Source organism: Pseudomonas fluorescens, from assembly GCF_001648775.1.
Lineage (GTDB): Bacteria > Pseudomonadota > Gammaproteobacteria > Pseudomonadales > Pseudomonadaceae > Aquipseudomonas > Aquipseudomonas fluorescens_M.
This window is the reverse complement of sequence record NZ_LVEJ01000002.1, coordinates 1-51,766: the sequence shown is the minus strand read 5'-3', so window position 1 is coordinate 51,766 and position 51,766 is coordinate 1. Positions and strand designations below refer to the sequence as shown.

At 57.0% G+C, this 51,766-nt stretch carries 71 protein-coding genes and 3 pseudogenes (1 of these 74 cut by a window edge); 53 read left to right on the top strand and 21 right to left on the bottom strand.

Annotation, left to right across the window (positions count from 1 at the left end; translation table 11 throughout):
* Together A8O26_RS03095 and A8O26_RS03090 are read right to left on the bottom strand one after the other, a co-directional pair.
* Positions 1-350 carry the 5' portion of a lambda exonuclease family protein gene (locus tag A8O26_RS03095; protein ID WP_064116720.1) on the bottom strand. The gene continues 313 nt to the left of window position 1, outside the view, so 350 of the gene's 663 nt are visible here — the first part of the coding sequence; its start codon is at positions 348-350; its stop codon lies off the left edge, out of view.
* Positions 350-844, bottom strand: a pseudogene (locus tag A8O26_RS03090) (recombinase RecT); the annotation flags it as partial. The pseudogene A8O26_RS03090 and the gene A8O26_RS03095, both read right to left, overlap by 1 nt.
* Between A8O26_RS03090 and A8O26_RS03085 the strand changes: the two are divergent.
* From A8O26_RS03085 to A8O26_RS03050, 8 genes and pseudogenes are all read left to right on the top strand, one after another.
* Positions 831-1,262, top strand: a pseudogene (locus A8O26_RS03085) (helix-turn-helix domain-containing protein); the annotation flags it as partial. The pseudogenes A8O26_RS03090 and A8O26_RS03085 sit on opposite strands and share 14 nt — an antisense overlap.
* A complete protein-coding gene (locus tag A8O26_RS03080; protein WP_064116719.1) occupies positions 1,249-2,046 on the top strand; it encodes a hypothetical protein in 798 nt (265 codons plus the stop codon). The pseudogene A8O26_RS03085 and the gene A8O26_RS03080, both read left to right, overlap by 14 nt.
* The gene (locus A8O26_RS03075) at positions 2,043-2,270 is read left to right on the top strand and encodes a hypothetical protein (RefSeq protein ID WP_064116718.1); all 228 of its coding nucleotides are present in this window, start codon (positions 2,043-2,045) and stop codon (positions 2,268-2,270) included. The genes A8O26_RS03080 and A8O26_RS03075 overlap by 4 nt, the downstream gene beginning before the upstream one ends.
* Complete coding sequence (locus A8O26_RS03070) at positions 2,263-2,733, top strand: hypothetical protein (protein ID WP_064116717.1); 471 nt, start codon at positions 2,263-2,265, stop codon at positions 2,731-2,733. Before A8O26_RS03075 ends, A8O26_RS03070 begins: the two co-directional genes overlap by 8 nt.
* Entirely contained in the window at positions 2,730-3,335 is a 606-nt protein-coding gene (locus A8O26_RS03065) for a recombination protein NinG (RefSeq protein WP_064116716.1), read from the top strand. The genes A8O26_RS03070 and A8O26_RS03065 overlap by 4 nt, the downstream gene beginning before the upstream one ends.
* Positions 3,332-4,009: a hypothetical protein gene (locus A8O26_RS03060; protein WP_064116715.1), complete on the top strand. Its 678-nt coding sequence runs from the start codon at positions 3,332-3,334 to the stop codon at positions 4,007-4,009. The genes A8O26_RS03065 and A8O26_RS03060 overlap by 4 nt, the downstream gene beginning before the upstream one ends.
* 165 nt (positions 4,010-4,174) lie before the next feature.
* Complete coding sequence (locus A8O26_RS03055; protein WP_064116714.1) at positions 4,175-4,555, top strand: hypothetical protein; 381 nt, start codon at positions 4,175-4,177, stop codon at positions 4,553-4,555.
* Positions 4,556-4,932: 377 nt separating this feature from the next.
* Positions 4,933-5,154, top strand: a complete 222-nt coding sequence (locus tag A8O26_RS03050) for a hypothetical protein (RefSeq protein WP_064116713.1) — start codon at positions 4,933-4,935, stop codon at positions 5,152-5,154.
* Here A8O26_RS03050 and A8O26_RS03045 read toward each other — a convergent pair.
* Positions 5,137-5,556, bottom strand: coding sequence for a hypothetical protein (locus A8O26_RS03045; protein WP_172828112.1), 420 nt, complete (start codon positions 5,554-5,556; stop codon positions 5,137-5,139). The genes A8O26_RS03050 and A8O26_RS03045 overlap by 18 nt on opposite strands.
* Here A8O26_RS03045 and A8O26_RS03040 point away from each other — a divergent pair.
* Positions 5,546-5,878, top strand: coding sequence for a phage holin, lambda family (locus A8O26_RS03040; protein ID WP_064116711.1), 333 nt, complete (start codon positions 5,546-5,548; stop codon positions 5,876-5,878). The genes A8O26_RS03045 and A8O26_RS03040 overlap by 11 nt on opposite strands.
* A 51-nt stretch (positions 5,879-5,929) precedes the next feature.
* Here A8O26_RS03040 and A8O26_RS03035 read toward each other — a convergent pair whose 3' ends face one another.
* The gene (locus tag A8O26_RS03035; protein ID WP_007965012.1) at positions 5,930-6,418 is read right to left on the bottom strand and encodes a DUF6530 family protein; all 489 of its coding nucleotides are present in this window, start codon (positions 6,416-6,418) and stop codon (positions 5,930-5,932) included.
* A gap of 68 nt (positions 6,419-6,486) precedes the next feature.
* Positions 6,487-6,900: a hypothetical protein gene (locus A8O26_RS03030; protein ID WP_064116710.1), complete on the bottom strand. Its 414-nt coding sequence runs from the start codon at positions 6,898-6,900 to the stop codon at positions 6,487-6,489.
* A 358-nt stretch (positions 6,901-7,258) separates the two neighbouring features.
* On the opposite strand from A8O26_RS03030, the gene A8O26_RS03025 reads away from it, so the two are divergent.
* Genes A8O26_RS03025 through A8O26_RS03005 form a run of 5 tightly spaced genes read left to right on the top strand, consistent with a single transcriptional unit; the run spans position 7,259 to position 12,137 of the window.
* On the top strand, positions 7,259-7,882 hold the full coding sequence (locus A8O26_RS03025; RefSeq protein ID WP_064116709.1) for a putative metallopeptidase: 624 nt from the start codon (positions 7,259-7,261) through the stop codon (positions 7,880-7,882).
* A 30-nt stretch (positions 7,883-7,912) separates the two neighbouring features.
* Positions 7,913-8,374, top strand: coding sequence for a DUF2280 domain-containing protein (locus A8O26_RS03020; protein WP_064116708.1), 462 nt, complete (start codon positions 7,913-7,915; stop codon positions 8,372-8,374).
* The gene (locus A8O26_RS03015; protein ID WP_064116707.1) at positions 8,361-9,662 is read left to right on the top strand and encodes a terminase large subunit domain-containing protein; all 1,302 of its coding nucleotides are present in this window, start codon (positions 8,361-8,363) and stop codon (positions 9,660-9,662) included. Before A8O26_RS03020 ends, A8O26_RS03015 begins: the two co-directional genes overlap by 14 nt.
* Positions 9,659-11,077 (top strand): DUF4055 domain-containing protein, encoded by a 1,419-nt coding sequence (locus A8O26_RS03010; RefSeq protein ID WP_064116706.1) that lies wholly within the window; start codon positions 9,659-9,661, stop codon positions 11,075-11,077. Before A8O26_RS03015 ends, A8O26_RS03010 begins: the two co-directional genes overlap by 4 nt.
* On the top strand, positions 11,052-12,137 hold the full coding sequence (locus tag A8O26_RS03005) for a minor capsid protein (RefSeq protein WP_064116705.1): 1,086 nt from the start codon (positions 11,052-11,054) through the stop codon (positions 12,135-12,137). Before A8O26_RS03010 ends, A8O26_RS03005 begins: the two co-directional genes overlap by 26 nt.
* A gap of 4 nt (positions 12,138-12,141) precedes the next feature.
* Here A8O26_RS03005 and A8O26_RS03000 read toward each other — a convergent pair whose 3' ends face one another.
* Positions 12,142-12,657, bottom strand: a complete 516-nt coding sequence (locus A8O26_RS03000) for a hypothetical protein (protein WP_064116704.1) — start codon at positions 12,655-12,657, stop codon at positions 12,142-12,144.
* Positions 12,658-12,781: 124 nt separating this feature from the next.
* Here A8O26_RS03000 and A8O26_RS02995 point away from each other — a divergent pair, with 124 nt between their 5' ends.
* The 15 genes from A8O26_RS02995 to A8O26_RS02920 all read left to right on the top strand — a co-directional run bounded on the left by A8O26_RS02995 (position 12,782) and on the right by A8O26_RS02920 (position 23,979).
* Positions 12,782-13,510, top strand: coding sequence for a hypothetical protein (locus tag A8O26_RS02995; RefSeq protein WP_064116703.1), 729 nt, complete (start codon positions 12,782-12,784; stop codon positions 13,508-13,510).
* A gap of 12 nt (positions 13,511-13,522) precedes the next feature.
* Positions 13,523-14,485: a major capsid protein gene (locus A8O26_RS02990; protein WP_064116702.1), complete on the top strand. Its 963-nt coding sequence runs from the start codon at positions 13,523-13,525 to the stop codon at positions 14,483-14,485.
* Positions 14,486-14,530: 45 nt separating this feature from the next.
* The gene (locus A8O26_RS02985) at positions 14,531-15,121 is read left to right on the top strand and encodes a hypothetical protein (RefSeq protein ID WP_064116701.1); all 591 of its coding nucleotides are present in this window, start codon (positions 14,531-14,533) and stop codon (positions 15,119-15,121) included.
* A 57-nt stretch (positions 15,122-15,178) separates the two neighbouring features.
* Positions 15,179-15,682, top strand: coding sequence for a DnaT-like ssDNA-binding protein (locus A8O26_RS02980; protein ID WP_064116700.1), 504 nt, complete (start codon positions 15,179-15,181; stop codon positions 15,680-15,682).
* A gap of 328 nt (positions 15,683-16,010) precedes the next feature.
* Entirely contained in the window at positions 16,011-16,379 is a 369-nt protein-coding gene (locus A8O26_RS02970; protein WP_064116698.1) for a hypothetical protein, read from the top strand.
* On the top strand, positions 16,376-16,972 hold the full coding sequence (locus A8O26_RS02965) for a hypothetical protein (RefSeq protein WP_064116697.1): 597 nt from the start codon (positions 16,376-16,378) through the stop codon (positions 16,970-16,972). Before A8O26_RS02970 ends, A8O26_RS02965 begins: the two co-directional genes overlap by 4 nt.
* A complete protein-coding gene (locus A8O26_RS02960; RefSeq protein ID WP_064116696.1) occupies positions 16,969-17,397 on the top strand; it encodes a phage tail terminator-like protein in 429 nt (142 codons plus the stop codon). The genes A8O26_RS02965 and A8O26_RS02960 overlap by 4 nt, the downstream gene beginning before the upstream one ends.
* Before the next feature lie 39 nt (positions 17,398-17,436).
* Positions 17,437-18,096 (top strand): phage tail protein, encoded by a 660-nt coding sequence (locus A8O26_RS02955; protein WP_064116695.1) that lies wholly within the window; start codon positions 17,437-17,439, stop codon positions 18,094-18,096.
* A 9-nt stretch (positions 18,097-18,105) separates the two neighbouring features.
* Positions 18,106-18,486 carry a phage tail assembly chaperone gene (locus tag A8O26_RS02950; RefSeq protein ID WP_064116694.1) on the top strand — a complete coding sequence of 127 codons (381 nt, stop codon included), beginning with the start codon at positions 18,106-18,108 and terminating at the stop codon, positions 18,484-18,486.
* Between the two features lie 53 nt (positions 18,487-18,539).
* Complete coding sequence (locus tag A8O26_RS02945) at positions 18,540-18,809, top strand: DUF1799 domain-containing protein (protein ID WP_155740640.1); 270 nt, start codon at positions 18,540-18,542, stop codon at positions 18,807-18,809.
* A gap of 27 nt (positions 18,810-18,836) precedes the next feature.
* Positions 18,837-21,887, top strand: coding sequence for a phage tail tape measure protein (locus A8O26_RS02940; RefSeq protein ID WP_064116693.1), 3,051 nt, complete (start codon positions 18,837-18,839; stop codon positions 21,885-21,887).
* Entirely contained in the window at positions 21,887-22,225 is a 339-nt protein-coding gene (locus tag A8O26_RS02935) for a phage tail protein (RefSeq protein WP_064116692.1), read from the top strand. Before A8O26_RS02940 ends, A8O26_RS02935 begins: the two co-directional genes overlap by 1 nt.
* Before the next feature lie 9 nt (positions 22,226-22,234).
* Complete coding sequence (locus A8O26_RS02930; protein WP_064116691.1) at positions 22,235-22,984, top strand: phage minor tail protein L; 750 nt, start codon at positions 22,235-22,237, stop codon at positions 22,982-22,984.
* A gap of 1 nt (position 22,985) precedes the next feature.
* Entirely contained in the window at positions 22,986-23,750 is a 765-nt protein-coding gene (locus tag A8O26_RS02925; protein ID WP_064116690.1) for a C40 family peptidase, read from the top strand.
* 25 nt (positions 23,751-23,775) lie between these two features.
* A complete protein-coding gene (locus tag A8O26_RS02920) occupies positions 23,776-23,979 on the top strand; it encodes a hypothetical protein (RefSeq protein ID WP_064116689.1) in 204 nt (67 codons plus the stop codon).
* Here A8O26_RS02920 and A8O26_RS02915 read toward each other — a convergent pair.
* Entirely contained in the window at positions 23,963-24,187 is a 225-nt protein-coding gene (locus tag A8O26_RS02915) for a hypothetical protein (RefSeq protein ID WP_064116688.1), read from the bottom strand. The genes A8O26_RS02920 and A8O26_RS02915 overlap by 17 nt on opposite strands.
* Positions 24,188-24,408: 221 nt before the next feature.
* Between A8O26_RS02915 and A8O26_RS02910 the strand changes: the two genes are divergently transcribed.
* The 12 genes from A8O26_RS02910 (at position 24,409) to A8O26_RS29725 (ending at position 34,288) form a co-directional block, all read left to right on the top strand.
* Entirely contained in the window at positions 24,409-24,900 is a 492-nt protein-coding gene (locus A8O26_RS02910; RefSeq protein ID WP_064116687.1) for a hypothetical protein, read from the top strand.
* An 85-nt stretch (positions 24,901-24,985) separates the two neighbouring features.
* Positions 24,986-25,330: a hypothetical protein gene (locus A8O26_RS02905; protein WP_064116686.1), complete on the top strand. Its 345-nt coding sequence runs from the start codon at positions 24,986-24,988 to the stop codon at positions 25,328-25,330.
* A 60-nt stretch (positions 25,331-25,390) separates the two neighbouring features.
* Positions 25,391-25,984 carry a tail assembly protein gene (locus A8O26_RS02900; protein ID WP_064116685.1) on the top strand — a complete coding sequence of 198 codons (594 nt, stop codon included), beginning with the start codon at positions 25,391-25,393 and terminating at the stop codon, positions 25,982-25,984.
* Between the two features lie 421 nt (positions 25,985-26,405).
* Positions 26,406-29,681 (top strand): host specificity protein J, encoded by a 3,276-nt coding sequence (locus A8O26_RS02895; protein ID WP_064116684.1) that lies wholly within the window; start codon positions 26,406-26,408, stop codon positions 29,679-29,681.
* Entirely contained in the window at positions 29,681-29,977 is a 297-nt protein-coding gene (locus tag A8O26_RS02890; protein WP_064116683.1) for a hypothetical protein, read from the top strand. The genes A8O26_RS02895 and A8O26_RS02890 overlap by 1 nt, the downstream gene beginning before the upstream one ends.
* An 8-nt stretch (positions 29,978-29,985) precedes the next feature.
* Positions 29,986-30,711, top strand: coding sequence for a hypothetical protein (locus A8O26_RS02885; RefSeq protein ID WP_064116682.1), 726 nt, complete (start codon positions 29,986-29,988; stop codon positions 30,709-30,711).
* Positions 30,712-30,773: 62 nt separating this feature from the next.
* Positions 30,774-31,253, top strand: coding sequence for a hypothetical protein (locus A8O26_RS29730; RefSeq protein WP_155740633.1), 480 nt, complete (start codon positions 30,774-30,776; stop codon positions 31,251-31,253).
* A 127-nt stretch (positions 31,254-31,380) separates the two neighbouring features.
* Complete coding sequence (locus tag A8O26_RS02880; protein WP_064116681.1) at positions 31,381-31,725, top strand: hypothetical protein; 345 nt, start codon at positions 31,381-31,383, stop codon at positions 31,723-31,725.
* A complete protein-coding gene (locus A8O26_RS02875; RefSeq protein WP_064116680.1) occupies positions 31,722-32,087 on the top strand; it encodes a hypothetical protein in 366 nt (121 codons plus the stop codon). The genes A8O26_RS02880 and A8O26_RS02875 overlap by 4 nt, the downstream gene beginning before the upstream one ends.
* Positions 32,088-32,149: 62 nt before the next feature.
* Entirely contained in the window at positions 32,150-32,572 is a 423-nt protein-coding gene (locus tag A8O26_RS02870; RefSeq protein WP_064116679.1) for a cell wall hydrolase, read from the top strand.
* Positions 32,572-33,078: a lysis system i-spanin subunit Rz gene (locus tag A8O26_RS02865; protein ID WP_064116678.1), complete on the top strand. Its 507-nt coding sequence runs from the start codon at positions 32,572-32,574 to the stop codon at positions 33,076-33,078. Before A8O26_RS02870 ends, A8O26_RS02865 begins: the two co-directional genes overlap by 1 nt.
* A gap of 580 nt (positions 33,079-33,658) precedes the next feature.
* Positions 33,659-34,288, top strand: coding sequence for a hypothetical protein (locus A8O26_RS29725; RefSeq protein ID WP_155740632.1), 630 nt, complete (start codon positions 33,659-33,661; stop codon positions 34,286-34,288).
* Between the two features lie 592 nt (positions 34,289-34,880).
* Here the strand turns inward: A8O26_RS29725 and A8O26_RS02860 are convergent.
* Both A8O26_RS02860 and A8O26_RS02855 read right to left on the bottom strand, forming a co-directional pair.
* Positions 34,881-35,993, bottom strand: coding sequence for a tyrosine-type recombinase/integrase (locus A8O26_RS02860; RefSeq protein ID WP_064116677.1), 1,113 nt, complete (start codon positions 35,991-35,993; stop codon positions 34,881-34,883).
* Positions 35,993-36,205, bottom strand: a complete 213-nt coding sequence (locus A8O26_RS02855; RefSeq protein WP_064116676.1) for a hypothetical protein — start codon at positions 36,203-36,205, stop codon at positions 35,993-35,995. The genes A8O26_RS02860 and A8O26_RS02855 overlap by 1 nt, the downstream gene beginning before the upstream one ends.
* 434 nt (positions 36,206-36,639) lie before the next feature.
* Between A8O26_RS02855 and A8O26_RS02850 the strand changes: the two genes are divergently transcribed.
* Positions 36,640-37,155, top strand: coding sequence for a hypothetical protein (locus A8O26_RS02850; RefSeq protein ID WP_064116675.1), 516 nt, complete (start codon positions 36,640-36,642; stop codon positions 37,153-37,155).
* Positions 37,156-37,217: 62 nt separating this feature from the next.
* On the opposite strand, the gene A8O26_RS29280 is transcribed toward A8O26_RS02850, so the two are convergent.
* A complete protein-coding gene (locus A8O26_RS29280; protein WP_081265149.1) occupies positions 37,218-37,727 on the bottom strand; it encodes a DUF4406 domain-containing protein in 510 nt (169 codons plus the stop codon).
* Between the two features lie 145 nt (positions 37,728-37,872).
* On the opposite strand from A8O26_RS29280, the gene A8O26_RS02840 reads away from it, so the two are divergent.
* Positions 37,873-38,448 (top strand): hypothetical protein, encoded by a 576-nt coding sequence (locus A8O26_RS02840; protein ID WP_064116674.1) that lies wholly within the window; start codon positions 37,873-37,875, stop codon positions 38,446-38,448.
* Positions 38,449-38,512: 64 nt separating this feature from the next.
* On the opposite strand, the gene A8O26_RS30130 is transcribed toward A8O26_RS02840, so the two are convergent.
* Positions 38,513-38,830, bottom strand: coding sequence for a hypothetical protein (locus A8O26_RS30130; RefSeq protein WP_253756652.1), 318 nt, complete (start codon positions 38,828-38,830; stop codon positions 38,513-38,515).
* 6 nt (positions 38,831-38,836) lie between these two features.
* Positions 38,837-39,217, bottom strand: a complete 381-nt coding sequence (locus A8O26_RS30125) for a hypothetical protein (RefSeq protein ID WP_253756649.1) — start codon at positions 39,215-39,217, stop codon at positions 38,837-38,839.
* Between the two features lie 207 nt (positions 39,218-39,424).
* Between A8O26_RS30125 and A8O26_RS02830 the strand changes: the two genes are divergently transcribed.
* Positions 39,425-39,766: a hypothetical protein gene (locus tag A8O26_RS02830; protein WP_064116673.1), complete on the top strand. Its 342-nt coding sequence runs from the start codon at positions 39,425-39,427 to the stop codon at positions 39,764-39,766.
* A gap of 363 nt (positions 39,767-40,129) precedes the next feature.
* Positions 40,130-40,318: a hypothetical protein gene (locus tag A8O26_RS02825; RefSeq protein ID WP_064116672.1), complete on the top strand. Its 189-nt coding sequence runs from the start codon at positions 40,130-40,132 to the stop codon at positions 40,316-40,318.
* A 24-nt stretch (positions 40,319-40,342) separates the two neighbouring features.
* Here A8O26_RS02825 and A8O26_RS29720 read toward each other — a convergent pair whose 3' ends face one another.
* The gene (locus tag A8O26_RS29720; RefSeq protein WP_155740631.1) at positions 40,343-40,786 is read right to left on the bottom strand and encodes a hypothetical protein; all 444 of its coding nucleotides are present in this window, start codon (positions 40,784-40,786) and stop codon (positions 40,343-40,345) included.
* 105 nt (positions 40,787-40,891) lie between these two features.
* Between A8O26_RS29720 and A8O26_RS02815 the strand changes: the two genes are divergently transcribed.
* Complete coding sequence (locus A8O26_RS02815) at positions 40,892-41,566, top strand: hypothetical protein (protein ID WP_064116670.1); 675 nt, start codon at positions 40,892-40,894, stop codon at positions 41,564-41,566.
* Between the two features lie 30 nt (positions 41,567-41,596).
* Here the strand turns inward: A8O26_RS02815 and A8O26_RS02810 are convergent, their stop codons facing one another.
* The 4 genes from A8O26_RS02810 to A8O26_RS02800 form a co-directional block, all read right to left on the bottom strand.
* Positions 41,597-41,989: a hypothetical protein gene (locus A8O26_RS02810; RefSeq protein ID WP_064116669.1), complete on the bottom strand. Its 393-nt coding sequence runs from the start codon at positions 41,987-41,989 to the stop codon at positions 41,597-41,599.
* 81 nt (positions 41,990-42,070) lie between these two features.
* Positions 42,071-42,829, bottom strand: coding sequence for a hypothetical protein (locus tag A8O26_RS30540; RefSeq protein ID WP_064116668.1), 759 nt, complete (start codon positions 42,827-42,829; stop codon positions 42,071-42,073).
* Positions 42,830-43,101: 272 nt separating this feature from the next.
* Entirely contained in the window at positions 43,102-43,494 is a 393-nt protein-coding gene (locus A8O26_RS30490; protein WP_367600701.1) for a topoisomerase DNA-binding C4 zinc finger domain-containing protein, read from the bottom strand.
* A 439-nt stretch (positions 43,495-43,933) separates the two neighbouring features.
* The gene (locus A8O26_RS02800; protein WP_064116667.1) at positions 43,934-44,119 is read right to left on the bottom strand and encodes a hypothetical protein; all 186 of its coding nucleotides are present in this window, start codon (positions 44,117-44,119) and stop codon (positions 43,934-43,936) included.
* Between the two features lie 79 nt (positions 44,120-44,198).
* On the opposite strand from A8O26_RS02800, the pseudogene A8O26_RS30415 reads away from it, so the two are divergent.
* Positions 44,199-44,315: pseudogene (locus A8O26_RS30415) on the top strand (YceK/YidQ family lipoprotein); the annotation flags it as partial.
* Positions 44,316-44,413: 98 nt separating this feature from the next.
* Here the strand turns inward: A8O26_RS30415 and A8O26_RS02795 are convergent.
* The 3 genes from A8O26_RS02795 to A8O26_RS02785 all read right to left on the bottom strand — a co-directional run bounded on the left by A8O26_RS02795 (position 44,414) and on the right by A8O26_RS02785 (position 46,118).
* Complete coding sequence (locus tag A8O26_RS02795) at positions 44,414-44,971, bottom strand: NADAR family protein (RefSeq protein WP_064116666.1); 558 nt, start codon at positions 44,969-44,971, stop codon at positions 44,414-44,416.
* Between the two features lie 77 nt (positions 44,972-45,048).
* The gene (locus A8O26_RS02790) at positions 45,049-45,660 is read right to left on the bottom strand and encodes a PulJ/GspJ family protein (protein ID WP_064116665.1); all 612 of its coding nucleotides are present in this window, start codon (positions 45,658-45,660) and stop codon (positions 45,049-45,051) included.
* Positions 45,657-46,118: a GspH/FimT family pseudopilin gene (locus A8O26_RS02785; RefSeq protein WP_064116664.1), complete on the bottom strand. Its 462-nt coding sequence runs from the start codon at positions 46,116-46,118 to the stop codon at positions 45,657-45,659. The genes A8O26_RS02790 and A8O26_RS02785 overlap by 4 nt, the downstream gene beginning before the upstream one ends.
* Before the next feature lie 114 nt (positions 46,119-46,232).
* Here A8O26_RS02785 and A8O26_RS02780 point away from each other — a divergent pair, with 114 nt between their 5' ends.
* Entirely contained in the window at positions 46,233-46,664 is a 432-nt protein-coding gene (locus A8O26_RS02780) for a hypothetical protein (RefSeq protein WP_064116663.1), read from the top strand.
* A 6-nt stretch (positions 46,665-46,670) separates the two neighbouring features.
* Here A8O26_RS02780 and gspI read toward each other — a convergent pair whose 3' ends face one another.
* A complete protein-coding gene (gspI, locus tag A8O26_RS02775) occupies positions 46,671-47,057 on the bottom strand; it encodes a type II secretion system minor pseudopilin GspI (protein ID WP_064116662.1) in 387 nt (128 codons plus the stop codon).
* A 146-nt stretch (positions 47,058-47,203) separates the two neighbouring features.
* Between gspI and gspG the strand changes: the two genes are divergently transcribed.
* The 5 genes from gspG to A8O26_RS02750 all read left to right on the top strand — a co-directional run.
* Entirely contained in the window at positions 47,204-47,653 is a 450-nt protein-coding gene (gene gspG / locus A8O26_RS02770) for a type II secretion system major pseudopilin GspG (protein WP_016984958.1), read from the top strand.
* 8 nt (positions 47,654-47,661) lie between these two features.
* Positions 47,662-48,648, top strand: coding sequence for a type II secretion system minor pseudopilin GspK (gspK, locus tag A8O26_RS02765; RefSeq protein WP_064116661.1), 987 nt, complete (start codon positions 47,662-47,664; stop codon positions 48,646-48,648).
* Positions 48,645-49,823 (top strand): type II secretion system protein GspL, encoded by a 1,179-nt coding sequence (gene gspL, locus A8O26_RS02760; protein ID WP_064116660.1) that lies wholly within the window; start codon positions 48,645-48,647, stop codon positions 49,821-49,823. The genes gspK and gspL overlap by 4 nt, the downstream gene beginning before the upstream one ends.
* Complete coding sequence (gspM, locus tag A8O26_RS02755) at positions 49,816-50,358, top strand: type II secretion system protein GspM (protein WP_064116659.1); 543 nt, start codon at positions 49,816-49,818, stop codon at positions 50,356-50,358. Before gspL ends, gspM begins: the two co-directional genes overlap by 8 nt.
* A partial coding sequence (locus A8O26_RS02750) for a secretin N-terminal domain-containing protein (RefSeq protein WP_301336267.1) occupies positions 50,355-51,766 on the top strand: 1,412 nt, incomplete at its 3' end. The genes gspM and A8O26_RS02750, both read left to right, overlap by 4 nt.

Here is a 51,766-nt window from a genome sequence, read left to right as displayed (position 1 = left end):
TCGTCGTTGATCAGGCCGTCTGGCGAGCAGCCGAGCCAGTCGTACTTCGGGTGGACGATAAACTCCGACGGCACGACGATGTTGCCGGTCAGCATCTCGTAAGCGTCCTGAGCCTTTTGCTCTTCTGTGTGACCCCACTTCATGGAGGCGCTGCTGACGTTGTGCTTGGACTTCTTCGCCAGTCGTTCAAAGCACAGCTCGCGCATATAGGAGGTGCGCGCGCCCATCGGCTCGCGCTTCCCATTCTTGTCAGGCTTCCCCCAAGCGATCACATCTTTGAATCGACTGGCAGTTACTCGACCAGACCGGTCTGAATGCCACTTTTCTGTGCCTTGAAGTTCCGTTCTCACTACGCCGCTTCCTCGACCTGGGGCAGGTCGTTGTCGGTGCCAGTCATATCGGTGAAGTCAGCATCAACGGTAGCCGCCATGCTCTTGAGTGCTTCGTGACACTCCAAGCCGATCGCTGCGCGCTGCTTAGGCTTGAGACCTGCCCACGCTGCTGCATATGCATCAATGTCCTGTCGCTTCGCGACGACCAGCAGGTCGGCGAATACTCCGTCGATTTCCGGTGATGGGGATTTCGGGCCGAAAGACACTTCGGCGGCGGCAGCGGTGTTTGAGGCTTGCTTCGCAGGAGTGATATCGATTTCGCCACCGTAGGAGTCTTCGAACTCGTCGGGCGTGTAGACGCCAAGGATGACGTCCGGGCAGAAGAGCCGAGCCCATTTTTTCGTTACCAGATAGGCGATTTGCTGCTTTGGGTCTTCCGCCCAAAGTGTCGAGTTCCGGGTGCGAACCTGAGTGAGCAGAAGCTCCAAGGTGCGCGGCTCCGATGCGCCACGGGTTGAGATTCCCGCTGACATGCCGGGCCCCAAAGACCAGTCCTGCAAAACCTTCAAGGTCTGGGCGAACTACGCCATGGCCTACCGCAAACGCTACAGCACCTGGCCTGTGTGGAACGCCAAGGTCGGTGGCCAGCTCGGCCAACTGGTCGACCGCCTCGGTGCCGATGTCGCTCATCACGTCGCAGCTCACTTCCTGAAAACCAGCGATGCCGCTGTTCTGCGCAAGTGCCACAGCCTCAACGAACTGCTGGCAAACGCCGAGAGCTACCACACCCAATGGGTTACCGGTCAGCGCATCAACGGGACAACTGCCCGCCAGATGGAGCGTACCGAAGCGAACGTCTCTGCTGCAGAGCAAGCCGCTCAGATGGTTTTGGCCAAGCGCAAAGCAGGGGAGCGCAATGAGTACATTTGAGATGGATGATCAGCAGGTTGCCAGCCTCGCTGCGGCGATCTGCGCCACCGCCGAGGCCATGGGTCAGGAAATGAACCCAGGCACAGCGGCGATGATGGCCGAAGACCTCTGCGCGTACTCGGTGCCCGCCGTGAAAGCCGCGCTGAAGGCCTGCCGCTTTGAGGTGAAGGGCAAGCTGGCGATGGCCGACATCCTCCAGCGAGTGCAAGCCGCTGACGGTCGCCCGGCCAAGGACGAGGCCTGGGCGATCGCCATGACCACCAACGATGAATTTGAAACCGTGGTGCTGACCGACGAAATCCAGGTCGCGCTGGCTGCCGCGAAACCTGTCCTCGACGCTGGCGACAAGGTCGGTGCGCGCATGGCGTTCAACAGCGCTTACGAGCGTCTGGTAGGGCAAGCCCGGGACGACAGCAAAGAGGTGAACTGGCATGTGTCTGTCGGCTTCGACGCCAACCGCCGCACGGAGGCGATTACCAAGGCCGTGCAGATGCAACGGATCCCACATGAGCGCGGGCAGTTGTACTTGGCCGACTTGAGTGTCGTGTCGGTCACTGAAGACGGCCGGGCCGTCGTTGCGCTGCTCACCGGTGAGGCTGCGCGGCCTTCGCCAAAACTGCGCGAGAAGCTCGCCGCGGTGAAGGATTCGATGCTCGCCATGCGCCAAGCATCGGCAGAGGAAAAAACAGAACTGCGAATTCTGGCAGCCAATGAGCTGGCGGATCGCCGGGTGCTGCTCATTCAGCAGGCCGAACAATTGGAAGCAAGGAGCGCGGCTCAATGACCATCGACAAACAAAAACTCCAGAAGCTGCTGTGGGCCGAGGCGGCGTCGTACCGTACCGATTGTGCAGACTGGAAGCGCAACACCGAGGCGCTGCAAGACTTTCTCGGGGAGAAAACAGTGGAAGAGGTGGCGCTGGAGTTGCTGGCCGAGAACGAGCGACTGACACGGCAACTCGGCGAGCTGACCAACGGATTGCCGAACAAGGTGGCCACCCATGGCTGACAAAATCTCCGTGAACTGTCAGGCGAAACTCTCCGAGGCCATCACGAAGCTTAGCGCCATGTACCGCGACAAGAAGTTCGTCGTCGTATCGCTGCGCCCGGGAAAGGACCGCACGCTCGACCAAAACCGGCTGTGGTTCGCGATGTACAAGCGCATCGCAGAGATGACCCAGATTGGCGATGAGGCCGACGCTCGCCGGTACTGCAAGTTGCACGTCGGCGTACAGATCCTCCTGAACGAGGACGCCGGGTTTCAGGCTGAGTGGTACCGGGTCATGCGCCACCTGCCGTACGAGACGAAGCTGGCCATGATGGGTGGCTGCAAACTATTCGGCCCGGATGGCTTTCCGGTGACCAGCCTGTTCAACCGCGCTCAAGGCGTGGCGTACACCGACCGGATCGTCGCGCGCTTCGCACAGCAGGGCGTGTACTTCGATGATCTTCTGAGCCAGGAGGCTGCATGACGATTGAACGAAAGCAGCCCAAACCGAAGAAATGCCGCGTTGCTACTTGCAGGGCCTCATTCGTCCCATCGCGGATGGGGCAAGCGGTTTGCAGCCCGGCATGCGCATTGATCGACGCGCCAAAGAATCAGGACAAAGCGCGCAAGGCCATCGCCCAGCGCGATCGCCGAGATATCCAGGTGCGCAAGGAGAAGCTGAAGAGCAGGGCGGATCACCTGCGCGAAGCCCAGGCGGCGGTGAATGAGTACGTCCGCCTGCGTGACGCTCACCTGCCGTGCATCAGCTGTGACTCGATGCCGAACGACAACGACCTCATGACTGGAAGCCGCTGGGATGCCGGGCACTACCGATCTGTCGGTGCCTGTCCGGAACTGCGTTTCGAGCCACTGAACATCCACCGACAGTGTGTGAAGTGCAACCGCAACCTGTCCGGCAACGCTGTCAAGTACCGCATCCGCCTGGTGCTGCGCATCGGCGCCGAGAAGGTGGCATGGCTTGAAGGGCCTCATCCGGCCTGCAAGCACACCGTCGAAGAAATCAAAACCATCAAGGCCGACTACCGAGCCAAGACAAGACAGCTGAAAAAGGGGAAAGCCGCATGAAACTGATCAATGCAAGGCAGGTATGGACTGAAGCGCAGCATGAATCAAACGCGTCGATCAGCGCTGCGGCGATTGAGCGAGCGGCAACTGCGCCGGTAAAGAGCGGTTCACGGATGCGTCGGCATGAAGCCGTATTCGCCGCGATCGGTGACGACAAGGAAGAGCGCATTCAGGTCGTGCGCCAGAAGATCAGCATCAGCGAGACACGCCGTACACCGGTTGGACGATCGACTGCTCGGGCTGCGCACTTGGCAACCATCGGCAAGGTACTCCGCGCGATCGATACTCTGCCGTTCCAGGTGCAGCAGCTCGGGCACTACATGTATCACCCGTGCTTGACGATGGTTCACGTGCTCAACGCCGAGAAACTGATCTGGAATTATGTGGATTTCTCCGCTCTGACAGATGCCAAGGCAGCGAAAGCTCATTGCATGATCACCATCGCTCTGCAGTCGTACAAGGTTGAGGTTCATGGCGGCGAGCAGTGGGGGCCGGCGCGGGTCGCTGAGGGAATGCTAAAGCTCTACGGTGTGCGCATCGAGCCGAAAGTCTGGGATCGCGACTGGAAGGATGTGTGGAATTTCCTGCGTGAAGCTATTTCAGAAGTGGATGTTCAGGCGTTACAGCCGGTATGGCAGGTTATATTTGATGAAAACTCTGAGGATGCGGCATAAAAGTGTTGCTATGTTGGGGTTTGTGAGGTAATTTTCCCATAGTGCACAAGTAACGCGAAACGCACACGGAACCCTTAACCCGGCCAAGAGTCGGGTTTTTTGATCTTGAAAATTTGAGAATTGCCCATATTAAATTGCCACTACAATTCACTGGCGACTTCTAATATGCACTTAACACTTCAAATGCTTCTTGAGGAAAATCACACAACGTTTCTTCCTGATGATGAAAAAGCGTTTCTTATTCGCGTCCAGTTGTCCAACAGCAAGGGATACGATGGTCTCCATGAGGTCATGGAGTTGGAAGGATTTGAGCGAAAAGTCAAAGACATGGCAGGAAGGGTAAGAGACCTTCCACATTCGACTTATTTCATTGCTGGCCAACCAGAGAACAGCACGCCCAAGTCTATTCACTCTAGGGTTAAGAAGGCAGTGATCAAGCACAAGGTGCAATCTAATCAGCCGGATGTGACAGCTCAAATCATTGTGGTTTCAGTTGGTGATGCATGGTTCGAGCTGGAGGAAACGCAAGAAGCGCAAGAAGTTTGAAGTCAAACCCAGCGCGCCGATTAAGCCCCGCCAAATGCGGGGTTTTTTATGTCTCGAATTTACCTGTAGTCAGGACAGCCCTCGGAAGGCTTGGACGCCGATAGCCGGATAGCGCGACGTACGGAATAAACGCCGGCAGCCCGCGCACCCTGACCTCACCATCTGCTGCAGGGTGGCGCGAGACTGGATCAGCGAGATCGATGCAAAGGGGCGTCGACGTTGAGAAGGCCTTTGGCCGACAGCTCGGAAAGACGAGCGCACCTGTTCAGGGCCTCTGCATTTGCAGGGGCTTTTTCGTTTTCGGCTCCCCACACCCATAGCCCCGAGCTGCGGGTGCTGCTGGAGCTGATTCAAATTTGCACGTTCTGGAGCTGAGTATGAAGAGCGAATACCGCCAGGCCGTTGAGTCGGTAATTGCGCAAGAGGCGAAGCTTGCCGAGGTGACCAAGCTACATGCCGACGCTTCTGTTCGCGAGAAGCAGCTTGCTGACGCATTGCGATCCAACCAAGAGACGCTTAAGCGCTATGAGGCGCGCGCGGCAGAGCTGGAATCGCAGATCTTCCAATTACCGACCGAGCGGTCAGAACCCCAGGTATGAATCAAGCACTGAAGGCCATGCTAAGGCACCTTTTGTAGCCTTCTGTTTGTTGGTGATATCGATTACCACCATGATGTCTTTTGTGGAGTTGAAGTCGCTGCCGATGTACAGGTCAGTACAAAGTGTTTCGGCAGTGGTATCGAGCTCGAAGCAGTAGAACGACGTCGTTTCATCCCAGTGTCTATAGCTGGTTAGTTCATTGATCTTCTTTACGAACGAGTCATACCTTTCACCACGAGTGTCATCAGATTTGAATTTAAAGGTGACAATAAAGCTTGCCATGGTTCCGTCCATCGTTTTGCTGTAAGGGGCAATGACGATAGCACGGAGCCATACGCCCGCCACCGAGCGGGCTTTTTTATTCCTAACTCCCTGACGGGGAGGAACAGAGATGTCAAACATGCCAGACAAACCAGACACATGGGCGATAGCGCTTGCGTGGTTGAGCCAGCATTCGCCGATCCTCTATGCGGCTGCGCTGTCCTGCGCCATGGCCGTCTTGAGGATTACTTACGGTGGCGGGACTCGTCGGCAGATGCTGGTGGAAGGCGCCATTTGCGGCGGCCTCACACTGACCATCATCAGCGGCCTGGACTTCTTCGGCCTGCCCCAGAGCATGGCTACCTTCGCCGGCGGCTGGGTTGGCTTCCTGGGCGTTGAGAAGATCCGCAACATCGCGGATCGGGTGACTGACTTCAAGCTTCCCACACGCAAGGCGGAGTAAGTCGCGACACGTTTCGCGAATCAGCAAATTGTGTCGCGCCATGTAGACCAGTCAGAGCTTGCCCTGAGTTTTCAGATTACTAAGCAACTGATATAGCTTGTTAAATCTACCTTTGAGGTCCTCGCCATAATTGTCGAGGAAGGAATCGAACTGTGCCTTTTCTTGCTGGGTTATTTGTTCCTCCTGGATTCGAAATCCATCGGGTTGATCAGTAAATAGGCCGCGTTCTATTTCTACTGCTGAATTGTCGCGGTCCAGCAGGGCTTTGGCCAAAAAAATGGAGGAGTCGATTACACGGTGGAGAGGGAGCTCTTCCGATTGTCGCGACCATTTGTCTTTGTAACGCATGATTTTCAGCGAGAGTTCGTCACTATCCCATTGCGAAAAGCCAACAGAAAGGTATCTGACATCGGTGTTTTTTCGGTACATGCCGTCAAATGTTTTGTAAGGCATGGCATAGACGGGCTTGTGATCTAGGTGCAGAGGAAGAGGCGGGGAAAATTTGTAATTTTCCTTCGCTGCGAATTCTTCGATGGGCATGGTTAGCAATCCTTTGAAGGAGGGGGCGCAGGTGTACCGCAGGTAGTGCGGCATGGATTGCCCAGATCTTAAACAGTCTCTTTTTTGTGGCCTGTGCGGGCCTCTCTGTGCTTGTGGTCGAGCTCAATGAACTCGTCTGTCGGCTCGTCATTGTGAAGTAATACGTATCGTTCTGACTCTTGTCGTGTAAGTCCGACAAACAGTTCTTTGTCGGATTCAACTATGAGCGCTCCCGTCGCTTCCAATTGCTTCCTGTTGAAGTTGGGAAGATATAGGGGCTCCACTCCCGAGTTCAGTAGACCACAAGCGCTCACCGCCTCATCCTCAATTTGATACGGGCCGCCGACGTAATCACCGTCAGCCTGCGAGTCCTCGATCTGATAGCAGTATTGATCGATCGGGAGCGCGGGTGGCTGTGCCCCATGTTGAATTGCGATAAGTGCCACGTTTGGGCGGTGCACAACACTGTATCTGTCGTTCATTGAATCCATCCTTGTGTTTGACGCTTACCAATACCGTCAACCAGTTTTCATTTCAAGCAATCGGGACAATCTATGACAACCAAGCAACCCGACTGGGAGGCTATCGAACGAGCCTACCCAGCCGAGATTGCAAACGTCAGGGCTTACTGAGCAGGCAAGCAGCAATCCCGGGCTCTACGCATTCCGGAGCGATCATTAAAATGACGACCGCTACTGCAAGTACTAAGTAAATCGTGTTTTTCATCCTGTGAGCCTCGTAGGTTAATGAGCGCTCATTAGGCCCCGGCCGGCTCGCACATTGGCGGGCAATCTGCCCCTCTTTTGGGGGCGAACTCTGAATTGAGAAGGTTCTTCTGGTATGAATCGGCCGCGTCCTCCTGCGTCATTGGTCGAGCAATCCGATCTTTCGGATTTCGGCACCCGCCTGATGCCTGCCCCCGAAGTATGGGAATGGCTCCAAGCCGAAATCCTCGCCGACACTGGAAGCATCCACAACGAAGAGCATGCCCATCTGATCGATGCGGATATTCGTGTGATGTGGGCGTCTGCCGCCTTCACGAAGAAGGGTCGGACGGTGGTCGGCCAGGCTGAACAGGTAGCGTTCCGCGCCGGTGGCTGGCAGAAGGCCCGAATGGAACAACAGATGCTGGATTGGTTCGGCGACGTGCCGGCCTACATAATCACACTAGCTGCCGACTACTGCGCTCAATGCTCCGACGCTGACTTCTGCGCACTGGTCGAACATGAGCTGTACCACATCGCTCAGGCGACCGATCAGTACGGCGCACCCAAGTTCACCCAGGAAGGATTGCCCAAGCTTGAGATGCGCGGACACGACGTTGAAGAGTTCGTCGGTGTGGTGCGTCGCTATGGTGCGAGCCCGGCGGTTCAAGAGCTGGTGGATGCTGCAAACAATCCTGCTGAGGTAGGGAAAATGAACATTGCGAGGGCCTGCGGAACCTGTCTGCTCAAGTCGGCCTGACTTTGACAGCACTTTGACGGATGCCCATCTATGGCCGCACTCAGAGACGAGGTGAAAGCCTTTGTTGTACAGGCGCTGGCCTGCTTTGACACGCCATCTCAAGTGGTGGCCTCAGTCAAAGAAACCTTCGGGATCGATGTCACTCGCCACCAGTGTGAGGCATACGACCCCACGAAATACGTTGGGCGGAGCCTGAACCAGAAGTGGAAGACGTTGTTTGAAGACACGCGCGCTCGCTTCCGCGAGGAGACAGCCGAGATCCCGATCGCCAACCGAGCGTTCCGGCTCCGAGCCATGAACCGTTTTGTCGAACGGGCCGAGACGATGAAGAACATCGGCCTCGCCATGCAGATCCTCGAGCAGGCCGCGAAGGAAGTCGGCGACGTCTATGTGAACCGTAACCGGAAGGACGAGCCAGACGATGAGCCGGCAATCCCGACGCGCATTCAGGTCGACGTAGTGGACGCGAGGAAGCCGAATGCCGAGCCTTAACGTTCCGCAGTCGCAGTTCCTCCTTTTGCCCCACAAGTTTCGTGCTTTCGTTGCTGGCTTCGGCTCCGGAAAGACTTGGGTCGGATGCTCAGCACTGAGCAAGCATTTCATGGAGTGGCCGGGTGTCAACGCTGGTTACTTCGCACCGACTTACCCGCAGATTCGAGACATCTTCTATCCCACGATGGAGGAGGTGGCATATGACTGGGGGCTGAAGACCAAGATCAACCAGGCGAACCATGAGGTTCACATTTACAGCGGCCGGCAGTATCGCGGCACTGTGATTTGCCGATCCATGGAGAAGCCGCAAACCATCGTCGGCTTCAAGATCGGTCACGCATTGGTCGATGAGCTGGACGTGCTGACGTCGATCAAGGCGCAGCAGGCTTGGCGCAAGATTATTGCCAGGATGCGTTACAACCTGCCCGGGCTGAAAAACGGCGTGGACGTAACCACGACGCCGGAAGGCTTCAAGTTCGTCTTTCTCCAGTTCGTGAAGCAGTTGCGCGACAAGCCGGCGCTGAAGGAAATGTATGGGCTGATCCAGGCCAGCACCTTCGACAACGAGCTGAACCTGCCTGACGACTACATCGCCTCGCTGATGGAGTCGTACCCCGAGCAATTGATTCGCGCGTACCTGAACGGACAGTTCGTCAACCTGACGTCCGGGTCGATCTATCACGCCTACGACCGCAAGCTGAATCAGTGCTTCGACACTGTGCAGCCCGGTGAGCCGCTGTTCATCGGCATGGACTTCAACGTCGGCAAGATGGCGGCGATCACCCACGTCAAACGTGACCAGGGCCTGCCGCGGGCCGTGGACGAGCTGATGGATGGCTACGACACCCCGGACATGATCCGCCGCATTAAAGAACGGTACTGGGAACACACCGGCAACGACTACAAGAAGACCTGCGAGATCCGGATCTACCCGGACGCCTCCGGTGATTCGCGTAAGTCGGTCAATGCCAGTCTCACCGATATCGCCATGCTCAAGCAGGCGGGCTTCACGGTCATCGCGCCGGCGGCCAACCCACCGGTGAAAGATCGGATCAACGCCATGAACGCCATGTTCTGCAACGCGCAGGACGAGCGGCGTTACCTGGTTAATCCGTTTACATGTCCGACCTATGCCGATGGCCTGGAACAGCAGATCTGGGCGCCCAATGGCGAGCCAGATAAGAGCCAAGGAAACGACCACGCCAACGATGGCGGCGGTTACTTCATTCACCGCGAGTACCCGATCATCAAGCCGGTCACCGCTATCAAAATGGGATACGCCCGATGAGCAACGACGTCTCCTTCAAGCGGGCGGACTACATCGAAGTGCTGGATCGTTGGGCAACCGTGCGCGATGTTTGCGCCGGTCAGCACCGCGTTGTTGACCGACTGCCGTACATCAATGGTCACGACAAGTCGCCGGAGAACGTAGACCGAAACAAGGCCTATCGCGAACGGGCGGTGTTCAAGAACGCCACCGGTCACACGCGCAATGGCTTGCTCGGTTTGGCGTTTCACAAAGACCCGACGCTGACAGTTGCCAAGAAGATGGAGTACTTGCAGGACAACGCCAACGGCTCCGGCGTGAGCATCTACCAGCACTCGCAAGGCACACTCGAAAAGGTGCTTGAGGCTGGGCGGCATGGTCTTTACGTCGACTATCACCAAGACGCCGGCACCGGTGGGCACTCTGTGATCCTGTCGTACTGCGCCGAAGACATCATCAACTGGCGCACGGGCATGGTGAACGGACACTGCGTGCTGACCCTGGTGGTGCTGCGCGAATCGCCGGAAATCGAAGACGGCTTCGGCTTCAAGGTGATCGAGCAGTACCGGGAACTGGCTCTCGAGGATGATGGCTTTGTCTGCCGTGTTTGGCGCCGGTCCGGGCCGAAAGGTGGCGGGCCGTTGGCCGTTGTTCAGGAGTTCAGACCCACCGGCGCCGCCGGCCGCCTGAAGGAGATCCCGTTCACCTTCATCGGCGCACAGAACAACGACCCGAGCATCGACGAGTCGCCGCTGTACGACATCGCAATGATCAACCTGGGCCATTACCGGAACAGTGCCGACTATGAAGACAGCGTCTTCTGGTGTGGTCAGGCCCAGCCATGGATTTCCGGTCTGGACGAACAGTGGCGCGACTGGATGGAAAAGAACGGCGTCTACGTTGGTTCCCGCGCACCGATGATGCTGCCTGCCGGCGGACAGTTCGGCTATGCCCAGCCACTGCCGAACACACTGGTGAAGGAGGCCATGGCTGACAAGAACCAGATGATGATCGAGCTCGGCGCCCGGATGGTCGTGGCTTCTCTCTCGTCCAAGACGGCGACCGAGGCCCGTGGTGATCAGTCTGCATCGACGTCAGTGCTCGCCGGCTGCGTGGCCAACGTCAGCGAGGCTTACACCCGGGCGATCATGTGGTGCTGCACCTACATGGGCGTCGACGACGCGAAGGCCGCTTACCAGATCAACCAGGAGTTCGTGGAACTGACGGCAGATCCGCAAATGATCACCGCACTGGTCGGCCTCTGGCAGAACGGTGGATTCGCCAAAGCGGATTTGCGAGCCTACCTTCGCAAACTTGGCCTGATCGCGCCTGAGCGCACCGACCAGCAAATCGACGGTGAGCTGGCAGAGCAGGGCGACGGCTTGGGCCTAGACGATGAGGACGAAGTAGATGGCGGCAAACCAAGCAATCCTTGACGCCACGATTCGGCACGCGGTCTTCCTCGAAAAGCTGAAGGCAGGGGAGGTCGGCAAGTTCGCTCCCTTCCTGAAGGAGATCGACCGCTCGATTCGCGATCGGCTCACCCAGTCGGATCTGACCGAGTACAACGTCAAGCGGCTGGAAGCGCTGCTGAAAGAGGTCGACAGTCTGCTACTGGGCATCTTCGACCGCTACAGCGCACAACTGAACCTCGACCTGATCGACATCGCCAATTACGAGGCTGAGTTTGAAGCGTCGAGCCTGGCCCGGTCGGCGCCGGTTGGTGTTTCGTTGGATGTGGTCGCGCCAACGGCAGCGGCTATCCGCACGGCAGTGCTGACCAATCCCCTCAGTGTGCGCGGCAACGGTGGCGGTAAGCTGCTGAAGTCGTTCATCAAGGGCTGGACCAGTGCCGAGCGCGAGCGCGTCAACGGCACCATCCGGCAGGGTTTCTTCGAAGGACAAACGAACTTCCAGATCATCCGCAACATTCGCGGAACAAAGTCGGCCGGCTACAAGGACGGCATTCTCGCCACCACCAACCGCAATGCCAGCACTGTCGTGCACACCGCGATACAGCATGTGTCGTCTCAGGCGCGCATGGAGGTGGCCAAGGCCAACACGGACATCGTGTCCGAAGTGGAGATGGTCGCCACGCTGGACAGCAAGACCAGCCAGCAGTGTCGGTCCATGGATAAGCGACGGTTTCCGGTCGATTTCGGGCCGAGGCCACCGTTTCACCCGAATTGCCGTACGACGTTCATCCTGCTGACCAAGCTCAGCGAGATGTTTGCCAAGGGCGCTACTCGAGCCTCTGTGGGCGCAGATGGAGCAGGGCAGGTCAGTGCGAGCCTCGACTATTACCACTGGCTTCAGCAGCAGCCGGCGTCGTTTCAGGACGTGGCAATCGGGCCGGTGCGGGCAAAGTTGTTTCGCAAAGGAGGTCTGACCATCGAGCGCTTCGCGGAGCTGCAGCTTGATCGCAACTTCGCGCCGTTGACCTTGGCTCAAATGAAGAGACTGGAACCTCTGGCATTCGAGCGTGCAGGAATGTGATAGCTCAGCAATCTTTTCGCTGAGTGTCTAGTTCTGACATGTATTCGTAGTAGGCGTCTTTCCAGTCTGTGACGAGCTTTTCGTATTCCTCTTTAATGAACTCTGGCCTTTCAAAGGATTTGTAGTCCGAAACACGAATGGTCATCCAGTCGGTGAGCTCACCGGATTTTTCTCCGAGTTTTGAGTTGTTCAACAGCATCAATGAGTAACCAGCACTCGAGAAAGCTTGTACGTAATTGGGCTTTTTCTCTTGAAATCCTGGAGACGCACTTCCGGTCGCTAGTGTTGCTAGCGAAACGATAAAAGCATCACTTTTGATTCGGGCGGACTCTTCCCTTTTGTCTAGCCGACTTATGCAACTGAGTTTTTCACTAGACCTCGTCGTTTGCGCGCTGCTTATCCAGGACGTGACGCTGGCCGCAAGTACGCCAGTGAGTGTCAGTGCGGAGGATAAGACTGCAATCTTTAACGCATTCTTCAGATTCTTTTGTGTTTCATATCTTGATGCCCTTGACGCCATTTTTATTTGCCTCCTAAAAGGCCGGCATTGAAATGGATCAGCACTGGAAACGCAACGTCACCCGCTCAGGCGGGTTTTTTTACGCCTGTAAAGCGGGCAACACATACCCAAGGGGTGCATCACCGTGGCAGAAGAAAACGAAATCGACCTGGAAAACCCGGCAATCAAGGGCGCAATCGCGACTGCCGTTGAAGCATCCGTTTCCGGTCTGAAAACCAAGAACTCGGAACTGCTGGGCAAGCTGAAGGAAACCTCCGGCAAGCTGACTCAGTTCGAAACCCAGTTTGAAGGCATCGATATCGACGCTGTCAAAGGTTTGCTCAGTCGCGCAGGCCAGGACGAAGAAACCAAGCTGCTGACAGAGGGCAAGGTGGATGAAGTCTTCAATCGCCGAACCGAACGCCTGCGCGCAGATACCGACAAGCAATTGAAGGCAATCACCGCACGCGCAGAGAAGGCTGAAGCTTTCGCTGCGAAGTTTCAGGGCAAAGTCCTGGGCGACTCGGTGCGCGGCGCAGCGCTGAAAGCCGGCGCGCTGCCGGAAGCAACCGACGACATCATCCTGCGCGCCAAGGGCGTGTTCTCACTGAACGAAGAAGGCGAGGCTGTCGCCGTTGATGAGTCTGGCCAGACCATCCTCGGCAAAGACGGCAAGACCCCTCTGACTCCGCTCGAATGGGCGGAATCACTGCGCGAAAGCGCACCTCATCTGTGGCCAAGGGCCTCAGGCACACAAGCCCCGGGCGGGGGTGGCGGCCAGGCTGCATTCAAGCGCTCCGAAATGACTGCCGAGCAAAAGCGCGATTACCAGCGCAAGCACGGCCAAACCGCATACCTGCAACTGCCCAAGTAAGGGGATTCACCCATGGCAACGACTGTGAACAGCGACCTGATCATCTACAACGATGAGGCGCAAACTGCATACCTGGAGCGTGTCCAGGACAACCTCGACGTTTTCAACGCATCGTCCAATGGTGCGATCGTGCTCGACAACGAGCTGATCGAAGGCGACTTCCGCAAGCGCTCGTTTTACAAGATCGGCGGATCGCTGGAGCACCGCGACGTTAACTCCACCGGCAAGGTGACCGCGAAGAAGATCGGCGCGGGCGAAGCCGTTGGCGTCAAAGCACCGTGGAAGTACGGCCCGTACCAGACCACCGAAGAAGCATTCAAACGCCGCGGCCGACCGGTCGACGAGTTCTCGCAGATCATCGGCGCCGACGTTGCCGATGCCACTCTGGAAGGTTTCATCCAGTACGCCACTGCTGCACTGCGCGCCTCGATCGGCTCCAACGCTGACATGGTGGTATCGGCCAACATTGAAACCGACGGCAAGAAGACACTGACCCGCGGCATGCGCAAGTTCGGCGACAAGTTCGGCCGTATCGCGCTGTGGGTTATGCACTCCAGTGCGTATTTCGACATCGTCGAAGAGGCGATCGCAAACAAGGTCTACGAAGAGGCGGGTGTCGTCATCTACGGCGGCCTGCCAGGCACTCTCGGCAAGCCAGTGCTGATCACCGACACCGCGCCTGCGGATGTGATCTTTGGCCTGCTGCCAAACGCTGTGGTGATCACTGAATCTCAGGCGCCCGGCTTCCGTTCGTACGCGGTGAACGACGAAGAGAACCTGGGTATCGGCTACCGCGCTGAAGGCACCGTCAACATCGATGTTCTCGGCTACAGCTGGAAGGAAACCGCTGGCGGTGCGAACCCTACGCTCGCCGCTGTGGGTTCGGCTGCTAACTGGGTCAAGCATTCCAACAGCAACAAGGTGACTGCTGGTGTGCTGATCACCCTGACCACCACGCCACCAGCCGGCGGCTGATACTGGCCCTGACAGCGGCCAGCAGTGGCCGCTACGGAGACTTTTATGGAACTGGTTTACTCCACTCAGAATTCGGATTTCGATCCGGAAAAGCGGTACCGCAATCCAGCGCACTTTGATCGGCCTGAAGCGGGTGTGACACACGCGGTTGTGATTGGCGATTGGCCGAAGGTGGCCGACGCTTATGAGGCGCTTGGCGTTGAGGTCTTGGTGACGAAGCCTTTGATCAGCGAACCGGTTGATTTAGGTGGCGCTGCGGTCATTGCCAGCCTTGAGCAGGACAACGCCACGCTGCGCGCCGAGCGCGACGGCATCCTGCGACTGATCGAAGCCGCCGAGGGGCAATCGGAGCTGGAACACCCGGGCGCAGGCGAACTGCCGATCCGCTTGTTCGGTGCGCTGAAAGCCATTCATGAGGGTTTCGAAACCCTTACGGGCGAACGTGACAACTTGGCGGGCGAGGTTGAATCTCTCCGCGCTGAAGTCGAACGCCTGAAGGCGGCAGCGGAACCGGTCGACAATGCTGAGAAGATCGCTGGTCTCAAAGCGAAGCTCGACGCCGCCAATGTGCCGTATCGAGCGAATGCTTCGGTTGAGTCGCTGGAAAAGGCGGTCTCTGAGCTTCCGAACGCGTAATAATCCGGGTGCCCGGTAACGTGGCATCCGATCCAGAACATCACAGCGAGCTGATTCATGACTCTCATCATCGAGGACGGTACCGGCAAGCCTGACGCCGAAAGCTACGCATCCGCCGAGGACTTGGCCATGTACGCCGTGAAGTTTGGCGTGGTCATCCCGGCGGAGGTGCCAGCGCAGGAAGCGTTGCTGCGCCGGGCCGCGCTGGCAATGGACGGCATGACCTGGAAAGGGCGAAAGTCCAACAGCGAGCAGGCTCTGGCCTGGCCGCGCCGCGGTATCGAGTTGGATTACGAGATCAAGCCCGACAACTACCTGCCTGCGCGGATCCAGTACGGGCAAATGGCGCTGGCTGCTGAGATCCACAATGACGATGTCGACCCGATCGAGAAGCGCAAAGGCGCGGTGACGCTGGAACGAGTCGAAGGCGCGGTGACTCGCGAATACGCGACGATCCCCAACACCAGCAATCGGCTATTGCCGGCGGCGCCTGATCGGCCGAGCGCTACGCAGTTTGCCGACTACTTACAAAAGCGCGGGCTGTTCGCTGTTCGGGCTTGAGCTATAGCCCCAAGTCGTCTTCTAAGATTTTCCCAGTAAGGCGGTGCGGCGGAGATCCCCTGAGATCCCAAGCCCGAAGGTCTCGGTCAAGATCTGAATACAGGAACTCTCCATCATCAAGCACATATTTCTCAAATATGTTGACGGCTAAATGATTAAATTTCGTTCCTGCTAGCGCCTCTCTCAACAGCGTTTGGAGTTGGATTTCCAAGCGCTGCCTCTTGGCTCGTGGATGCTTGTGCTTTATAGCGAAGTTCAGACTAAGCGCTGTCCGACGTAGCAGGCTGAGTACTTTCGGCGTCATCAATCAACTCTCAGGGGGATAGACATGGCCTTCTATGACGAAATGGCCGTGATGGTTCTGGATATGATCACAGAGTTCGGCCAGCCCGTAACCATCAGCAAGACGGAGCCGGGCGAGTACGATCCTGAAACAGGTGGGGATTCACCGGGCGCCACCATCGAACAGACCGCCCAAGGCATCCTGCTCGACTTCACCGGTCAGGAGTTCCAGAACAACAGCCTCATTAAGCAGGGCGACAAGAAATTGAAGATCGCCGCGCAGGGGCTGGAATGGGTGCCTGAGTTACTGAACAAGGTCATTATTCAAGGTCGCACCTGGTCAATCGTCCCTCCCTTGAAAGAAATCAATCCGGCCGGCACGCCGATTATCTACGAATTGCAGGTGAGGTCATGAGCCGGGCGGGCGCCGGTCAATCCGGCAGCTTCGCGCTGAGTCTCGCCGAGTTTGCGGCCGAGACCAGCGAAGCCATCGACGCGAGTGTGCGCGAGATCATAATCGAGGTCGGCAGTAGCCTGATCCGCATGTCTCCTGTAGGTAACCCGGAGATCTGGGCACAGAACGCTATCGCGACCCAGTACAACAAGGCTGTCGCCGACCATAACAGCGCGCTGCGCAGCGATTCGACCAGCCTCACCAAGGGCGGCAGGCTCAAGAGAGGCCGCAAGCTCAACGACGGCATGGATATCAAGGCGCCCGAAGGCTACGTCGGCGGCCGGTTCCGCGCGAACTGGCACATCTCTCTCGGCGTGGTCGAGAGCGTCACCTTCGACGAGGTTGACCCGAGCGGCGCCGAGACTACCGCGGCGCTGGTAGCAGCAATGAGCGACTTCACCGCCGGCCAGATGGCCTACATCATCAACAACTTGCCCTACGCGATTCCGCTGGAGTTCGGTCATTCGACCCAGGCTCCCGGCGGCATGGTCCGGGTAACCGTGGCTCGCTTCCAGCAGATCGTGCAGGAGGCCATCAGGAACAATCAGGTATGAGTCACGCACGCGCCCGTCAGGCCATCGAAACGAAGCTGGCCGCATGGTCGGCTGCGCGTCCAATACGAGTGGCCTACTCGAATCAGCCATTCACGCCAAATCCATCTGAAACCTATCTCCGGGCCTTTCAGCTTCCAGCCAGCACCACTTGCCGTTATCTCGGCGGGGACGCCTACGAATACGCCGGCGTCTATCAGATCAGCATCGTCTGTCCATCTGCCCAGGCCATGGCCACCGCAGAGACGCTTGTTGAGGAGCTGACCCAACTCTTTCGCGTAGACACGCCACTGGCCCGCAACGGGTTCGATGGCCTCATCACGGAACCAGTAGATCAAGGACCAACAATCACAGAGTCGGCGACCTACACGGTCCCGGCCAGCTTCACCTACGCAGGTGTCGCAGACCAACCGCCCGCCGGGGCATAACCTACCGCCGTCAGGCGGGCACTCAAGAGGAAACACACCATGGCCGCACGCTTCCCGCTGCCGAACGGCGCTGTGCTGGAGATCGCCAGCGTTATGGGATCCGCCGTCGCTTTTACTACTTTGACCAATGCGAAACCGCCGGTCGCCGCCTCTGTAGGGCACGACATTGAAAACGGCGACGTTTTGCTGATCAACTCCGGTTGGGCGCTGATAAATGATCGCGCAGTAAAGGCGTCCGGGATTACCGCCGATGCGTTTGCGCTGGCCGGCCTCAACACCACCAACACCGACAAATTCACTGCTGGTGCTGGTTCTGGCTCAGTGATTCCTGTGTCCGGATGGACGCAAATCTCGAAAGTTACGTCCTTCACATCCTCCGGCGGTGAGCAGCAATATCAAACTGTCGGCTACCTGGAAGATGACGACGACAAGCAGTTCCCTACCAACCGCAACCCGACCACTATCACTATCGTGGTGGAGGATCAGCCGACCGCTCAATACGTCGAGACTGTCGAAGGCTTCGACGACACCAAAGAGCTGGCCGTTGTACGCATGAAGTTGCGTAACGGCGATCAGATCCTCTACCCGGGTTATGTGAGCATCACTCCTGATCCAACGATGGAGCGTAACAACGTGATGACGCGAACCATCAGCATCGGGCTTTCGGCTCGTTCGCTTCGTTACTTGGCCGGCGCATAAGGACTCCCCATGGCAAAGATCAGGATCGCCCAGAACCCTACGTTCAGGGCACTAGTGCACATCCCTGTCGTTGGGTGTGAGCCCGAGGCAATCGAGTTCACCTTCAAGTATCGCGATCGCCCGGCACTCGCCGCGCTGTTCGACGAATGGAACCTGAAGGCGAAGGAAATGCGCGAGGGATTCGGGGAGGGCACCACATTATCGGATGTCGTTGCTGCCGAAACCGAGTATCAGGTGCAGCAGATCAAGGATCTGGTAGCGGGCTGGGGCTTCGACGACAAGTTCGACGACAAGAGCATCCTCGCCCTTGTGAAGTCATGCCAGGGTACTGCCGAAGCGGTAGTGAATGCCTACCAGAGCGCATTCAATCAGGCCCGGCTGGGAAACTGAGGGCAGCAGCCGCAGCGTTGTACGAAAGCGGGCCATCTGCTGAGCAGTTGGCAATCCTCGGGCTGACGGCTGCCGATTTGTCGGGTGACGATGTAGAGGTCTGGCCATGCAACTGGCCGGCCTTTCTCCTGTTCAATCGAATGTCCACGCAGTGGCGGGTCGGCGCCGGAGGCGCAATCGGCCTCGATTACAACTGCATTCGCGACGTCGCCGAATTCCTCGGCATCAAGAAAAAGAAACTCGCTGAAATCTTTCCTGACCTGCAGGTGCTGGAAGGCGAAGCTCTGCGCGTCATGGCGGAGGAAAGGGAAAACAGCCCGTAATCACGGGCACTTATTCAAGGTGAGTCGATGAACATTGCAGAACTCGGCGTCAAGATCGACTCGGCCGATGCGATCGAGGCCAGAGCGAGCCTGGATGAGATGGCGAAGGCCGGCGGCCGGGCCGAGCAGTCCGCCGTTTCGCTGATGAATGAAATGCAGGCTCTGGAGAAGTCGCTTTCCACCAGCGCCAAGACCACGCAGGACCTTGCCAAACAACGTGATGCGCTGGCGAAGCTGACCAAAACAGGCGCCTATGGCGAGGCTGAGGCCGCGAAGATCTCGGCGCAGCTCGACAAGCAGCAGGTAGCGCTGGCCAAGTCGACCATGGATGAGCAGAAGGCACTGAACAGCCTGTTGGGCGCCATCGACCCGGCCCGCGCCGCGCTGGCGAAGCTGGATACTCAGGTCGAACAACTGGGCAAACATCTGGATGCCGGCCGCATCAGCCAGGACGAGTACAACACCGCCCTGAGCAAGATCGACAAGGATTACGACAAGCTCAACAAAACCACCACCGGCTTCGACAAGCTGCGTCTCGGCACGCGCCAGGCGCAGGAAAATGTCGTTCAGCTTGGGAATGCTCTGTCCTCGGGAGACTGGGGTAGCGGCGTTCGCGCAGTCGCACAATTGGGCGCTGGTGCAGGTGAGGGCGCGGCGGGACTGCTCGCAATTCTTGGTCCGCTTGCGCTCGCCACCGCTGCGGTGGGTGGTTTGGGATACGCTTTCTACAAGGGCAGCGAGGAGCAGGATAGCTACAACAAATCGCTGATTCTGACCGGCAACTACGCCGGTGTGAGCGCCGGGCAATTGGGCGACATGGCGCGTCAGGTCAGCGCCACCGTTGGCACCACTGGCCAAGCAGCAGCGGTGCTGGCTCTGCTGGCCGACAATGGAAAGATCGCCGGAGAGAGCTTCATCGGCATCACCCAAGCCGCCGTGTCGATGCAGGAAACGACAGGCAAGGCAGTGAGCGAGACAGTTGCCGAGTTTTCCAAGCTCGCTGACGACCCGGTCAAGGCGTCTGCCGCGCTGAATGAGCAGTACCACTACCTGACCGCGTCGGTCTATTCGCAGATCACCGCGCTGGAGAAGCAGGGCGACCATGCCGGCGCCGTGAAGCTGGCTACCGAGTCGTTCGCTGATGCAATCAACGAGCGTACACCGCGAATCCTCGAGAATCTGAGTTTCTGGGAGAAGGGCTATAACGCCGTTGCTCGGGCTGCTGATGGATTGAAGAATATCGGGCGCAGCGATATCGGCGCCGATATCGAGCAAGCCCAGCGCGACTTGGCGAGCGCTCAGGCAGGCAATATCGGCCTGTTCCAGAACAAACAGGAGATGATTGATCTCTACCAGAATCGTCTCGACATGCTGGAGGATCAGAAGGCTGCCGAAGCCGATATCGCCAAATGGCAAGGAGAGCAGGCGAAAGCTCAGGGCGATGCCGTCTCCTCAATGGCGAAGGTAGACGCACTCACCAAGTCAGCGTGGACGAATGAGCAAAAACGTACCGACGCGATCAAGGAATACAAGCGGCAGCTCGAAGACATTCGCAAGGTCGCACCCAACGATCCGCGACTGAATCAGGCGGCGATCGATAAGAACCTGGCGAACATCAACGACCAGTTCAAGGATTCGAAAGCGGCTGGTTCACAGGTCGATCTGACCAGTTTCAACAATGCCAAGAACAACCTGGCAGCCATCAGCGAAGAGTACAAAAACGCCCAAAAGGAACTGGACGCAGCGCAGAAGGCTGGACTCGTTTCTCAAGCCGACTATGCCCTGAAACGCGAAGCGCAGATCGGCAACGAGCGCGACGAGGTGACCGCAGCCTACGAGGCGGAGATCGCCGCGCTGGAAGTCGCCAAAGCGAAGAAAACCACTTCTGCCGCGCAAAGCATCCAACTGGACCAGAAGATCGCCGACGCGCGCGCAGGCATGGTCAAAGCGCAGAAGGACGCGGACACCCAGCTTGAGGTTCTGGCCACGAACGAGACCGGCCGTCTCGCTAGACAAGAGCGGGCGATCACGACCTACGTTCAGGCCTTGGCTCAGCAACAGCGAGCGCTGGAACTGGCAGGGCAGCGCGCCGTTCTCGGCGTCGGTCAGGGCGATCGCCAGAACGCGCTCAACAGTGAGTTGAACAGCCAGCAGGATCGGTTCGCACAGCAGTCGCTGGAACTGGCAAATCAGAAGTCCGACCCGTCGCGGAATATGTCGGAGGAGGAGTTCGCCCGTAAGTCGCAGGCTCTTGCCAATGCGAACAAGGCCGCAACCGATCAGATCCGGCAGAACTACGCCGATGTCGAGAAAGCTCAAGGGGAATGGACCAAGGGTGCAACGTCGGCTTGGGCCAATTTTCTGGACTCGGCGAGCAATATCGCCGGCCAGACAAAGACCCTGTTCGGCAACGCTTTCAGTTCGATGGAAGATGCGGTCGTCAATTTCGCCATGACAGGGAAGCTGTCATTTGCTGACTTCACCAAGTCGATTTTGGCGGACATGGCGCGGATCGCGACTCGGCAGGCCAGTTCGGCGCTGCTGAGCAGTCTCGTGGGTGCCGCCCCCAGTTACTTCACTGGCGGAGGCGGCGGTAACGGGCTCGCGGCTGGATCTGCCGGTGCAACGTCTTCGAATCTTGGCGCGTCCTCGGCAGGTTACTCCAGCAAGTACTTCCCGCAGGCGCTCGGCGGTGCCTGGTCGTCGGGCGTGCAGATGTTCGCCAACGGCGGTGCCTTCACCAACAGTATCGTCAGCGCGCCGACCGCCTTCGGGATGGCTGGTGGGGGTGCGGGCGTCATGGGAGAGGCCGGGCCGGAGGCGATCATGCCGCTGACCAGAACCTCAAGTGGAAAGCTGGGCGTTATCGCGGCCGGTGGCGGCTCCGGAACCTCGATCAGCATCAGCGCAACGGTGACAGTGATGACGCAAGATCGGAGCTCCGAAGGCATGCAGATTGACCAGCAAGCCCTGTCGAAAAACCTTCAGTCGCAAATGCAGGCCGTGGCCGAAAAAGCTGTGGCTGATTCTTGGCGCGCGGGCGGCACCAGCTTCCGAAATGCAAACGGGAGGGCCTAATGGCCATCGAGAAATTCACTTGGCCAACCGGGCGCGGGGAAACACCCGATATCAACTATCGGGTGCGCTCCTCGAAGTTCGGCAATGGCTACACCCAAAACGTCGGCGACGGACCGAACAACAAAGAGGACTCCTATCCAATCACCTGCGTCGGCCACAAGGCCAAGGTGCAGCAGATCATGGCGTTCCTCGATAGGCACGCCGGGGCAAAAGCGTTTCTCTGGACAACGCCGCTCGGCGAACTCGGACTGTTCACCTGCAAAAATCCCGCTCCCACGCCAATGGGCGGTGAGGTCTTCAAACTCACCGCCACGTTCGAGCGGGCATTCAAACCATAAGGGGCAATCATGCCGCTGATCAGTGACATCCAGGTGCTTGAGCCTGGCAGCGAAGTGCTGCTGTTTGAATTGGACGGCACGGACTACGGTGCGGACGTTCTGCGCTTCCACGGGCACGCTATCCCCCACACACCGGCCGAGCTGATCGCCGCCGGCGACAATGCCGATCAGCTTCCGGCGAAGGCGATCTACTGGCAGGGCAATGAGTACAGCGCTTGGCCGATGCAGATCGACGGCATCGAGGCGAACGGCGACGGGACTGCGGTTCGTCCCACTCTATCGGTGGGCAACGTCAATGGGCGCATCACCGCGCTCTGTCTGGCGTTCGAGGATCTGCTCGAGTTCAAGCTGACGATGCGGCATACGCTCGGCACCTATCTTGACGCGGCCAACTTTCCCGCCGGTAACCCCGCGGCAGACCCAACCCAAGAGACGATCGAGGTCTGGTACATCGACCAGAAAACGAACGAGGACGGGGAGACCGTCAGCTGGGAGCTGGCCAGTCCGGGCGACGTCGGCAATGAATCAATCGGCCGACAAGCCACAACCCTTTGCCATTGGTGCCTCACCGGCGGATATCGCGGGCCGAACTGCGGCTACACCGGTCCGTACGTCACGAAGGACGGTGTAATCACTGACAACCCTGAACTGGACGAGTGTGACGCCACGTTGGGCAAAGGCTGCATCCCGCGCTTCGGCGAGGGCAACCCGCTGCCTTTCGGTGGGTTCCCGGCCGTTTCCCTGATCGCACGGAGCTGACATGCGTAAACACATTTTGAACGCGATCCAGGTGCACGCGGCGACCGAGTACCCGAAAGAGTGCTGCGGCCTGCTGCTGGGCGTCGGTCGCAAGCAACAGTACTACCCGTGCCGCAATGTCTCGACCGAGCCGAACGAGGAATTTCGAATCGACCCAGAGGAATATGCGGCGGCGGAAGACGTCGGGGAAGTGATCGGCGTGGTGCATTCGCATCCGGACGCCACCAGTCGGCCGTCACCGCGCGACTTGGCCATGTGCGAGGCCACCGCTCTGCCGTGGCACATACTCAGTTGGCCGGAGGTGGATCTGAGGACGGTCATGCCCTCGGGCGATGTTCCGCTGCTGAAGCGGCCGTTCGTCCATGGCGCGTGGGACTGCTGGCAGGTTTGCGCCGACTGGTACAAGCGCGAGTGGGGGCTGGAGTTCGAAGCCTTCAAGCGCGTCGATGGCTGGTGGGAAAGCAAGGATAACGCCAGCCTGTACGAAGCGAACTACGAGGCAGCCGGCTTCTACCGCGTCGACCAACCGCAGCGCGGCGACATGATCGTGATGGAAGTGGGGCGCACGGTTTACCCGAACCACGCAGGGATATTCCTCGGCACTGATCCGGAGTTGCCCGGCGAGGACGCGGCGACGCTCGGCCCCGGGCCGTTCCTACTGCATCACCTGTATGGCAGGCCGTCGGAGGTCATCGTTTTCGGCGGCCCATGGCTCGACAGAACACGCCTGATTCTCAGGCACAAAGATGCACAACTGCTCACATGACGCGGCATGACCGCAGGAGAGATATATGAATCAGCCATTTGCGCGAGCTGAAGATGGAAGCGTGTTTATCAGCGATGCTGTACTGAAATCTCAAGCGATCTTTTCGGCTGCCGGAGTTTCGTTGCCAGCAGTCTGCGGCGAAAAAATCGAGGAGAAAGCCGACCTGCTCGAGCGCCGACTTTCAAGGCTGGAACAGGCGCTGGGGCTAGAGCCTATTTGTGTCCGTTGAAGAATTGGGTTATCGCCTTCACGTCCGGCGCCACACTAGGTGCCGACGGATATACCTTGGCCACCTCTAGGGCGTAGTCTTGAGCAGCCTGAATTGCCTCTGCTCCTTGAGCGGCTTTCAGTTGGCTTGCCAGCCCCGAAACAATGCAGCTCAGGGTGATGATCGAGGAGCCTGCGTAATCAAGGGCATCTTGTAACTGTTTGCTCATTTCACTTTCCTTGCGTTATCCGCGCCGACATTGGCGCAATCCCAGTCCTTGGGCTTGCAGGCAAAGGACTGGGGAATCCGTTGCGTGAGGGCAGGAGGCTACTATCGGAGGTCTGCGGGGCGTTACTGGGGTTGCATCCATACTGGATGGGTCGACAGGGTGGCTTAAGGGTACAATCTGGGTGATGATGGCATTTTGATCGTGAAAAAGGAGTTTCAGCTGTGGGTATTACTACAGAAGAGAAGGAGCGGATTGGTGTCGTAGTTCACCTAACTGGCCCCGAGTATCAATGTGCACTTATGACATGGAGTGTCGCCATCCACGATAAGCACGTCTGCTCACTTGAATCTTTGAAGTTGTATCGGTACGTGGTGCTTGTAGTCGATGGAAGACCGACGTCAATTGGTGAGATTGCGCGGTGGAGTTTTGACGTCGGAGACGATGGTGAGCGCGTTGCATTTTTCTTACTGCTTTCAAGTGAAATCAGCGACCTCTCTGAGGCGATACCTTATCCGTGCCGCGACATTCTGTGGCTGACTAACTCCTACGCCAAGCAGGCTCAATCGGCGTTATCGCAAAATGCCAAGACAAAACCTAAAGATGCAATCCCAACACTTGATATCGACGATGCCTCGACGTCAGTTGCTCGGCGGTTTGGCATTGATCCCTCGCGAGTCGAAATAACAATCCGCTCGATAAATGCCCGCAAATAATCTGGCATGCCCGGCCCAGTGACGGGCTTTTCATTTCCGGCCGCAGTCAGTGATATCTTTCAGCTTTCCCACAGGAGTGACCTGCATGAAAGTGATCGTAGGAGCGCTGGCTGTAGCGCTGTTGGCGGGGTGCTCAACCCCGAGCGATTTGAAAAAGAATCCTCCGTCCATCAGCGCAAGCTCGAAGAAGTCACCCAAGCAATATGCTTTGTGTGTACTGCCTAAATGGCAGGAGTCCCGCTCAGCATCGACCATGTCTGAAACTGAGAACGGCTACCGCCTGATCGTGGCTACGGATATTTCGGCTGATGAAGTTCTTGAAGTAACCAGCGTCGGTTCGGGAAGTAAGGTGTCCCTCTATCAGAGAATGCCTTGGGCAAAAATGGTGGGGCGAGGAGCGATAGAGGATGCAGTCCGAGACTGCTTGTGACCCGATTAGATTGAACAAACCGCCAAGTGGCGGTTTTTTTTCGTCAGGAGAAAATGCGTAATGGCGGCTATAGCTTCGAACTCGTCGATGACTACTATCCTTTTGTCGGGCCCGCTGGCGAGACTGTTTGGTCGCGCTCACGTACGGGAGCTCAGTAGCAAATCAGTTGGTGAGGCCTTTCAAGCTTTGAAGTGCACGCTTGAAGGATTTGAGCAGGCGATCAAAGACCTAGACCGGCGCGGGATGCGGTTCGCAATTTTTCGCAATCGGAAGAACATCGGCGAAAAAGATTTCGGATTGGGTGGCGCTCATGAAATCCGAATCGTTCCCGTAATTTCAGGCAGCAAGCGGGCAGGCGTGCTGCAAACGATCATCGGCGTTGTCCTCATCGCAGCATCGTTCTTCGCTGGTGGTGCTGGGCCTTCCCTGTTTTCTGCGGGGCTCGCTATGACAGCAGGCGGTGTAATCCAGTTGCTCAGCCCGCAAGCCTCTGGCCTGAAGCAGAGCGCATCCCCCGAGAACTCCCCGTCCTATGCCTTCGGCAGCGCCAAGAACACCACAGCCAGCGGCAACCCGGTACCGATCTGCATCGGCGAACGCCGCTGGGGCGGTATGATCATCTCAGCCTCGATCTTGGCTGAAGACAAAGTGTAAAAATTTTATGGCTGGGGGGAGGCGGAAAGCCGCGGTTGCTTCTTAAAGTTTGACGTCCGAATGTATCTAGCAAGCATCCATAATCCGCTACCAACTGCGGCAAAAACTAGAGCGAAAATCAATTCGGCCAATCCCTGACCAATCTGTTGGGGCGTTACATATCTGGAGAGCATTTTTACCGAAGAGGTGATGATTGTGTATGCAGTGAAAATCCACAACACGGCTGAAATTGCGTACACCGGAAGCGAAAGGGTTGTTCGTAGCCAAGTTGGAGCTTTTTTCATCAGCACTTATTTCCTTGATGACTGAGTCGAGCGCCTCATCGTAGGAGGGCGCAGCATGCGAATTCTATCATCACGACTTTTTACAGAAATGCCATTAGGCCGCCCAAGAGGCGGTTTTTTTATGCCTGGAGGTAAGCATGGGCGCAGCAGCACAGATCGAGATCCGCGGTGAGAAGGGCGGCAGCAGCAAGCCGAAGTCGCCAACCGAAGCCAGCGACAGCCTGCGCTCGACTAACCTGGCCAAGCTGCTGATCGCCGTGGGTGAGGGTGAGTTCGACAGCGTCCCGACCGATTACGACATCTACCTGGACAACACGCCGATCCGCGATGCCAGCGGCAACTACAACTTCCCGAACGTGAAGTGGGACTGGCGCCCAGGCTCGGTGGATCAGACGTATATCCCGGGCATTCCATCGGTGGAGAACGAGACGTCGCTGAACATTGAGCTGCGAAGCGATTCACCGTGGGTGCGCTCTATCACAAACACCCAGCTTTCCGCCGTGCGCATGCGTTTGGCCTGGCCGGCGCTGCAACGCTCCGATGACCAGGGCAATGTCGGCGGCTACCGCATTGAATACGCAATCGACGTGGCCACCGATGGCGGCGCCTATCAGCAGGTGCTGGTGGATGCAGTCGACGGCAAGACCACCACGCGCTACGAGCGCTCGCGCCGCATCGATCTGCCGGACGCCACTACCGGCTGGCAGATCCGCGTGCGCCGCCTGACGCCGAACCAGAACACCAACAAGATCGCCGACACCATGCTGGTGGCCGGTTACACAGAGGTGATCGACGCCAAGCTGCGGTACCCCAACACCGCGTTGCTCTACATCGAATTCGACGCTGAGCAGTTCACCAACATCCCGGCCGTCACCGTGAAGTGCAAAGCCCGTCGCTGGATGGTGCCGAGCAACTACGACCCGATCCTGCGCACCTACACCGGGACGTGGGACGGTTCGATGAAGTCGGCCTGGACCAATAACCCGGCGTGGATCACCTACGGCATTTGCACTGAAGACCGATTCGGCCTGGGCAAGCGCATCAAGCCTTTCATGGTCGACAAGTGGGAGCTGTACCGAATCGCCCAGTATTGCGACCAACTGGTGCCGAATGGCCTCGGCGGTCAGGAGCCGCGCTTTCTCTGCGACATGAACCTGCAAGGCAAGGCTGATGCCTGGTCGCTGCTGCGCGACATCTCGGCGATTTACCGGGGCATGACCTACTGGGCGCAGGGGCAACTAGTGATGCAAGCGGACATGCCGCGTGCCCAGGACTTCGACTACGTCTTCACCCGTGCCAACGTCATCGACGGAAAGTTCTCCTATGGCAGCGCATCGGCGAAGACCCGTTACACCCGGGCGCTGGTCAGCTACGACAACCCGGCAAATAACTACGACACCGACGTCATTCCGTTCGCTGACCTGGATCTGCAGCGCCGTTACGGCGACCGTCCGACCGAACTGAGCGCCATTGGCTGCACCCGCGCCTCCGAGGCTCAGCGCCGTGGCAAGTGGGCGATCCTCAGCAACAACCAAGACCGCACAGTGTCGTTCAAGACCGGCATGGAAGGTGTGATTCCGCTGCCGGGGCACATCATCCCGGTGGCGGACTCTTTGCTGGCGGGCCGTGAAGTCGGCGGCCGGATCTCGGCGGTGGCGGGGCGAGTGATCACGCTCGATCGCGACACCCAGGCCAAGGCCGGCGATCGACTGATCATTAACCTGCCGGGTGGCCGTGCCGAAGGTCGCACCGTGCAAAGCGTCAACGGACGCGCCGTGACCGTAACGGTCGCCTACAGCGAACCGCCGGTGGCGCAGCTGCAATGGGCGCTTGATGCCGATGACCTGGCTATCCCGCTGTACCGTGTGCTGCGCACCAAGCGCACCACCGAAGGTGACTACGAAATCAGCGCGCTCCAGTTCGAGCCGAGCAAGTTCGCATTCATTGACACCGGCGCACGGCTGGAAGAACGGCCGATCAGCGTGATCCCGATCACCGTAGTTCCGGCACCGGCGAGCGTGTCGCTGTCGTCGACTTCGTCGGTTGTTCAGGGGCTGGCCGTGGCCACCATGACCATCAGCTGGCCGGCCGTGGATGGCGCTGTCGGCTATGACGTGGAATGGCGCAAGGACAGCGGTAACTGGATCAAGCTGCAACGCACTGGCATGACCAACGTCGACGTCATCGGCATCTACGCTGGCGCCTACGTGGCCCGAGTACGCGCGGTGAGTGCGTTCGATATCTCGTCGATTTGGCGTAATTCGATCCTGACCACCCTCAAGGGGAAGGAAGGATTACCGCCGGCTGTGTCGTACCTGACGCCGACCAGTCTTGTTTACGGCATCCGGATGGCGTGGGGCTTCCCACTAGGTGCAGAGGACACCCAGCGCACCGAGATCTGGTACAGCAAGACGATTTCTCGGGATGACGCGATCAAGCTCGGTGACTTTGCCTATCCGCAGGCATCGCACGAACTGCAAAACATCCTGGCGGGAGCGAGCTTCTTCTTCTGGGCGCGCCTGGTGGATCGCACTGGCAACATCGGCCCTTGGTACCCGCAGGGTGTAGGCGTCAATGGTCAGGCGAGCTCCGATCAGACTGAGTACGAAAAATACTTCTCCGGCCAAATCGGCGAGTCGGCGCTGGGCAAACATCTGAGTGACCGCATCGAACTGATCGATGGCCCCGCTGATCTACCCGGCTCGGTCAATAACCGTATCCAGGTTGTTACGGGTGAAGTTGATGCGATCTCGGAGAAGGTCGACGGCGTGTTCGCGCAGGTCAATCCACCGCTTGCCGGTGAAACCGAAGGCTTCGCTGGCTCGACAGAAGCCTTTGTCGGCGTTTGGTCGTTACAGTCTGCGGTAATCGAGGGTGATGTAGCCACCGGCACCCGTGTCGACACCGTACAAGTTGAGATGGGCAAAAACAGCGCCGTCATTCAGCAGGTTAGCGAGGCGCAGGTGACGCTGGATGGTAAGGCGTCGGCCATGTGGTCTGTGAAGATGCAGATCGATTCGAACGGGCGCTACGTCGCCGCCGGTATCGGCCTCGGCATTGAGAACGGCCCAGCGGGTTTGCAGAGCCAGTTCCTGGTGAATGCGGATCGATTTGCTGTGGTGAACGGATTGGGTGGAAGTCCCACCGCGCCGTTCGTGGTGCAAGACGGGCAGGTGTTCATCAATCAAGCGTTCATCAATACGGCATTTATCAAAGAGTTGATTCTTGGAATGACGCTCAAGTCGGCGGCACTCAATAACCAAGGATTGCCACTCCTGGAAATCAACATTCCGGCGGGCACTTTCACGCTGCGCGGCCAATCCAGCACCGGCTACACGCTGCTTAACAACAACGGGATCTATGTGTATGACCTGAACTACATCGAGCGCGCCGCTCTCGGGAAGATGACGTAATGGATTACTACGGCGCGAGGACGAAAGACGCGATGGGAAGGGTGACGCTGGAGTCATCGACGATGACCGTTCGATCAGTCGTGACAAAACAGGTCACCGTCCCTCCGATCACCAGTGACTTTACCAGCTTCATCAGCATGCCGGAGATCACCGCACAGTCATTTGTCTGTGCAACTTTGCCCAATCCGACCAATGAATTTTCTACCTTGCCTGCCGTTTTCTGGTCGGCGGGACAGTTAAGGGTACGGCGCGGACAGGGCATGGTGCTCAATATTTTCATCCTGACATACCAATAGGAGCGAGCATGGACTACGGGTTCCGGTCGCGAAACGGGTCGAACTTTTTTCAGATCGATAGCGAAAACAGGGTTCTGAACGTCGCGGCTTCAGGCAGCTACTCAATCGGCAAACCTCCGACCTCGCCAACAACGATCACTACCGCAGTCATCACTTACCCTTCGCCAATAACCACGGCCGAAGCTCCTCATGTGTTTCTCAATCCGACCAATCAAGGCATGTATCACACGCTGATTCACTCGGGTGGTCCAGGTGGCTGGACGGGCTTTGCTTTCAAACTTCACCTGATGGCGCCTTTCAATAGTACGGATTGCAGCGGTAAATGGCTGGTAGCGACGTTTCGCTCTACCTCGCCACCCAATGAATATGATTTGCGGCTGCGCAATGCAGCCAATGAGCAAATATTTGTCGGAGCGGACAACCTTCTTGTCCTGACTGGCTTCCCAATTAACGAAGGCTGGTCGCTGGATAATCGCGGTGGCGAAGTTTCTGGCATCTACTGGAGCGGCTACCAGATGCCATGGACGGGGTCTTACGAAGATTACTTTCTCGCCTCTACCTTGCTCGGCGGGAAGATCTATAACGGCAACACAACGCTCGAGACTCCTTGCGGTTTTCATGCAGGTTTGCGCTCAACTCTTAACGGTTATGTTGGGGCATTGGTAAGTTCTGAAGGGGGAACAGCGAAGAATGGTCGCACTACTTTTGCGGCCCGGCCGATGAGGCCGTTGTAACGAGTGGCCCGTACGTCGACCCGCCTGAGCGGGTTTTTATTGACCAAAATTAGAGTGACCACATGAGTAAGCAAACCATAAGCCTCGGGACGGCTCCTACAGGTGTAGGCGGCGATACGCCCCGCAGCGCCTTTACCAAAACTCAGAGCAACTTCGACGAGCTCTACGCTGCGCTGGGTGCAAGCGGCAGTCCTGCCGCTCTTCCGGCATCACTGCCAGTTGCCCAAGGCGGCACTGGCGGAACCACACAAGTCGCCGCTCGCTCCGGGCTCGGGCTTGGCACTGCTGCCGTCGCGGCTATCCTCGGAACGGTATCGCAATCCGGAGGTGTTCCAACTGGCGCCATAATGGAGATAGGATCAAACGCCAACGGCGCGTATTTCAAATTTGCTAACGGCATGCTGGTCTGTACTAATACCTTGGCTCCATCTTTTATTAACAGTTCTAATTTGTCAGTTTCGTGGTTATTCCCCATTCCGTATGCGCAATTCATGTATTGCGGAGTAAACATAGTAGGAGTCCTAGGCGTAAACAGGCTGTAACCACAGTTAGTGCACCGACTAGATCAACTAATGGTGTAACGGCAAGTATTTATAGTTTGGGTGCCTTCGTCGCAGGGGACGCGTCAGGCCTATACCTAGATCTGTTTGCAATTGGAAGGTGGTACTGATGATTATTAAACTTTCTCCACAGCGGCGAGATGACACCATCGAGATCACCAAGGCTGGATCGACATTGATGGTCAATGGTGAGGTATTTGATTTCTCTCTAATGACCGAAGGGGCAACGCTTCCGCGCGCTGCTATCTCTTCGGAGTGGTTTGCAGGTGATGTGGAAATGGTCGACGGCGAGATAATTCTTACGATGCTTCTCCCCAATCCAGTCAACTACAGCCCAGAACAGGCGTTCCCTGCTGATATGATTAATGTGCCTGATGGCCCCGTCGCGCTTCCGTTGCCGTTGCCGGAACCAGCACCTGTCACGGGCAATGTTCAGTTGGAGGCTGCCGAATGAACATCGACTGGTCCCTACTCATCACCCAAGAAATTAAGCTAGCCGCCGCCCAGGCCACACACCTGTCAGAGGTCAAAGCGAAGCTTGCCGCGAAAAACACCAAGGCCGTTTTGCAGATTGCCCGCATTCAGGATCGAGTTGACACCCTCGGTTACGGAATCGAAGCCGGCGCGGCAACCGAAGAAGACGAAGCCGAGCAGGCCGCGCTGCAAATCACCCTCAAAGCCTGGAAGTCTTACAAGTTCGCACTCGGCAAGGTGACTTCCAAGGCGTCATGGCCTGCCAGTCCAGAGTGGCCGGCCGAGCCGGTTGTACCGGAGATAGCCGCTGACCCCATGGCTCGCGCCGCCGATTTGATGTAACTCGCCGCAGCTGTACAACGCACCCGCCATCGAGCGGGTATTTTTTTGCCTGGAGAAAAGTGATGAAAGTTACCGAACAAGACCGCGACATCCTAGCCCGCACAATCTGGGGCGAGGCGCGCGGCGAAGGAACTGCTGGCCAGATCGCTGTGGCATGGACGATCAAAAACCGCGTGTTTGATGGAAAGACCAATTCGTGGTGGGGTGAGGGCTACGCTGGCGTCTGCCAGAAACCGTATCAGTTCAGTTGCTGGAACAAGACCGACCCGAACTATCAGTTCCTGATCGGCGTGAAGCAGATCCCGTTCCGCGAGTTGGCGCAATGCCGGATCGCTGCTGACCAGGTGATCGACGGCAAGGTGCCAGACCCAACCAACGGCGCCACGCATTACTACGCCGCAAGCATCAAGGCGCCGGCTTGGACAGCGAAGGCGAAACAAACCCTCGAGCTGGGCGGGCACGTCTTCCTCAAGGATGTACCGTGATGGTCGTTCCGTGGAAAGCGCTGGGCGTTCTGGTGCTGGTGCTGATCGGCGCCGGCAGCGCGTGGCACTTTCAGGACTGGCGTTACGGGAATCAATTGGCCCAGCAAGACAAACAGCACGCCGAAACCCTCAACCAACTTACGCAGGCGGCCGCCACCGCGCAGCAGGCCGAGCAGGACAAGCGTCTGGCGATCGAGCAGCGGCTTGCGGCCAGCGAGCAAACCCACTTCAGGAGAATGACCGATGCCCAACTTGACCAAGATCGCCTGCGCGATCGCCTTGCCACTGCTGATGTGCGGCTGTCAGTCCTCCTCGATGCAACCGACGCTGCCAAAGGCTGCGACGTGCCAGCCACCGCCGGCGCCGGCCGCGTGGATCATGCAGCCGTACGCGCCCGACTTGACCCAGCGCATGCTCAACGAATTATCGGAATCACCGGAGACGGCGACCAAGGACTGATTGCGCTGGCGGCGTGTCAGGCGTATGTCAGGGCTTTGGCGCGCTGAGCTGCTCATCTTTATCTGCCTGATTAGATTTCGGCTTCATTTCGGGCTGCCGTTTCTCACACTCACTCGCGATGGCGTTACTGATGGAGGTCTCGTGAGCCGCTGGCTCCTCTGGCGAGTGAGTCCACAAGCTCCGTCGCGAGGACTGCTTAGTGATTACTTGGTCGAAATAGGTCGAATTATGATATTTGATGATCTGCTTTTTTTATAATGATGGTGGCATAAAATCTAGATCTGGAGGCAGAAGTTTCCAGATGGTCTACAATGTCACTCGCACTTCTAATTGTTATTTTGGCTAAGAGAGGGATTTCTTATGGTGCCGTCATCGTCGATCGTTAGATCAGTGTCTCGCATAGTTACAAGTTGCCCTCACCCGAATATTTATCCAGGATTTCAAAGGGATGTTGTGCCTCGAATTTGGCTGGGAAATAGCACAACTTTATTGGCTCCGAAGGAGCCTGCCATACTACTTTCGTCATCGTCATCGTCATCGTCATCGTCATCGTCATCGTCATCGTCATCGTCATCGTCATCTAGGGGTTACCACACTTATACTCCTAGAGCTGGTGCGGCGGCACCCATGTTTAAGGTGCAGGTAGATAATGGCTGTATTGAAGCGGCAAATAGTATAGCTAAAGCCATGGCAGGTATCCGTGATTTACCATGGGAAGAATTAGGTTTTTTGGATAAACTAAAGAAAACGTTTTTGGGTTCTACAGAGCAAGTGTGTCTAAATGCGTCGCTGGTTAAACGAAATATGGAAGATAGTGTGGAGTCATTAAAGGGGCTGGTAGATACAAAAAAAGCTATTGTTATGATTGGTAATGACTTAACTATACCGAAAGGTGAGGGCGGGTCCAGGTATCTTACGCATCATGCGATAGTTGTATTTGATTATGTTGTTGGCTCTAATGGGAAGGTGAAGTTTGCGATTATTGATCCTGATAATACAACGTCTCACCCAAACATGATAAAGCTAATAGCGTATGCAAGAGAGCGAGGAAAGTCACTTACAGATTTGTCGCATAGTGAGATTGTTGAGGGGACAAATGATCCATCTGCGTTGATACGTATGATAGATGCCGAAATTTTGATTGGTAATCTTTCAAAGGAGGAAGGACTAGTGTCGCCTTATACTTTTGAAGCAAGGCCTGGATTAGCCGTTGTCGAGCCCGGTCCGAGTCCAAGTATTCTAGAGGGAAGTGATTGATATAGCTGTTCGTTATTAACGATAGAATTCATATTTTAACGATCCGGCATAACTGGTTTGGCGTGAGAGACTGCCAAAATACCGTCCTGATCAGATGAACGGCGATGGAGATCGGCATGGGAGATGTTGACGAGAAAATGGTAGAGGGGGAACTGCTAACTTAGCAGGCGCTGCGGGGGCACAACGAAGCGAACTGAATTAAGCCGGCAGAGGAGGTCGAACGACCGCGTCTCGACGCGGAATCACTCATGGCGGCAGTGTAGGATTATTAGAAATGGCAGTGCGGCCCCTTTATTGACTTTCGCGTAGGTAATTGTGTTCGGTCGGCAGGACGCCGTGAAGGGTTGCGTGACTTTTGCGTGACTTGGCGTGACTCTATGTTGATCTATAGCTATTCGATTGCAGCGAGCGCCAGAGAAATCAACCGTATGCCAGAGGTTTGCTAGGTTACTGCGTGCATGGGGTGCTAGGGGTCGAGTGTTCGAATCACTCCGTCCCGACCATAATTCCTGATTAAAATCAGACACTTAAGCCGATCAGATGGATCGGCTTTTTTGTGCCTGCGCAAAACCCGCGCAAAACTTGCGCAAAACTACCCGGTGATTTCGCTGATATTCAGATCAGGAATTGCCTCTGACCAGACGATCTCGGCATGGTCCTTCTGGTAGTTCTTCGTCATGGTCTCGCTGGCGTGGCCGGCGATCTTCTGACCGTCCTTTCCGGCTTTCTGATACAGGTGCAGCGACAGCGCGCGCACTTCATGGAAGCCTGGCATTTCCTCTTCCTTCCATCCCTTGTAACAACCCGCCGCCTCCCGGGCCTCTTTGAAGGCTCGCGTCAAATATCGCTCTTCGACCTGAGTCCAGTGGTCCTTCGTCTGCGCCTGCTTCTGCTTTTTGCGATCGGGCCTGCGGTGGATCAGGTACGATGAGACGATGTCATCCCGGCAACGGCTGATCACCGCCTGGAGTTCTTCGGTCACTTTGAACCGGATCCACGCCGCGTCGCTGGCCTTGGCCGTCTTCTGCTGAACCACATACAAAAACCCTTCCCGAACACCATCGAACCGCATACTCAAGATGTCCGTCCGGCGCTGCGCGGTGATCAGTGCCAGGTCGATTGCGTTCTGCAGCCAGAACGGTGACTTCTCCCGAGTGGCCTTCAGGCCTTCGACGGTGTGTCGCTTGCGCTGCTTCTTCTCAATTCGATTGATGGTGCTGGCCGCCGGGTTATCCGGACATAGGCCTTTGGCCGCTGCCTGGTTGAAGATGTCGATCAGCAGGGCGCGGCACTGATTGGCAGTACGCGGCGTGAGGGCGTCCAGCATCTCAGCGATCATGCGGATAGTGATCTGGTCGACCGCTTTGCCTTCGAACTGTTTCCGGAAGCGGCGGAAGTGTACGGCGTACAAGCCCAATGTTCCTTTCGCCAGCTCCCGAGGAGGCAGCACGTCGCGCTCGTAGGTATCCAAGAAACCGGCGAACGATTCGGATGTGCTGCCCATTACGGCGCCGATCAAGTCAGCGCCGCGCATGAACTCCAGGTTCAACTGCTTCGCGGCATCGATCGCTTTGATTCGGTCGGTGCCGAACTGGAACCACTTACCGTCGGTAGGCCGGCGGTAGCGATAGGTCGAGCGCCGCGAATCGAAGTACAGGTTCTGCGGCAGACTTTTGTTCGCCTTGTTGCGCGGCCGTGGGACCATCATGCAGTTCCTTTCAATACCATTGCGACCAGGTCGTTTCCGGCTGAGTTGCTGAACGCGGTCCAATCAACGTACCAGAGTTTGCCGATCTGCTCGCCGGGCACCTTGCCGTTGCGGATGTAGTTGCGGATCGCTTGGGGGCAGGGTGGTGTACCGCTTTCACCCCAGCGCCGGCGCTGGAACTCACTGATCTTGATCAGTTCTCTTCTCATTGTGATGCTCCACGCCGCCCGTGGCGGCAGAAGGTGGTGATGGGTTAATCGATTTGGTACCAGACGCCGCAATGAATGCCTTCGGATTGCAGTGATTTGTACATGGCCTAAACGCCTGCGTAACGCCGGTTGCCCTGTCCATCAAATGGCGCGCCGAGGTGAAAGGCGCGGGTGTGGTAGATGCTGGCTGTCTGCATCCAGCCGTGAAGGCCGGCATCGTGTAGTGTCTTCTCGCGGAGAAGGCCCCTGGCGCTGCTTTACCGGCTTCAATGGCGCGCGCGACCGCTGCCACCACTTCGGGCAACTGAATTTTTTTCATGGGAAGCGCCTCGCCTGCCGTACACCGGCAGGCTGGTAGGTTGGTTTGGGTCGGTGAATGGTGCAGAATCAGATAGCCATCATGATTGGCGCGCGTTCATCACGGAGAACAGAGCATGTCGTTACAGCAAGCTAAAAAATTGGCTGAAGTGCGGGAGCAAGTGGACTCTGCTGCTAAGAAGGTTGGAGAGTTGCACGAAAGTTTTCGAAATCAAATCAATGAAGAAGTGCTGAGTAACTTTATGAGTTACTTGGAGTTTAATGATTTCGTAGTTACCAAAACAGCCGCCGGTGCAGAGGGTCAATACAAAGACTTAAAAATAGCACTCGTCTTGCCTAGTGCTGAAGAACGTTATATTGGCGTCTATCATGGGTTTGGCGTATTGATTGACAGCAAGAAAAACGATGTTCGAGTTCTTCCACGCTTCACTGGTATGCCCGAAAGGCCTTTAGTGCGCAGCGGTGATGCGACTCAGCTCTTAGAAGAAGATCTTCGTCTCCTAACTGAAGAGGCGGAAAATGCAAAATTGGCGAGTTATAAGTTTGAATGCGCACAAAAAGGCTCTGGGCCGAATAAGTCGGTTCTGACAAAAGAAACAGTTGCCGAAGTAATTGACTACTTTTCCGCATAACAAAAGTATTCATAGGCAATCAACAACTCGCGCCGCGAGGGATTTAAATCCTTGCGGCGTTTTTATGTCACGTATCGTGCAATCTCCATCGAAACCAGATCATGGGCATTCGCCACCGGCATGCCGAGCTCGCGGGCAATGTGCACCTTGAGCCGGGCGCCTTTCGAGTTCTCCCAGCCGGGCAGCACCGCCACCTGCCCGCACAGGCCGAGGCGGGTCAGGTCGTAGGCCATGTAGTCGGCCCGGTCCGCGCCGTCGACTAAGCCGTGCTCTGCCGGGTTTTCGACGACGTAACCCCGGGCGCGCAGATCGGCGGCTATCTTGTTGAAGGCGGGGAAGTTGAAGTCTTCGAAACCAGTCATCGGCCCGGCTAGGTAGAGGCGGTTGGCGCGGGCAACCTCGAGCGTCACACCAGGCGCAACCACTGCGTTAATCCGGTTCACTGCCCGGTCAATGGGGCCCTGAATGAATGGCGGCATTGGCTCGTTTGCTGGCGGCGTCATTGAGGTGACGGCGGCGATCATCCCGATCAGAGATTCGGTTACTACCGTACGGATGTTTTCTGTGGGCATGGGGCGTCCTATGCCGGGGCATGCCCGGGCGGTGGAAGAGTGGCGGGAGTAAATTCGCTGCTGAGTTAGCAATACGAGAAAAAAGTTTGGTGGTGGCTAAGTGATATGATCTGACACCAGTCTTATCGGAAGGAGGGAAATCATCATGGAAAAGCTCACAAGTTTCATTCCTGTAATTGGCCCCGTTGTCGCTGCTGCATTAACAGCTGCAATTGCATTTGTTGTATCGGTATTAGCGAAAGAAAATAAAACCTCAGAATTTAGGCAAGCGTGGATTGAGGGGTTGAGGAATGATGTTGCAGAGTTGTTAGGCGATTTCAATATGCTCGAGACATCCCTCGCTATTTATACTAGTGACTCTGAAACAAGTAATGAGCGCCAAATTAGGTATGATAAATTTCACTCGGAAAATAGAGCCGAATACGCAAAAATTGATGCGCTATGCAATAGGGTTGTTTTGAGGTTGAACCCATCTGAGCATTCTTTGTTGATCAAAAAAATGAGGGTGTTGGAGGGTTCGATAGGTCAGGGTACTACTAGGTCTCATGCGCTGTGCAGTGAATTGGTGGATGACTTTGCAATAGTGTTGAAGTCTGAATGGGGGCGGGTTAAGAGTGGAGGGCCTACCTTTCGGGCAATGAAAAAAGTTGCACTTGCAAGTGTGCTGGTGGTGCTCATTGTCGGGGTGGCAGTTGGTGTTTTTTTTATTTTCGCAAAGTGAAAGCACTATGACTTAGTCGCCGCAAAAGCAGTCAATATCTTCAGCCAGATATTCAAAGTCGAAGTCAGTCTGCCGGGATCGTTGCTCGGCAGACCAGCCCATCGTTTTGTAATTCAGCGCGATCCTGCCGGAACACTTGGCCGAATCGCTCCTCAGTGCCTGACCACCAGATTACCCGCGACGGGTCATCCATGATGGTTTTGATCAGCTTGCCTTCGTTCTTCTTCCAGCACAGGTCGCAGTTGCCGAAGTCTGAATCCATTCCCAGATCGAAGGGCTGAGCATTCCAGAACTCAGCGACATTTTCCTTCGTTATGCCGGCCGTATATGGCGGACAGACGTTGTCCCAGCGGGTGCCGCCCCTGTCATTGGCGGCCATCATTCTGTGTTAACGCTTCGGTTCGTCGTACTGGATGCCAACCACGCAATCCCACTCGGTGTAGCCCAAGGCGCGCATGTTTTTCTCGCCGATCTTCACCTCTAGGTAGGCGGTGCACATGTTGTTGGAGAAGTTCGGCAGCACCGGCGGCAGGCTCTTCTCCGCCTTCCGGTAAGCCGCGTAATACTCAAGCATCAGGGTGAATGGCTCGCCGTTGCGGCTGGCTGTTTCGAAGTCCACCAGCTTGTACCAGGGTGCGTCGTCGGGTTGACCATAAACGCGGCACCACTCCATCCAGACGATGATGACGTTCCAGCGCTTCGCCATTTGGTCGATGAAGACCAGCGTTTCCTCGCGCTCTTTGCCGGTGTTCTGGAAGAACAGGTGCACATCAGGCGGGAGCGTCCCGTCGTGTGCTTCGAGGATCTTTTAGACCATGTGCCCGCTTGTGCGACCACCACTGATGCCGATCTGGGCCGGGCCGGTGATCAGGTAGGGATTCATAATTGCTCCAGACAGCCGATTACCTCGCCGGCTGGCGTGATTCGTTGAAGTGGGGTATTCATAAAGATTGGTAAATAAAAAAGGAAAGTTTCTGTGGTTGATTTTGTTATGGACGGTATTGCTGTGGTGCCCGCGGCTAAAGTCTTTATTCACCTAGAGCAAATTGAAGACGTGGGTTTCATTACGTGCGTTCAATCAACCGCCCCTTTACAGGTTGGCGAGCATGGACTCAAAGCCTATTGCAGGCACCTAAACGTTGAAGTTGGTGAGGAGGACGCATTCGCTTACCATTCAATCTGCACTCGAGTTGGCGCTTTCCTGGTGATTTATCGATCGGACGAAGAGTCTGAGAGGTTAGGAAAAAAAGCCATCAATGACGCAGCTAAGCTCAGGGCAGAAGAGGAGGGAGGGCGTTGTTATTGGCATGAAAAATGATTATTGGAGAGAGTATCTCGTCGCCCGGGTGTTGTTAAATCATTAGTAGGCTATTGCGGTGAAACTCCAGCGCAACGATTTTAGATACGTTGATTTCGTGGCGCGGATCCAGCAGCTCCAAGAGCATGTAGGTGATGCAGGGCGAGTATCATCGCTTCGCCCTGTTCATCCATCTGGCGCCCTTCAAGTCGGCCAGCACTTGCCTAGTGCCAGCCAGCGCACGCATTCGCAACTCTTCCTGACCGCGGCCTTCTAGTACCGTTCCGCATCGCTCTTGGTCATGGCCTAACTCTTCGATTCCTCTGGCCGGAGAATCCATAAATAGTGTATGTATCCCTCAGCTCAAATAGGCAGGAGGCCGAAATGAGGTTGCTGAGCGATGTAGATGCGCTGGAAGCGATCGAAAAGGACGCCAAGGCAATGCTGAAACGGATAGGGCTGCCGGACGATGCAGTGAAGCTGGAGGTGGTCGTGTTCCTTCGGGAGGTGAGCGACCTGGCCGGCTACATGGAGTCGGCGCACCGAGTCGTCGAGTCGCCGAGCTTTGTCTGAGCTGGCGTATTGCCGATCGTTGCGTTATTTGTGTTCGGCCCGGCATGAAGCCGGACCAAGGAGCTTGAGATGGACGGAAAACCTTCCAACAAATTGATCGCAGAGCAAAGCGGTCTGACCGAAGCAGAGGTCGGGACGTACGTAACGGCTGTCGAAATGCAGGCAGATGGAAGCTGGATGGTTTACTTCGGTGTTGAAATCGCTCAGTTGCCAGATGCCGACAAGAAAATTAATGCATCCCGAACGCTGTTGATTCCAAGCTGGCTCGCCAAGCATTGGGTAGACCGAGACATTGGCTAGGGCGCAGCCCTCCGTGACCGGTGGTGGCAATTTGGTGTGAAATAGGGTCTGATTCTCAATCGGCTTGGAGCCGTTAGGAAAAACAATGTCGAAATTAGAAAAAGCGGACAACCCTGCGACGGAAAACACAAGCATCAGCAGTGATGCACTTAAGAAAAAAGCGTTCATAGTCACACCAATAGGTGGCGCGGACTCATCGACTCGAAGGGCTGCAGATGGACTTATTAGTTCGGTCTTAAACCTCTTCTGACTGACTTGGGATATGAGACGCATGTGGCACACGAAATCTCAATAACCGGCTCAATCACCCGCCAAGTTATCGAGCACATCCTTGAGGATGACTTGGTCGTAGCTAACTTGTCAGAGCTCAATCCAAACGTGATGTATGAACTGGCGGTTAGGCACTGCTCCGGAAAGCCTGTAGTAGCAATCGCGGAGTTTGGAACAAAACTACCATTCGACATAGCCGATGAAAGAACGGTTGTTTATACGAATGATATGCGCGGTGTGGTCGAGCTCAATCCATTACTTCGCAAAGCAATTGAGGCGTCCGTCGAAAAAGCTGAACAAGATAACCCTGGTTTGAGAGTGCGGCAAAATCGAGCACTGCTAGAATCATTAGATCAAACTGACGCAAAAACGATACTTATCGAGCGCCTTGATGGGATTGAGGGGCTTTTGCGCGGGTTGACAAATGAGCGGCACTTTGATCAGCCTGCACCAATCGAAAATAACGCGCTAAGTTTTAAAATGAAAGCGTCGGAAGAAATGGTGAAGCAGTTTTGTGAGGCAATATCAGTTTACGGATATTTCGCCCATTGGACTGCGATAATGTCTAACGATGGCGTAAGAGAGTACACAATGACAGTAAGTGGCTCTAGCAAAGTGGATTTAAGTATTCTTGCGAAAATTGCAGGGGACCTAAAGGTTGATATTAGGAAGGTCTAAGTATTTTAACCGCATTGCTTAAGCAGTTTATTAATATATTTTACCGTGGCTGACAATTTCGTCGTCAGGCTCTGGCGGATCGTCGGCCAGCGACTTCATGCCGGCGGCTTCGATAAGTAGCGACACCTTTTCAGAAACTACAAAAGGTGTCGTGACACACTTGAGCATCTGGGCCTGAGTTTCGAAGTCGGCGGCGATCAGATTCCGCAGCAGGTTCTGATACACCTCCTGCTGGTTGTTGAAGCCGTGGGCGACCATGACCCGCTTGAGGTCGGGCTTGAACACGCCGGCGACCTCAACCGTAAACTTCTCGATGCCCAATACAGCGTCCTTCGCTGCTGCTTTCTCGCGCTTCTTGCGCTGCTCGATGGCTTCCGCTGTCAGCTGCGGCTCTACCATCGTCAGCTCCTGTTCTTCGGCCATGGCCTACCTCTTCAATTCCGCTGGCCGGCAAGTCCAGCCAGGTCTGTCGGCGGCGCGTGGCCGCCCGGTTGATGTTTCGTCTCACGCTGCTTCCTTCACCAGCCTCACGCCGGCCATTCTGAACTTGTCGCCTTGGGCCGCGACCATTGCGTCGAGCTTCTCCCAGTCCACGGTCAGAACCGAAATTGGAGCATGACCGCCTGCGACGGCATGGATCAGTGCTTCCAGATCGAACACCTCAGCTTGAAGGTTCACCGGCGCCGCGGTTGTGGTCGCTGGCTTCGACGCAGACTGAACCGGCGCAGCGGCTTTCACCGGTGCCGGGTTGGTGACTGGTGCAGGCTCAACCGGTGCGTTGGCTTTCGCCTCGTCCGCGATTCGCTTCAGCTCCTCCTGACGGATCTGCTCACGCTGCGCTTCGGCTTTCTGCTCCTCCGCTTTCTGGTGTTCCGAGATCCGCACCTTGATCAGCGCGACCAGGTCGTCGTTCGCTTTCATCACCAACTGCTGAACGTCGTTGAACAGGAACATGTAGTCGGCTGCGAGCTCGCCCAGGGTGGCCAACTCCCTGTTGCTTTTGGTCTCGATATCGGTAGCTCGCCGGCTGGCATCCAATGCTTCTGACTTCGCAATGCTCAATTGAGAGCGGAGCGTTTCGCACGCGGCGGACGCGGCAGCGTGCATCTCAACCAGCTGGAATATCCGCTCCCTGGACTGTTGCAGCTGAAGGTTCAGTTCCTCTAACTCATTTTCGTAGAGGGCCGACTGGTGACGGCAGGTTTCGAGCGGCGTCGGGCAGCCGAGCCAGTCGTCGGTATTTTCGATATCGGAGGGGTCCACGGAAAACGCCTCGCTGGTTACTGTTCGGATATACAGTAATCGAGGCTCATTGATCGGGCGAGGGTGAGGCGACGAGCTGTAGGATTTTGAATTGATGTTCTGTCGGCAGGACGCCGTAGGAGGGCAAACCACTGTAGGAAAATACAGCGCTAAGTTGTTGATTTTTATAGCAGGTAATGCCGATTTTTTACCCTGTCGATTTAAGGTTGTTTTCTATTTATATCAGTAGCTTACGTTTATTCCGAAGTCACCTTGACATGGTGGGTGCCTGATCAGCCAGGGAGCGGCTTTTTTCGTGTGCCGGTGCAATGGGGATATGCTGTGCAGCCATAAAATGCGCGGCCAGCGTACCGGCCTCTTTTTGCTGTGCGGGTCGTCATGGCGCTCCCACATGAAGGGCACAGCCCCAACTTTTCCCATTCAGCGGTGGCGGGCTTTTCCGGCGTTACCTTGTTTACCTGCAATGGCGGCGTGGCCGTTCGGGGAGTTGGTCCGGAATCGGGCGGAGGAGGGTTGTTTTTCCGCCCGAATATTTTGCCGTAGAGCCAAAAGCAGCCAAAGACTCCGCCAATAAATAAGAGAACTCCAAATCCTCCCGCACCGCCTCCACGTCCACCTCGACCGCCCCGGCCGCCACCTCTCGCAAAGGCTGCTTCACTCACCATGCCCATGGCGAGAAGTAGTAGCATTCGACGGGAAACAACCTGCCTATTCATGGGTAAGCATCCTGCTGTTAATTGGCTACTGCTTAAGGTATCAGGCACAGCTAATATGATCACGGTTAGTGCGCAAAACCCCCTCTGTAGGCCGCGTGTTTTCGTTTGCATAAGCACAAAAAGACGGTTGTTTTGCTACACTTGAAACAAGCATTTGTCCATACAGAACAATGAGTTACAGCTCTACAGTCCCCAGCATGGGGTGCTAGGGGTCGAGTGTTCGAGTCACTCCGTCCCGACCATAATTACTGATTAAAATCAAACACTTAAGCCGATCAGATGGATCGGTTTTTTTGTACCCGCGCGAAACTACACGGTAGTTTCTTAATAAGATCCGGATTCGCTCCGGCTAAGCGATCTTTGCTGAATCCTTCAAATTCAATCCCGACTATGCGTAGTAAAGGTTCAGCGCAATCAGCTCAAACACAGCCACAAATATGCAGAACGCAACGAATCCTTGGGTAAACACCCGGCGAGGCTTTTCATAGCCTTGATAGTTACTGAATGCGCTGCAAAGGTTTCCCACGAAATCAATAAAGTCCATCAGATCTGCATCCTCGCCTGCGTGCTTCATGCATCTCGCCAATTCCTATCTGGTTGAGATCTCTCGTTGTCCTTACGATCGGCCTCGGTAGTCGGCGTAGGGCTATACGTTGGTCGGTACATCCAAAGGCAAGTTGATTCCCTTTTTATTGATCGACGCGCCATTTTCATTGGTGGTCGATACCGTATTTTTCCCCTTCGAATATCAATACACCTGCAATTTCTAACTGGCAGGTAGTGCTACCCAAAGCGGTGTAAAACTCCCTTAGAGAAGCCTTGGCACACGCCAAGGCTTTTTCGTTTCTGACGCCACCGCCGATAAAACTCAGGACAATCCAACCCTGCCGTCCCGAACCTGCATCAGTGCAAACCCCAGAAGATTCAGGCCTTTCCACAGATTCGGATCGTTCACATCTGCGTGATCCTGCGCGAGCCCAATTCCCCAAATGTCATCAACCGGGCTCGCTTCGACAATGATCCGAGATCCAGTGCGCATCAGGAATTCGTCCAGCTTCGGGTTTTGGGAGAACTTGGCTTGGTTTGCCCGGACGACGATGTCGTATCGGTGTTGCAACCAGCGTTGGTCATTGAACCCGTGCACCTTGCGGCCGAGGGCTTTGGCGGCGTTCGGGGTCGGGGCCTGGAGTACTTGTGCACGAATTTCCTGATCGTCGAACAATGCTGCCTTCTCGGCCATCATGAAGTGTTCGGCTGTCGGGTAGCGTTGCCCCTCGACAACGAATTCGGCTTCGTACCACTGGCTGAAGCACGAAGCCGTGACGGCGTCTTTTCTTCGCTGGTGTCCCCAGAAAAAAGTGAAATCCAGAGGCTCTCCAGCGTTGAAGCGAGCGCGTAGATCTTCGAGAAGTTTAGAGTCGTGCAATGAGATTTCCTCGGTAACTGACGTTCGACGTTACAGTTGCTGTGCGTGTCAGGGCAATACGCAATATTGCCCAGAGACTAATCCAGTGGACCCAAGACCTGGCGGTAGTGTTCTTCGCCTTGAGGCGTCTGCCGGGTCAGGCGGATTTCCAGGCCTTGTGGGTTTTCTTTGCGGTTGCCGCTGAGCTGGCGCCAACCCATATCGGGTTCCCAGACGCGCACTTGCAGGTCGCTGATGCCGTCGAGCACCGCCACTGCCTGTTTCGGCGCGGGCAGCGGGTAGCGATCACGTGGCGTGGCGGCGGCGCGGTACAGGGTTTGATCTTTCAACCACCAGCGCACGCGCTGCAAGCCGTTCTGCGAGGTGGCTGCACTGCGGATCACGTCAAGACGAAAGCGCTGGTCGTCGGCGCTACGCACGCTGATTGCCGCTGGCTGCCCGGATCGTTCGGCATCGTTGTCATTCAACTGTGGTTCGCGCAGTTCGATGCTGGCGCGCAAGGCGATATCTCGTTCCAGTTGATGCAGCGTGCGCAGCAGTGCTTCGGTGTGTTCGGTGCTCGCCTGCAGGTGCGTGTCGGCGCGGGTCACGCTGTCCAGACCGCGCCAGGCAATCAGGCTGACGATCGCCATGAGCAGGATCGCGACCATCACTTCGATCAGGGTAAAACCCTCTTGCCGGTTATTCATGGCTGGCTGGCCAAGGTCAATTTGCCCGTGGCTGTGCGTTGCACGGTGAGCGTGTTCTGGCCGTCCGAGAGTTGCAGTTGCACGGGTGAATCGAACCACTCGGCGTTCAGTATCAGCGGCTGCCTGGGTGTCACTCGCACCTTCAGCGATGGCGTTTCCCAGTGACGAGGGCGCAGTTGCGGATCGGCGAGAAAGTGATCGAAGCCTGGGCCTGGTTCATTGCGACGACTGAAACGAAAGCCGTTTTTGTCCGCCAGCCAAGTGATCGGGCGTCCATCGGCCAGGGCTTCGGCATGGGCGATTTGCAGCAACTGGATCAAGCGATTGGCGTCCTTGCGCAGCAGTTGCGCCGGGTCAGGCTTAATACTCAGGCTGACGGCGGCGCTGGCAATACCGATGATGATCAACACCACCATCAATTCGATGAGGGTGAAGCCCGTTTGTCTGTCCTTGGTCATACCGCAACGTTCCTTCGTTGTGAATCCATGCTGGCGGATTCGAACCTTCAATCCGGATAGAAAAGCGAATGTTGTCCTGTAGACTGCGACGCAGGACAACAGGGAGGTTGGGTCTTGGCATTTACTTTTCGCTTATCCGCAACGCAGCTTGTGCAATCGGCGGCGCTGATCGCTGCACTGGCAGGGGGACTGTTCTGGTCTGCGCTGTTGCTGACGCCGGCACAATCCCACGTTCCGGCGGTGGACCCCCAAGTGTTGCCGACGCGCGCCGAGACAGCGGCTTTGCAGTGGTTTTCCAACCAGCCGGCACCGTTGGATATCAAGGTTTCCGGAGTGCTGGCAGGGGCGCACGCCGCGGTGGCAATTCTAAGTCTCAACGACGGTCCGCCGCGCAGTTTTCTGGTGGGTGATCGCTTGGCCCTGGGTGTGCACGTGATAGCCATTGAACAGGATGCGGTGGTCATTGAGCGTGGCGCAGAACAGAGCCGATTAAAAGTCAGCACGCTGCCAGACTCCCCATCGCTGCCTCGGTTGACTCGACCCTGAGCAGCGTCATTGGCGCTTTTCCTGCGGCCGGCCGAGTAAGGTTTCGAGTCGCGCAAGGGGTGGCGCCTGACGTTCGCGATCCGAAACCAGCAGCGTCACGCGCATTAGTCGTCCGTCGGTGCTCGGCGTCACGCGTTGATCACAGCGCAGTTGCAGGCGACCTTGATCACACTCGAAGGTTTTCAGCCCCGGGGCAAAGTCATCTTCCATACGCAGTTCGGCGAGCCGGGTCTGCGCCGCCAGCAAAGCGATCGAGCGATCGCGCAACAGGCCATTGCTCTGGGTCATCAGGCCCGCAACGCGAACGGCCGCAGACATGGCCACGGCGATGATTGCCAAGGCCACCAGAACCTCGATGAGGGTGAAACCTCGCTCCTTGCGCAACGCTTCCATGCTTGTCTCTGCGGTTGAAACCGGCCCGCAGAATAACACCCGTCCTTTGGCGAATGTGCAGAAAAACAGTGCGTTAATGATTGTTGTACGATGACTGGCTTTTGTTACACTGCGCGCCGAATGTAATCATGCCAAGGAAGGTTGAAATGGATTTCGCGCGCGTCAAATCTCAGTCCGCAGGCCGTCGAGGCCAGCAGGGTTTTACCCTGATCGAAATCATGGTGGTGGTTGTCATCCTCGGCATTCTGGCTGCGATGGTCGTGCCCAAGGTGCTCGACCGACCTGATCAGGCCCGAGCCACTGCGGCGAAACAAGACATCGCCGGTCTGATGCAGGCGCTCAAACTTTACCGCCTCGACCACGGCACTTATCCGACCCTGAATCAGGGCTTGAAAGTGCTGGTGGAGCGCCCGGCGGATGCGAAGAACAGCAACTGGCGCTCTTATCTGGAGCGCTTGCCCAACGACCCGTGGGGTCGTCCTTACAACTATCTGAATCCTGGCGCGAACGGTGAGATCGACATCTTCTCGCTCGGCGCCGACGGCCAACCCGACGGCGACGGTGTCAATGCCGATATTGGTTCCTGGCAGCTCTGAGAGCGGCCATGAAATCATCCTCGCCACAGGCGCAGAAACAGCGCGGCATGGCCATTATCAGCGCCTTGCTGATTGCCGCCGTGGTTGCGGTGATTGCCGCGGGCATGCTCACCCGGCAGAGCGTCTTTACCCGTTCTCTTGAAGCGGAACAGTCCCGAGTGCAGGGCGCTGCCGCGCTGTTGGGGGGGCTGGAGCTCAGTCGGCAACTGCTCAGGAACACGCGTCAACAGGACGCGCTGACCCGGCTCGATCAACCTTGGGCGCAGCCTGTCAAAAGCCATTTGTTGAGTTCGCCGGGGGGCGGTTTCGAGGGGCGCATCGAGGATCAGCAGGGCAAGTTCAATTTGCGCAATTTACTCAGCAATGAGCGCGTCGATGGCGGACAGTTGCGCAGCTTCGAACGCCTCTGCGAAATGATCGGAATCGATGCTGCCCTCAGCCAGCGCATCAGCCAGCGCGTCATTGCCTCCTACCCGAGAATGCCCGACCTGCAAGCCGCCGGGCAGAGTATGGCGCAGACGGGTTTCGACGGCGTCCGTGCGACGTCACCGAGTGCGCGTCGAAGGCCCTTGCCGGCCACTCAGCCGATGTTGCGCAGCCTTGATGATTTACGTGGCCTCGAAGGCATGAACGAGGATCTGCTTGGTCGCTTGAATCAGTATGTCAGCCTGATTCCGGCCAAGACCTGGGTCAACGGTAATACTGCCAGCGCCGAGGTATTGGTGGCGGTGGTACCGGGTTTATCGCTCGCGCAGGCCAGGGCCGTGGTGGGAGAGCGCGATCGTGGCCAGTGGTTCATCAATCGCGGGGACTTCGTCAACCGTCTGCACTTGCCGCATCTGACCGTCGACGGACTGAACGTCGGCATCAGCAGCGATTGGTTTCTGCTGCGCGGACACGCGCGTCGTGACCAGCGCCGCGTCAGCCTGGATGCGTTGCTGCATCGACCTGCCGACGATATGCCGAAAGTGGTCTGGTCGAGGCTCGGCGTATGACTCGCCTACGAGTCGGCTTGCCGCCGCTGGCGGGTTTGACCTCAGACTCTGAGGTTGAATTTGCGCGCCTGGATCGGCACGACCAGGTCAGTCAGACCGGTGTCAGTACGCTGTTGCTGATTGAACAGGAGTGGCCGTTACAGCCCCTTGAGTTTTTTCTGCATCCGGCGGACAGCGTACTCACCAGTTTGCAGTTGCCACCGCTGACGCCGGTGAAGATCGATGCGGCGGTGAAGTGTGCCGCGCAGGCGCTGATTCTGGGGGGCACCGAACAGATGTACGTTGCACACAGTGCTCGTGAGGTCTCAGGACAAGTGTCGCTGGCCTGGCTCGCGCAGGCATCTCTGGATCGTTTCGGGCAGTTATTGACTCAGCACCGATTGAAGCTGCGAGGCCTTTACCCGGCGCCTTATGCTTTGCCGGTGCCCACGCAGGGGCAGGTCAGCGCCTGCGTGTTGGACGGGCAATTGTTGCTGCGCTTCAGCCGCACGCAGGCTTCGGTAGAACCGTTGGCGCAGGAGCGTCTGGATGAACTCGTCACCAGTGGTCGCGGCTTGCAGTGGATCGGCGCGGATGCTCCTGCAACAGTCGTCGAACCACAACCTGCGGAGCAGCGCTGGTGTGGCGTTGCGCCGGGATGGGGGTTGCATGCAGGCATCGGCAAGGCTGCCGGCCCCGCTCGCGGTTGGGGCAAGGCCGTCTTCTGTTGTGCCTTGGCGATTGCGATCTGGGTGTCGGGGCTGAATCTTTACGCGGCCCGTGAAGTGACCCAGGGCGAGCAGCTCAAGGCGCAAATGAGCCAGCGGGTGAAGCAGGCTTTTCCAGAGTTACCGGTGATTCTCAATCCGTTGCAGCAGGCTCGCCAGCAACTGGCGGCTCGGCAGAATGGGGTGGCGGCCGACGCGAATCATGGGTTCGCCTACCTGGTGCAACACGCCGCGAGCGCGCTGCCGTTTATGGCGGGCAGCGTCCAGCGCATGACCTATGAGCAGGGACGTTTGCAGTTGGAGTTGGCCGCCGACACTGCGCAGACACCCGCCGATGGCGCATTGCCGGGGGCGCTGACGCAGGCAGGGTTGGTCGCCAGACGCGAAGACAACGTGTGGATTTTCAGCCCGCAGGTTGAGCCGGCAGCGGTTGAGGACGATGCCGTCATGGACAGCGACGATGAATAATCCACTGGCGAACTATCGGGCTCGCTGGCTGCTGCTGCGAGCACAGATTCATCGGCATTGGGCGCTGCTGAGCTTGCGCGAAAAACGCCTGGTCGCGGGCACCGCATTGATGTTGGGGGGCGTGCTGGTCTGGCTGCTGCTCATCCAGCCACCGCTGAAAAAGATTGAACATTGGCAGACCGAAACGCCGAAGTTGCGTGGCCAGGCCGAAGCGCTGGATCTGTTGTTGCGCGAGGTGGCGACAGCGCCCATTGGGCAAAACTTCGAGCGATCGTTGCAGCAGTCTCTCGATGGCAACGGGCTGCTTGGTCACTACCAGTTGCAGGCAATTGGCACCGCTTGGCAGTTGACGTTCGAGGATGCACCTGCTGATGCCGTCATCAGTTGGCTGTTAATCCACCCCGTGCAATTTTCACTTGAAGTGGTCGAGGCTCGTTTGCAGCGTGCAAGTGAGGTCAAGGTCGATGATACGGCAGGCACTCTGTCGGGAACCGTTCGCATGGATCAGGCGCAGGGCGCTAAGGAAGCTTCATGAAGTGGTCAGGTTCCAACTGTGTACGTACGGCCGCGCCGTTCCTGTTGTTGGCACTGAGCGCATGCAGTAACACCACCACGCCGCAGAATCAGCCGCCGTTGCTGGTCGACAGTGAACTCGGTCGACCGCTGGCCAACACCCAGCGCAGCGGCGACGCGGTGCTCGACCGCGAGCGCGCGCAGGCTCAGGCGCGACCTGTGCCGAAGCAATTGCACAACATCAGCAAGAGCGCGCGCAGCGGCTCAGCGTCATCGGGTATCGCGTTGCCGAGTAATCCTTTGGGCGATCAACCGGTGACGCTGAATTTTGTCGATGCGGATATTCAAGCGGTGGTGCGGGCGTTGTCGCGTTCCACCGGGCAGCAGTTTTTGGTCGATCCTCGGGTCAAGGGCACGTTGACGCTGGTCTCGGAAGGGCAGGTGCCGGCGCGGCAGGCTTACGACATGTTGCTGGCGGCGTTGCGCATGCAGGGTTTCAGCGTGGTTGATGTGGGCGGTGTGGCGCAGGTGGTGCCGGAGGCGGATGCGAAACTGCTTGGTGGGCCGATCTACAGTGCCGACAAACCGGCGGGTAACGGCATGCTCACCCGCACGTTTCGCCTGCAATACGAGAACGCGGTGAACCTGATTCCGGTGCTGCGGCCGATTGTTTCGCCGAACAATCCGATCAACGCCTATCCGGGCAACAACACCATCGTCATCACTGATTACTCTGAGAACCTGACCCGCGTAGCGCAGTTGATTGCGAGCATCGATTCGCCGAGTGCGATCGACACCGATGTGGTGCAGATTCAGAACGGCATCGCTGCCGACATTGCGCCGATGGTCGCGGATCTGCTCGATGCGCCGGGCAATGATCCGACGCAGAAAATCGCCGTGATTGGTGACCCGCGTTCCAACACCATCATCATTCGCGCCGGCAGCCCAGAGCGCACGGAGCTGGCGCGTAATCTGATCTACAAACTGGATAACGCGCAGAGCAATCCGAGCAATCTGCACGTGGTTTATCTGCGTAACGCGCAAGCGGCGAAACTGGCGCAGGCCTTGCGTGGTTTGCTCACCGGTGAGAGTGATAGCGGCACCAGTGACAGTGCACGTTCGGTGCTCAGTTCGATGGGCAGCAGCACCGGTGGCAGCGTTGGGCAGAACGGCCAGAGCGGGACGCAAAGCAGCGGCAGCACGTCGACCACTAACAGCAGCGGCAGCACGGGCGGCAGTTATGCGCAGGGCAGCAGTGGCAGCACAACCGGCAGTGGCGGCGCGCAGAACAGCGAGCAGAACGTCGCCTTTAGCGCCGGTGGCGTGACCATTCAGGCCGACGCCACCACCAACACTTTGCTGATTTCCGCGCCGGAGCCGTTGTATCGCAACCTGCGCGAGGTGATCGGTCTGCTCGACCAGCGCCGTGC

Bases quoted from the DNA above. Each gene is read 5' to 3' on its own strand.
- A8O26_RS03080 (WP_064116719.1), top strand. From the start codon at position 1,249: ATGAGTACATTTGAGATGGATGATCAGCAGGTTGCCAGCCTCGCTGCG.
- A8O26_RS03075 (WP_064116718.1), top strand. From the start codon at position 2,043: ATGACCATCGACAAACAAAAACTCCAGAAGCTGCTGTGGGCCGAGGCG.
- A8O26_RS03070 (WP_064116717.1), top strand. From the start codon at position 2,263: ATGGCTGACAAAATCTCCGTGAACTGTCAGGCGAAACTCTCCGAGGCC.
- A8O26_RS03065 (WP_064116716.1), top strand. From the start codon at position 2,730: ATGACGATTGAACGAAAGCAGCCCAAACCGAAGAAATGCCGCGTTGCT.
- A8O26_RS03060 (WP_064116715.1), top strand. From the start codon at position 3,332: ATGAAACTGATCAATGCAAGGCAGGTATGGACTGAAGCGCAGCATGAA.
- A8O26_RS03055 (WP_064116714.1), top strand. From the start codon at position 4,175: ATGCACTTAACACTTCAAATGCTTCTTGAGGAAAATCACACAACGTTT.
- A8O26_RS03050 (WP_064116713.1), top strand. From the start codon at position 4,933: ATGAAGAGCGAATACCGCCAGGCCGTTGAGTCGGTAATTGCGCAAGAG.
- A8O26_RS03040 (WP_064116711.1), top strand. From the start codon at position 5,546: ATGTCAAACATGCCAGACAAACCAGACACATGGGCGATAGCGCTTGCG.
- A8O26_RS03045 (WP_172828112.1), bottom strand. From the start codon at position 5,556: ATGTTTGACATCTCTGTTCCTCCCCGTCAGGGAGTTAGGAATAAAAAA.
- A8O26_RS03035 (WP_007965012.1), bottom strand. From the start codon at position 6,418: ATGCCCATCGAAGAATTCGCAGCGAAGGAAAATTACAAATTTTCCCCG.
- A8O26_RS03030 (WP_064116710.1), bottom strand. From the start codon at position 6,900: ATGAACGACAGATACAGTGTTGTGCACCGCCCAAACGTGGCACTTATC.
- A8O26_RS03025 (WP_064116709.1), top strand. From the start codon at position 7,259: ATGAATCGGCCGCGTCCTCCTGCGTCATTGGTCGAGCAATCCGATCTT.
- A8O26_RS03020 (WP_064116708.1), top strand. From the start codon at position 7,913: ATGGCCGCACTCAGAGACGAGGTGAAAGCCTTTGTTGTACAGGCGCTG.
- A8O26_RS03015 (WP_064116707.1), top strand. From the start codon at position 8,361: ATGCCGAGCCTTAACGTTCCGCAGTCGCAGTTCCTCCTTTTGCCCCAC.
- A8O26_RS03010 (WP_064116706.1), top strand. From the start codon at position 9,659: ATGAGCAACGACGTCTCCTTCAAGCGGGCGGACTACATCGAAGTGCTG.
- A8O26_RS03005 (WP_064116705.1), top strand. From the start codon at position 11,052: ATGGCGGCAAACCAAGCAATCCTTGACGCCACGATTCGGCACGCGGTC.
- A8O26_RS03000 (WP_064116704.1), bottom strand. From the start codon at position 12,657: ATGGCGTCAAGGGCATCAAGATATGAAACACAAAAGAATCTGAAGAAT.
- A8O26_RS02990 (WP_064116702.1), top strand. From the start codon at position 13,523: ATGGCAACGACTGTGAACAGCGACCTGATCATCTACAACGATGAGGCG.
- A8O26_RS02985 (WP_064116701.1), top strand. From the start codon at position 14,531: ATGGAACTGGTTTACTCCACTCAGAATTCGGATTTCGATCCGGAAAAG.
- A8O26_RS02980 (WP_064116700.1), top strand. From the start codon at position 15,179: ATGACTCTCATCATCGAGGACGGTACCGGCAAGCCTGACGCCGAAAGC.
- A8O26_RS02970 (WP_064116698.1), top strand. From the start codon at position 16,011: ATGGCCTTCTATGACGAAATGGCCGTGATGGTTCTGGATATGATCACA.
- A8O26_RS02965 (WP_064116697.1), top strand. From the start codon at position 16,376: ATGAGCCGGGCGGGCGCCGGTCAATCCGGCAGCTTCGCGCTGAGTCTC.
- A8O26_RS02960 (WP_064116696.1), top strand. From the start codon at position 16,969: ATGAGTCACGCACGCGCCCGTCAGGCCATCGAAACGAAGCTGGCCGCA.
- A8O26_RS02955 (WP_064116695.1), top strand. From the start codon at position 17,437: ATGGCCGCACGCTTCCCGCTGCCGAACGGCGCTGTGCTGGAGATCGCC.
- A8O26_RS02950 (WP_064116694.1), top strand. From the start codon at position 18,106: ATGGCAAAGATCAGGATCGCCCAGAACCCTACGTTCAGGGCACTAGTG.
- A8O26_RS02940 (WP_064116693.1), top strand. From the start codon at position 18,837: ATGAACATTGCAGAACTCGGCGTCAAGATCGACTCGGCCGATGCGATC.
- A8O26_RS02935 (WP_064116692.1), top strand. From the start codon at position 21,887: ATGGCCATCGAGAAATTCACTTGGCCAACCGGGCGCGGGGAAACACCC.
- A8O26_RS02930 (WP_064116691.1), top strand. From the start codon at position 22,235: ATGCCGCTGATCAGTGACATCCAGGTGCTTGAGCCTGGCAGCGAAGTG.
- A8O26_RS02925 (WP_064116690.1), top strand. From the start codon at position 22,986: ATGCGTAAACACATTTTGAACGCGATCCAGGTGCACGCGGCGACCGAG.
- A8O26_RS02920 (WP_064116689.1), top strand. From the start codon at position 23,776: ATGAATCAGCCATTTGCGCGAGCTGAAGATGGAAGCGTGTTTATCAGC.
- A8O26_RS02915 (WP_064116688.1), bottom strand. From the start codon at position 24,187: ATGAGCAAACAGTTACAAGATGCCCTTGATTACGCAGGCTCCTCGATC.
- A8O26_RS02905 (WP_064116686.1), top strand. From the start codon at position 24,986: ATGAAAGTGATCGTAGGAGCGCTGGCTGTAGCGCTGTTGGCGGGGTGC.
- A8O26_RS02900 (WP_064116685.1), top strand. From the start codon at position 25,391: ATGGCGGCTATAGCTTCGAACTCGTCGATGACTACTATCCTTTTGTCG.
- A8O26_RS02895 (WP_064116684.1), top strand. From the start codon at position 26,406: ATGGGCGCAGCAGCACAGATCGAGATCCGCGGTGAGAAGGGCGGCAGC.
- A8O26_RS02890 (WP_064116683.1), top strand. From the start codon at position 29,681: ATGGATTACTACGGCGCGAGGACGAAAGACGCGATGGGAAGGGTGACG.
- A8O26_RS02885 (WP_064116682.1), top strand. From the start codon at position 29,986: ATGGACTACGGGTTCCGGTCGCGAAACGGGTCGAACTTTTTTCAGATC.
- A8O26_RS29730 (WP_155740633.1), top strand. From the start codon at position 30,774: ATGAGTAAGCAAACCATAAGCCTCGGGACGGCTCCTACAGGTGTAGGC.
- A8O26_RS02880 (WP_064116681.1), top strand. From the start codon at position 31,381: ATGATTATTAAACTTTCTCCACAGCGGCGAGATGACACCATCGAGATC.
- A8O26_RS02875 (WP_064116680.1), top strand. From the start codon at position 31,722: ATGAACATCGACTGGTCCCTACTCATCACCCAAGAAATTAAGCTAGCC.
- A8O26_RS02870 (WP_064116679.1), top strand. From the start codon at position 32,150: ATGAAAGTTACCGAACAAGACCGCGACATCCTAGCCCGCACAATCTGG.
- A8O26_RS02865 (WP_064116678.1), top strand. From the start codon at position 32,572: ATGGTCGTTCCGTGGAAAGCGCTGGGCGTTCTGGTGCTGGTGCTGATC.
- A8O26_RS29725 (WP_155740632.1), top strand. From the start codon at position 33,659: ATGTTTAAGGTGCAGGTAGATAATGGCTGTATTGAAGCGGCAAATAGT.
- A8O26_RS02860 (WP_064116677.1), bottom strand. From the start codon at position 35,993: ATGGTCCCACGGCCGCGCAACAAGGCGAACAAAAGTCTGCCGCAGAAC.
- A8O26_RS02855 (WP_064116676.1), bottom strand. From the start codon at position 36,205: ATGAGAAGAGAACTGATCAAGATCAGTGAGTTCCAGCGCCGGCGCTGG.
- A8O26_RS02850 (WP_064116675.1), top strand. From the start codon at position 36,640: ATGTCGTTACAGCAAGCTAAAAAATTGGCTGAAGTGCGGGAGCAAGTG.
- A8O26_RS29280 (WP_081265149.1), bottom strand. From the start codon at position 37,727: ATGCCCACAGAAAACATCCGTACGGTAGTAACCGAATCTCTGATCGGG.
- A8O26_RS02840 (WP_064116674.1), top strand. From the start codon at position 37,873: ATGGAAAAGCTCACAAGTTTCATTCCTGTAATTGGCCCCGTTGTCGCT.
- A8O26_RS30130 (WP_253756652.1), bottom strand. From the start codon at position 38,830: ATGATGGCCGCCAATGACAGGGGCGGCACCCGCTGGGACAACGTCTGT.
- A8O26_RS02825 (WP_064116672.1), top strand. From the start codon at position 40,130: ATGAGGTTGCTGAGCGATGTAGATGCGCTGGAAGCGATCGAAAAGGAC.
- A8O26_RS29720 (WP_155740631.1), bottom strand. From the start codon at position 40,786: ATGAACGCTTTTTTCTTAAGTGCATCACTGCTGATGCTTGTGTTTTCC.
- A8O26_RS02810 (WP_064116669.1), bottom strand. From the start codon at position 41,989: ATGGCCGAAGAACAGGAGCTGACGATGGTAGAGCCGCAGCTGACAGCG.
- A8O26_RS30490 (WP_367600701.1), bottom strand. From the start codon at position 43,494: ATGGTGAGTGAAGCAGCCTTTGCGAGAGGTGGCGGCCGGGGCGGTCGA.
- A8O26_RS02800 (WP_064116667.1), bottom strand. From the start codon at position 44,119: ATGAAGCACGCAGGCGAGGATGCAGATCTGATGGACTTTATTGATTTC.
- A8O26_RS02790 (WP_064116665.1), bottom strand. From the start codon at position 45,660: ATGAATAACCGGCAAGAGGGTTTTACCCTGATCGAAGTGATGGTCGCG.
- A8O26_RS02785 (WP_064116664.1), bottom strand. From the start codon at position 46,118: ATGACCAAGGACAGACAAACGGGCTTCACCCTCATCGAATTGATGGTG.
- gspI (WP_064116662.1), bottom strand. From the start codon at position 47,057: ATGGAAGCGTTGCGCAAGGAGCGAGGTTTCACCCTCATCGAGGTTCTG.
- gspG (WP_016984958.1), top strand. From the start codon at position 47,204: ATGGATTTCGCGCGCGTCAAATCTCAGTCCGCAGGCCGTCGAGGCCAG.
- gspK (WP_064116661.1), top strand. From the start codon at position 47,662: ATGAAATCATCCTCGCCACAGGCGCAGAAACAGCGCGGCATGGCCATT.
- gspL (WP_064116660.1), top strand. From the start codon at position 48,645: ATGACTCGCCTACGAGTCGGCTTGCCGCCGCTGGCGGGTTTGACCTCA.
- gspM (WP_064116659.1), top strand. From the start codon at position 49,816: ATGAATAATCCACTGGCGAACTATCGGGCTCGCTGGCTGCTGCTGCGA.